This window comes from Novosphingobium sp., assembly GCF_965229225.1.
In the GTDB taxonomy this organism is placed as follows: domain Bacteria; phylum Pseudomonadota; class Alphaproteobacteria; order Sphingomonadales; family Sphingomonadaceae; genus Novosphingobium.
The window spans coordinates 3,620,001-3,677,671 of sequence record NZ_OZ245867.1; the positions used below are offsets into that span (position 1 = coordinate 3,620,001).

Consider the following 57,671-nt stretch of genomic DNA (forward strand, 5'->3'; position numbering starts at 1 on the left):
CCGGCGGCTCACACCAACCAATGCACACGCCCGACGCTCGCTCAGCCCGTGGTGTCCACGAGCAGGAGCAAAAGCTTCCCGCCTGGCGCCGGGCGTTACCATTTTTTTGAGGCCAGATCCTTCAGCTCCACGTTGTCCAGCGTCGCCTCGGCCAAAAGCTTCTTCAGCTTCGCGTTCTCGTCCCCGAGCGCGCGTAGTCGCCGTGCCTTGGACACCTCCAGGCCGACATACTTCGACGTCCATTTGTTGAACATCGCCGAGCTGATCCCGTGTGGCGGCGGCACACGTCCGTCGTCGCCATCCGGGCCTCCTGCTACTTCAAGATCCCGATGATCTGTTCTTCGCTGAACCTGCTCCGCTTCATATCCGTCCGACTCCCTCGTGTCGGGCCCAACGCAAAATTGGTCACAATTCAGGGGAGCACGTCAGCCGGTGCGCCGACCTTTAGCCGAGATACCGGTGAGGAAGAACGCCGACCGCGCCCGCTTCGATCTCGAACAACGCGCCCGCAAGCGGATCATCCGAACGACCATCGGCGGCAGACGTCACGAACATCCGCGAAAGATCTGCACCCGCAAAGCAGACATTGGTGATCTGCGGCGTGGGAAGCGCGATTTCGCGGTCAAGCCGACCATCTGGGTTGAAGCGGGCGACTTTGGACCCATTGTAGAATGCAATCCACAGCCCGCCGTCACGGTCGCAGGTCATGCCGTCTGGCGCGCCCTTGCTGGTGTCGAACTGCAGGTGCGGTTTGCGCGGTCCGAGCGTGCCGTCCGCGTTGACGGCGAAGGTCCACACCTGCCCGATTCGGCTGTCGGTGTGATAGAGCACCGTGCCGTCCGGGCTGAACGCCGGGCCGTTGGCGATGGTGATGCCGTCATCATAACGGGTGATTTCCCCTGAGGGATCAAGGCAATAGAGCGCACCGCTTGCAGGCCAGTTGGTTGACGGTTGATCGGCGAACGGCATGGAACCTGCCCAGATCCGTCCACGAGCATCTGCCTTGGCATCGTTGAGGCGGTTGCCCGGTCGGTCGGGTTGCGGGTTGCCAATCAGCTCGAGCCGGAACGGTTCGAGATCGAGGCGATAGAAGCCCGATTGCAGGCCGACGACAAAGCCGCCCCTTGTGCGCTCGATGATCCAGCCGATCGCCTCGGGCATGTCCCAGTGGCTGATCTGCTCGTCCGCAAGGCTCATCCGCCACAGTTTGCGGCCAAGGATGTCGGTCCAGAACAATGCATTCTCGCGCGCGCTCCACAGGAGGCCTTCGCCGAGGACATCGCGAGTATCGCGCAGGATCGGGCGGACAGCTGTCATGGCTCAGTGACTGTCGCGCGGAAGGCCGCGGGTCTGGGCGATGCGCTGGTACTTGACCGCGGATTCAATGACGGCGCCGCCGGGGTACTGGCCGGTCATTTCGCGATGGAGTTCCTGCCAGGGCGTTTGCGCTGCAGGAACCTCGGTCTGGCCGGAGCCGCCAAGTGCTTCGCGGCGGCGCTGCAGCTCATCATCCGGCACCAGCATTTCTGCGGTGCGGCGCTTGAGATCGATGCGGATGCGATCGCCGGTCTGGAGCAGGGCAAGGCCGCCGCCCACCGCGGCTTCAGGCGCGGCGTTGAGGATTGACGGGCTTCCCGAAGTGCCAGACTGGCGGCCATCGCCGATGCAGGGGAGCGCGTCGATGCCGGCGCGGATCAGGGCCGCAGGTGCGCGCATGTTGACGACTTCGGCGCCGCCCGGATAGCCGATCGGGCCAACGCCGCGAATGACGAGCAGGCAGTGCTCATCAACGCCGAGTGCGGGATCGTCGATGCGTGCGTGGTAGTCCTCGGGGCCCTCGAACACGATGGCCCGGCCTTCGAAGGCATCGGGATCATCCGGGTTCGAGAGGTAGCGGGCACGAAACGCATCGGAGATCACGCTGGCCTTCATCACGGCGGATTCGAACAGGTTGCCGGTGAGCACGGTGAGCCCCGCGTTGGCAAGCATGGGTTCGGCCAGCGGCTTGATCACGCGGGCGTCTTCGATCTGCGCGTTGCCGTAGTTTTCGGCCACCGTGCGGCCGTTGCAGGTGAGGGCGCTGCCATCGAGCAGGCCGCCGCGCAGAAGTTCCCCGACAACGGCGGGCACACCGCCGGCGCGGTAGTAGTCTTCGCCGAGGTATTCGCCGGCAGGCTGGAGGTTCACCAGCAGCGGAATGCCGGCGCCGTGGTCCTGCCAGTCGTCGAGCGTGAGTTCGACGCCCATGTGCCGGGCGATGGCGTTGAGATGGATCGGCGCATTGGTCGAACCGCCGATCGCGCTGTTGACGCGGATGGCATTGAGGAAGGCGGCGCGAGTCATGATGTCCGACGGCTTGCGATCTGCGCGGACCATCTCGACGATGGCGAGCCCGCTTTCGTAGGCGGCTTGCTGGCGATCACGATAGGGCGCGGGGATCGCCGCCGAGCCGGGCAGTGACATGCCAAGGGCTTCGGCCAGTGAGTTCATCGTCGTCGCCGTGCCCATCGTGTTGCAATAGCCGGTCGAGGGGGCAGAGGAGGCGATGAGTTCAATAAAGCCGCGATAGTCGATTTCGCCGGCGGCGAGCATTTCGCGCGCTTTCCAGACGATGGTTCCCGAACCGGTGCGCTCGCCCTTGAACCAGCCGTTCAGCATCGGGCCGACCGAGAGTGCGATGGCGGGAATGTTCACAGTAGCGGCGGCCATCAGGCAGGCGGGCGTGGTCTTGTCGCAGCCGATGGTGAGCACCGTGCCGTCGATGGGGTAGCCGTAGAGCACTTCGACGAGGCTGAGGTAGGAGAGGTTGCGATCGAGCGCCGCTGTTGGCCGCTTGCCGGTTTCCTGGATCGGATGGATCGGAAATTCGATGGGGATGCCGCCAGCATCGCGGATGCCGTCACGTACGCGTTCGGCAAGGACGAGGTGATGGCGGTTGCAGGGAGCAAGATCGCTGCCGGTCTGCGCGATGCCGATGATCGGGCGATCCGATTGCAGTTCGGCGACCGAGAGGCCGAAATTGAGATAGCGTTCGAGATAGAGCGCGGTCATATCCGGGTTGCCGGGATTATCGAACCAGGCGCGCGACCGCAGGCGAGGGGGAAGGGACTCTTTGTTCTGTTCTGTCATGCGAATTCTACCCCAAGTCATCACGCGCACCGCGCAAGTTTCGGCAGGCCATCGATGGGCCTTCGCCGAGCTTGCGCCAGGAATGCCGCCTGCCGGCGACCCTGTTCGTTGTCCCACACCACACGGCTGCTACCGGTACCGGCAAGGGGCGGTCTGTTGCCGCCATCTGCCGGGATCGAGCCTCCACCGCTTCAGCCATGATGATGCATCATCATCGGCTGTGCGATAGCCAATTTTCGTCTTATAGCATATATATCTGATAAAATAATCCAGCCCGGAGTTCCCCAATGACCCAACCCCTCAAACTGGCGCTCGTCGGCATCGGCAAGATCGCGCGTGACCAGCATCTTCCGGCAATTGCCGCCGAGGCGGGCTTCGAGCTGGCGGCGGCGGTGAGCCGCAACGGACGCGTCGAGGGCGTGCCGAACTTTACCGATATCGCGGCGCTGATCGCAAGCGGGCTGGCCATCGATGCGGTGTCGCTTTGCACACCGCCGGTGGGGCGGCACAGAATCGCGGCGGAGGCTCTGGCGGCGGGTCTGCATGTCATGCTGGAAAAGCCGCCGGGTGCGACTTTGGCGGAAGTGCATCAGTTGCAAGCCCAAGCGGCCGGGGCTGGGCGGAGCCTGTTTGCCACCTGGCATTCGCGCCATGCCGATGGTGTGGCAACTGCGGCTGCGTGGCTGGCGGACAAGCAGATCACGCGGGCGAGCATCGTCTGGCGCGAGGATATTCGCGTGTGGCATCCGGGGCAGGAATGGATCCTGGAGGCGGGTGGGCTCGGTGTGTTCGATCCGGGGATCAATGCGCTGTCGATTGTAACGGCAATCCTGCCCGGCCCTCTGCGTCTGGACGGGGCGCGGCTCGTGTTTCCGGCGGGACGCGGGGCGCCGATCGCGGCGGCGCTGGACCTGGTGCATGATGACGCCGCACCGGTGCGTGCGGATTTCGATTTCCGGCAGACGGGCCCGCAGAGCTGGGACATTACCATCGAGACCGACGCTGGCACCCTGATGCTGACCGAAGGCGGGGCGCGGCTCTGGATCGACGGGGTGGAGCAGCCTGCGCAAGGGGTCGGTGAGTACCCTGCGCTTTACCGGCGCTTTGCGGAACTGGTTGCCGCCGGTGAGAGCGATTGCGATCTGCGTCCGCTGACACTGGTGGCCGATGCGTTCCTGCTCGGCGAACGGACCGAGACCGATCCGTTCGCCTTCTGAGCGGGTTCAGCCCGCGCGCCAGATGGAAAGGTCGCGCGGGGCCACGGTGCGGCTGCCGAGCAGGAAGACCGCATGGTCCGGCGCGGGGGCTTCGGCGGCTTCGGCGCCGTAGTTGATCGCGAACGTGAGATCGCCGCGGCGGCGGATGCGCAGAACGCCATCAAGCGGCGTGGTCGCGAGGCCTGCTTCGGTGGCCATTGCCTGCACGATGGCATCGAGCGCCGCGTCTTCGACGAGGGTGGCGAGGTAGTGAACCTTGCCGTGGCGGACCATGGCGGGGGCGCCGTCCTCGTAGCGGCCGATTACCTCGCAATCGCCGGTCTCGATCGTCTCGCGCCAAAGGCCGCTGGCGAAGGATGTGTTGCCAATGGTGATCGAGCCCGGGCAATCGGGACGCAGCGTTTCCACCGCCAGCACGCGGATGGGGACGAGTGGACGCAGACGGCCCGGCGCAAGGCCTTCGGGGATGGTGACGTCATGGGTCTTGGCGCCGGAGCGTGGGCCGATGAGCACATGGGCCTCGGCGGCCTGCAGGCGCGCAACGGCTTCGGCTGTCGGCAGGGCGAGCGCGGGGACGAGCACCAAGGCGTAGCCGGAAAGGTCCGCGCCCGGTGCAACGAAATCTACATCGAGGCCGAGGCGGCGGGCCGCGCCGTACCACGCGGTCAGGATCTTCTGATAGTCGTAGCCGCGGCCCTGCTGTTCGATCTGGCCGAGCCAATCGGATTCGTGATCGATGATGATGGCGACCGGCGCCTTGGTCGGGGCAGGCAGATCGATTGCGCCGAGTTCTGCGGCGAGCTGTTCGACTTCGGGCCATGCCTCGGCCTCGGTGCAATCGGGGCGCAGGAGCCCTGCGTGCATCTGTTCCTGCGCATAGGGCGCCTGCCGCCAACGGAAGAAGCTGACGACCGCCGCGCCGTGGGCGAAGGCTTCCCACGACCATAGCCGCACCATGCCGGGGGCGGGGCGGGGATTGTGATTGGCCCAGTTTACCGGGCCGGGCTGCTGCTCCATCACCCAGAAGGGGCGGCCCGTGAGGCTGCGCGTCTGATCGAACAGGATCGCCTGGAAATCGGGGTGGCCGGTGCGCATCAGCGGGGCAAAATCGGCCGCGGAGGACTTGGCGAGCGCAAGGTCGGCGCGGCCCAACGGGTAGTTGTCGTAGGCCGCGAAATCGAGATCGGCGGCGAGCGCATGGTTGTCCACGCCGGTTTCCGGCATCGGGATGAAGTTGTGCGTCACCCAGAGGCCCGGCGAATGGGCGCGGATGATCGCGATCATGTCTGCATGGAAGCGCACGACCATGTCGGACGAATAACGGCGCCAGGCCATGCGATGGGCGGGGCTGGTTTCGGTGACCGCGCCGACGGGCATCTCGATCTCGTCGAAGCTGCGGTATTCCATCGACCAGAAGACATTGCCCCAGGCCGCGTTGAGCGCGGCGATATCGCCATACTGTTCGCGGCACCAGGTGCGGAAGCCCGCGAGCGCGGCAGGCGAGGCGCTGATTGCGGTGTTGTGGCAGCACAGTTCGTTATCGGTCTGCCAGCCGGCAACATGGGGATTTTCCCCATAGCGCTCGGCCACGGCGGTGCTGATGCGCATCGCTTCACGGTGCCAGATGGGGCTGGAGAAATCGGTGTGGCGGCGCGAGCCGAAGCCTCGTGTGCGGCCGGTTTCCGGATCGACGGGGAGGATCTCGGGATACTTGTCGATCAGCCATTTGGGCGGGGTGGCTGTCGGCGTGCACATGACGACCTTGAGGCCAGCATTGCCCAGCGTTTCGATGGCCCGGTCCAGCCAGTCCCATTCGAAGCGGCCGGGATCGGGCTCGATTCGGCTCCACGCGAACTCGGCAATGCGCACGTAGGTGAGGCCGAGCGCCGCCATCCGCTTTGCGTCCTCTTCCCACCACGCTTCGGGCCAGTGTTCGGGATAGTAGCAGACGCCAAGCATAGGGGGCCGATCCTTCGATATCTTCAGAGCTTCAGAAATGGGTTGCAGGCCAGCGCTGGTCAGCGGTAACCCGGCAAAGTCATTTATCATACAAATGCCGTTTGGCTACCGAAAGCTCTCCATGACTGCATCCTTTTCCGCCGCTTATCGCCTCGACGGGGCGAACGTCACGCTGGTCGTGGAGGTGATCGCGGGTGCGCCGGCGGTGCGCTATTGGGGGCCGCGGCTGCCGGATGATCTGGCGCTGGAGGAGCTTTCTGCCCTGGCGGCGCGGGCGGAGGCCAATGCTTCGCCCGCCATCGAAGCGCCGCTCGCGCTGACGCCGCAGGCGGGGCAGGGCTTTCCCGGCAGACCCGGCCTTGCCGCGCATCGCGGCGGGCTGAACTGGGCGAGCTCTGCCGTGCTGGCCGATGTGGAGCAAAGCGCGAACCGCTTGGTCTTCACCAGCCAGGATGTGGCGCATGGCATCGAACTCGTCCACGAACTGCGGCTTCTGGATGATGTGCTGGCGGCGACAACCAAGCTGATCAATCGCGGTATCGCGGCGCTGCAGGTCGACCATCTAGCGGCGCCGGTTATCGCGCTGCCGGGGTTTGTGGGCGAGATCATCGGGTTCGAGGGGCGCTGGTCGAGCGAGTTCCAGCTGCAGCGGCACCAGCTTTCGATGGGCACCTGGCTGCGCGAGAACCGGCGCGGGCGCACCAGCCACGATGCCTTTCCAGGGCTGCTCGCCACCGAGCGCGATGCGAACGAGACGCGCGGGCTGGTCTATGGTTTTCATCTCGGGTGGAGCGGCAACCATCGGCTTGTCGTCGAGATGCTGGCAGATGGGCGGCGTTCGGTGGCGATGGAGGCGCTTTATCTACCCGGCGAGATCGTGCTGGGACCGGGTGAGGGACTGGAAACGCCGACGATCTACACGACCGTATCGGACGCCGGGCTGGGGGCGGTTTCGCGCCAGTTCCATGCATATCTGCGGGCCCGGCACGAGCATCGGCGCCTGCGCGCAAAGCCGCGACCGGTGCATTACAACAGCTGGGAAGCGGTCTATTTCGACCACGATACCGCGAAGCTGATGGCGCTGGCAGAGCGCGCGGCGGCAGTGGGGGTGGAGCGCTTCGTGCTGGATGACGGCTGGTTCGGCAGCCGCCGCAGCGACCGCGCCGGGCTGGGGGACTGGCAGGTGAGCCGTGACGTCTATCCGCAAGGGCTGGGACCGCTGATCGAGAAAGTCCGCTCGCTCGGCATGGAATTCGGCCTGTGGGTCGAGCCTGAGATGGTCAATCCGGACAGCGACCTGTTCCGCGCGCATCCCGAATGGGTGCTGGGGACGCCGCCTGCGCCGCAGATCCCGTTCCGCCATCAGCTGGTGCTCGATTTCGGGCGGGCGGAAGTGCGCGAGCGGATGTTTCGCGACGTGGCGGTGCTGCTGGAGGAATACCCGATTGCCTACCTCAAGTGGGATATGAACCGCGATCTCAGCCAGCCGGGCGGAGCGGACGGGCGCCCGGGGGCTACGGCGCATGTCGAAGGGCTCTATGCGGTGCTCGACCGGCTGCGGGCGGAGTTCCCTGCGGTCGAGATCGAGAGCTGCGCATCAGGCGGCGGGCGCGCGGACTTTGGTGTGCTGGCGCGAACCGACCGGGTGTGGACGAGCGATTCCAACGATGCGCTCGACCGGCTTTCGATCCAGCGCGGGTTTTCGCATTTCTTCCCGGCCGAGCTGATGGGCGCGCATGTTGGGCCGACGCGCTGCCACATCACTGGGCGTCGGCTTTCGATGCCGCTGCGGGTGGCAACCGCGCTGTTTGGCCATATGGGCATCGAGGCGGACCTTGGCGAACTCGATGCGCAGGAGACTGCCGATCTTGCCGCCGGGGTGGCGCTGCACAAGGCGCACCGCGCGCTGATCCATTCCGGCGCGCTATACAGGATTGATGCTGCGGAAGGCGTGAATGCCTTTGCAATCGTGGCTGAGGACGGCAGCGAGGCGCTCGTTTCCTACACCATGGTGGAGGAGCAGCGCGGCTACTTCGCCGAGCCGCTGCGGCTGGCGGGGCTTGATCCGGCAGCGGACTATGAACTGAAACTCGTGTGGCCGCCGCGCCTCAAGGCGGAATGGCCGCTGAAGGACGGCGGGCGGTTTCGCGGCGCGGCGCTGATGCGGGCCGGATTCCAGCCGCCGCGCCTTCATCCGGGCACGGCGCTGATCCTGCACTTGAAACGCTAGAGCGCCCGGTACGCCGCGATAAAGGCGGCGGCGCGTTCGGCCAGGTCCTCGGGGGTGACGCCGGGGCTGTAGAGCGCGGAGCCGATGCCGAAGCCGGCTGCCCCGGCAGCATGCCAGGGGAAGAGGTTCGTCGGCGAAATCCCGCCTACCGGGAGAACGGCCGTGCCAGCGGGCAGCACGGTGCGGATCGCCTTGAGCACGGCGGGGCTGGCGGCTTCGGCGGGGAACAGCTTGAGCGCGCGCGCGCCGGCTTCGAGCGCGGCGAAGGCTTCGCTCGGCGTCTGGAAGCCGGGCACGGGGATCAGCCCGCGCGCGGCGGCGGCGGAAATGACGGAAGTATTGGTGTTGGGCGAGACGATCAGTGTGCCGCCCGCATCCGCCACGGCCTCGACCGCAGCGACATCGAGCACCGTCCCGGCGCCGACCAGCGCGCGGCCTGCAAGGCGCTGTGCCAGCCGCGCAATGCTTTCGAGCGGGCGCGGGGAATTGAGCGGCACTTCGATCAGCGTGAAGCCCGCGTCGACCAGCACGTCGCCGACGTCATCTGCCGTTTCGGGGGTGAGCCCACGCAGAATGGCGACAAGCGGCATCGCGGCGAAAGCAGAATCGAAGGATTGGGCAGTGGTCATTGCATCAGGCTCCAGATCTGGGTGATCCCGGCGAGGAAGGCGGCGTGGCTATCGACCAGCCGGGCCTTGCAGCCGAGTTCATCGAGCGCGGCGAGGTAGAGGTCACCCAGTGCGGGGGAGGCGAGGACGTCCACCCCGTCGGCACGGGCGGGGGCGAAATCGCTGGCGAGACGGGCGTCGCAATCGCTGCCGATGAGCAAACCGCTGACATACGAGGCCTGATCCGCGCGGGCGCGCTTGCCGAGCACCATGGCGGCGCGGGCGCCGAACAGGCGGGCAAGGAGATCGCCGCCGCGTGCTGCCTGCACGCCTTCGCGGAATGCGGCGCCATCGCGCACTTCGCCGTCGAGCCCATCGGCGAGCAGACCGCCACGGCCAAGCTGGGCGAAGATCTCGCCGGTCATCGCGGTGGTGAAATCGACCAGATGGCCGCCTTTGAGCCGGGCCCATTTGGCGTGGGTACCCGGCTGGCACAGCCAGGCATCGGGAGCGACGAGACCGGCGGCGGCGGCACCGAGGAGTTGGACCTCCTCCCCGCGCATGATGTCGGCCCGTCCACCACCATCGGCGCCGCGCGAGACGCCGGGGACAATGGCGGTGCGGCCGGGTTCCACCCAGTGAACTCTGCCCGCAATTTCCGCGAGGCTGGCGGGCGCGGCGACGTAACCTGCGTCGATCCAGCCGCGATTTGAGCCGACCATCCCCGCGCAGAGCATCGGCAAATCACCCCAGCGCGCGCGCATGGCGGCGGCCTCGGCGGCAAAGCCGCTGCCGCCCATTGCGAGGATTCCTCGGTCATCCTGCGCCGTTTCCAAGGCGGTTCCATCCGCCGCGAGCACGAAGACGCGGCGATTGGTAGAGCCCCAATCGACCGCAAGGGTGGCAGCCTGCAAGGTCCGTTCCGGTTCCATGTTCATCTAATTATCATATCTATCTGACTTTGGTATCAGGAGGAATTGAATTATGCGCTCCAGTTGCGTAATCCTTACCCCGCTTGGTGAACAGGAAAGTCAGCGCCATCACGACCGACACCTTCCCCTCTGAAATGCGCACCAGCCTTGGCCGGAACCTGACGTACGGCATGCTCGATGTGATCGGCCGCGCCATCGTCATCGGCGAGTACGACAATGTCGCGTTTCCGACCGAAGCCGAACTGGCCCGCAAGCACGGTGTAAGCCGCGCGGTGACGCGCGAAGCGGTCAAGATGCTGACGGCCAAGGGCCTGCTCAGCGCCCGGCCGCGACAGGGGACGATTGTCCAGCCGCAGTCCTCGTGGAACCTGTTTGACAGCGATGTTCTGCACTGGCTGCTGGAGCGCAAGTTCTCGGTCGAGCTGCTGCGCCATTTCAACCAGCTGCGCGTGGCGATCGAGCCTGAGGCAGCGGCGCTGGCGGCGATGCAGGCGACCGATGCGGAGCGCGCGGCAATCGGGGCGGGGCTTGCCCGGATGGTCGCGGCGGAAGCCGGAGCTGACAACACGCTGGCCGCCGACATCGCCTTTCACGTTGCGGTGCTCGAAGGTTCGCGCAACCCGTTCTACAAGCAATTCCGTGATATGGTGGCGAGCGCGCTGGCCACGTCGATCCACTTCACCAACCGGATCAAGGGCCGTTCGGCCAGCATCGAGGATCACCGCGCGGTCTATGATGCGATCCTCAAGCGCGACAGCGATGGCGCGCGCTGCGCCATGCGCCGGCTGATCGGCGATGTGCTCATCCTGATCGGCGAGGCCGAAGTCACCGCCAAATCCTGAGCGGCGTGCCGCGCCGGATCAGATGTAGGTAGCGTCCGGCGCCCCCGCCTTGTTGCGCTGCCAGAACCGGACGAGGCTTGCCCGGTTGCCGAAGACGAACCGGTTCACCGCCAGCGAGAACGCGATCGAGGACCACAGCGTCACGAACATCAGGTGGATGTAGTGCAGGCCGAACGGCGCGTGAACGAACGTGAAGTACGCATAGAGCGCAATGCCGAACAGGACCGCGCCGATGGCCGCGCGGGCATCGACATCGCGGAACAGCAGGCCGACGATGAAGGCCGAGAGGATCGGCATCGAGAACAGGCCGTTCAGTTGCTGCAAGAGGTTAATGATGCTGACGGCGTTCGCGTAGACCGGGATCAGCACCACCGCGATCAGGATCATGACCGCTGAAGCCGCAATGTTGAGCGTGCGCACGCTGGCCTTCGGGTTCACATACTTCTGGTGGATGTCGCAGATGTAGAGCGCGGCCGAGGAATTGAGGATCGCCACGAAGTGGGTGGCGACACTGGTGACGAGGATCGCGGCGAAAGTGCCCGCGAGCCAGCCCGGAAGAATATTGCCGACGAGCTTGCCGAAGGCGGCATCGTGGACATTGCCGTAGAGTTTGTAGGCGACGATGCCGGGCAGCACGACGATAGCCGGCACGATCATCAGCCGGATCGCTGCGGCGGCCAGCACGCCCTTCTGCGCCTCGCGCACCGAAGGGGAGGCCATGGCGCGCTGGGTGATCGCCTGGTTGGTCGACCAGTAAAAGATCTGGATGAACAGCATGCCGGTCAGCAGTGTGTGCCAGGGAATGGGCGAATTGCTATCGCCGATGAGGGTCAGTCGCTCCGCCGGAATGCCGGAGAAATCGAAACCGATGGCCTGCAATGACAGGAACACGAGCAGCAGGCAGATAAACAGCAGGCTTGCCCCGCTGAAGGTTTCGGAAATGGCGACGGCGCGCAGGCCGCCGAGCACGCCGTAGCCTGCGCCAAGCGCCGCGATGCAGAAGCCGACCATGACCAGCGGCAAATCGATCCCGAACACGCTGCGCAGGAACAGCGCGCCGGTGTAGAGCGCCGATGGCATCGAGATGAACAGGTTGCCGAAGAGGAACAGCGTCGAGATCATCGTGCGGATGCGATCGTCGTTGTAGCGCCGCTCGAGCAGTTCGGTCGTCGTGACGCACTGGTAGCGGTAGTAGATCGGTACGAACACGAAGGCGAGGATAAGCAAGCCTAACACGGCCGCGAGCTCCCACCAGGCGAGGAGCAGCATCTGGTTGCCGTTGGCGCCGACGAGTTGCTCCGTGCCGAGATTGGTGATCGTGATCGAACCGGCGACATAAACCCAGGTGAGGCTGCCGCCGGCAAGGAAGAACTCGCGGTCCTCGTTGTCGCTATGGGCATGGCCGATGCGGGTGCGCCACCAGGTGAGGCTGCCAACGAGCACGATGACCAGCGCAAACGCGAGCAGCTGCGCGCTGCTGCCGATGGAAACCGGCACGACCGGGGCGGCGGCGCTCATGCCCGGTGCTCCGGATGTGCGCCGCAAGGCACCAGCGCCAATGCATTGAAGGTCGCTACGGGTGATCGTCCTGCCATGGCATCTCTCGCTGTGCGGCTGGTCTCATGACCAATTGTCGCATTTATAATATCACAAGCTGCTACGCGCACGACGCGGCAAGAGCAAGTGCGTGTGTGGCAGGTGGCCGCATCACAGATGGAGTTGCACCGCGCTGCGCGTGATCAGGCGCTCGCCCCGAGCATTGTGCAGCTGTTCAAGCCGGCCGAGCTGGCCGAGGCTGTGCATGACGGCGTAGATCGCGCCGAGGTGACCATCGCGGTGGAGCGCCAGCAGCGCCGCGCCATCCAGCGTTTCCAGCGCGAGCGGATCGATGGTGTAGGCACCGGCGATGTCCTGCTGGTGCTGGTCCGCGTGGTGGAGCGTGATGGTCATCGGGGTGATCAGGCGCGCCGCGGTGATGGCATTGACGAACCGCGCAGTTGCCTCGGCATCGGCCAGCATGTCGTCCAGCAGCTTGCGGCGGCTGGTGAGAAAGCCGGTTTCCGTGCCATCCGCATCGAACAGGGCATGGCCCGGTGCGCGGCCGACGAGGCTGCTGGCTTCGTCAAGGCAAACCGCCAGCGCGCCGCCGTCCGTTGCGCCGAGGTAGAACGGCAGGCGCAGGACGTTGAGCGGCAGGTAGGTCGCCGCCCAGTTCTCGCCGATCACGAAGAGATTGCGGTTCGCCTCGAAGCCCAGCAGAGCGACGAGCCGGAAGCCGCCGGTGGTGCCGTCCTTGATCAGCACGACCGGATAGTCGCAGACCGCGAGCGGGATCTCGCTGAAACCGAGGGGGACATGGCCGAGCCCTGCGGCGGCCGCAAGATCGGTACCGGTGCCGATGGTGAGCTGGCCGTGGCGCTCGGGGCGCACGGCGGCGAGGCTGGCCTGGCCGCTCATACCGCCTGGAACCCGTGGACGCGCACCGCATCGAGCAGCGCGCGGTGCGAGGGCAGTGCGGCGAGCGCCTGTTCCTGCTGGCGCTGGGTCGCCATGAAGCAGCGCTGGGCGAGTGCAGCTTCGGCGGTAACCTGGCTGCCTTCGGCGAGATTACATTCGAAGCCCATGCCGTGCAGCACGTACTGGTAGCTCGGCCACGAGAACACTTCGGGCTGGTGCGGGAAATCCTGCGGGCCGGGCGGCAGGTGCCGCCAGAGTTCAAGCTGTTCGCGCAGCCGTTCGGGTACTGTGGCCGGATCGCGATTGTCTCGCCAGAAGGCGGTGTCCTCGCGCTTTGTCAGCACATAGTGCAGCTTGAGGAAATCGATGATCCGCGCCCAGTGATGCTCGAACGCGGCGTTGAACTGGCGGGCCAGCGGGGCCATCACCGCGCGGCTCTGTGGCAGGCGATCGACGATGAAATCGACCGCGGTCTCGATCAGCATCAGCGCCGAGGCTTCGAGCGGTTCGAGGAAGCCGTTGGCAAGGCCGACCGCGACGCAGTTCTTTTCCCAGAAGCGCTGGCGGTGGCCCGACTTGATCGGGATGCGCCGCGTATTGAGGCCATCGGCGATGGGGCCGAGATAGGCGCGAAGGGTGGCTTCGGCCTCGTCATGGCTGGTGTGGCGGCTGGAGTAGACATAGCCGGTGCCGCGCCGGGTGGGCAGACCGATGTCCCAGATCCAGCCGGCGGCCTGCGCTGTCGAATTGGTCTGGCTGGCGACGGGATCGTCCTCGTGCTCGTAGGGCACCTGCAAGGCAACCGCGTGATCGGCGAGCAGCACATCGCCGCATTCGACGAAGGGCACGCCATAGGTCTGGCCGATCAGCAAGGCGGCGAAACCGGTGCAATCGACGAAGAAATCGCCCGCGATCAGGCCCGTCGCCTTGGCTTCTACGCCGGTGACGAAGCCGGCTTCGTCGAGTTTCACGCCGGTCACGTCATCAATGATGTGGCGCACGCCGAGTTTTTCGATGCAATGCTTCCTGAGCAGCGCGGCAAACTTCACCGCATCGAGGTGGTAGGCATAATTGGCGAGGCCGACATATTCGGCGGTGCTGATCGATTTGGGCGCAAGGCCCGCATCACACAATGCTGACTGGAAATCGACCGCATGGGCGAAATCGGTCCCCGCGCCGTCCTGCCGGCGCAGCCAGTGGGCCGAAAGATTGATCTGCGTGGCGGCCTGCGGCGGATTGAGCGGGTGATAATAGCTGTCACCCGGCTCCCCCGTGACCCAGCCGGTGAAGCGCGCGCCCTGCTTGAAAGCGGCGTCGCACGAGCGGAAGAATTCGGTCTCCGAAATGCCGATCTTGCGCAACGTATTGCGCATGGTGGGCCAGGTGCCTTCACCCACGCCGATCGTGCCGATGGTGACGGATTCGATGAGGGTGACCTCGACCCCGTTTTCGCCTCCCGGGCGGTGTGCTGCGGCAATGCGGGCAGCAGCGATCCAGCCGGCCGAGCCGCCGCCCACGATCACCACTTGCCGAACCCTGTCGTTCATGTCCTGCTCCCTGCGCCCTTATTGCCGCTGCCTTGCTGGGCTTGGCAAGGCTTGTCCAAAGGGCACTCGCCGCGCCGCCGGGTGCAGCAATTTCGCACCAGTCGAGCATCAATGCGACGGCCCAAAAAACTTTCATTTGATTTATCTGATAAAACATATCAGTCAAACCCCCAACGGCGCGGGCAGCCCGCGTCGAAGCACTTGGCACGTCTGACCGGACACGGTTGACGGCAACAAGGGGAGAGCCAGATTATGTTAGAATTCAATAGTTTATCTTCTATGGCGCGTATGCGTGCGCAAGCTCTTGCCTGCTGCAGCGCGCTGGCGATCGTCGGCGGCGCAGCCCCCGCTTTCGCGCAGGAAACGCCCGCCGGCGCGTCTTCGGAGCCCGAAGCGATCATCGTAACCGGCATCCGTAGCAGCTTGCGCAGCGCCGCGAGCATCAAGAAGAACTCGCTCAGCATCGTCGATGCGATCAGCTCGGAAGACCTCGGCAAGTTCCCCGATACCAACGTGGCGGAATCGCTGCAGCGCATTCCCGGCGTGGCGATCGACCGCAGCAACGGTGAAGGCCGCTTCGTCACGGTTCGCGGTTTCGGCCCGGCGTTCAACACGGTGCTGGTCAACGGCCGCACCTTCGCCAGCGACAACCAGGGCCGCGAGTTCAGCTTCGACCTGCTCGCAGCCGAACTGATCAGCGGCGCCGAAGTCTACAAGAGCTCGCAGGCGCGGCTGCAGGATGGCGGCATCGGCGCGACGCTCAACGTCAAGACGCCGCGCCCGCTCGATCTGGGCGGCTTCAAGGCGGTCGTTTCGGCCAAGGGCCAGTACGAGCGCAACAGCGACAAGGTGACGCCGCAGGCATTCGGCCTGATCAGCGACACGTTCGCTGATGGCAAGCTGGGCCTGCTGGCTTCGGTTTCGTACCAGAAGCGCGATGCGCAGACCCGCTACACGCAGAACCGCGGCTATATTCCCGGCACCACGGTCGGCCCGGCTGCGAACCCGCTGTTCACCAACGTTTTCGCGCCGCGTAACCAGGACGTGGGCCAGGACGACCAGTCGCGCGAGCGCATCGGGTTCACCGCCACCGGCCAGTACCGCCCGAACGACCAGCTGACCTTCACGGTCGACGGCCTCTACAACCAGTTCAACGTCGATTCGCGCGTCCAGGCGCTCGGCAGCTGGTTCGAGCCTTCGAGCTACACGGCAGCGGCCATCGATTCGAACCGCACGATCACCTCGCTGACGACGAACGGCAACGCCGACCTTATCCAGACGTCGAACAACCGCTTCGTGAAGACCTACGCGCTGGGCGGCAATGTCGAATGGAAGCCCAACAGCCAGTTGACCGTGAAGGCCGACGTTTCATGGTCGCGCGCCAAGGATTCGGCCGGCGGACGCAACTACTTCACCGTGATCGGCGTCCCCAGCATCTACAGCTTCAAGGAGGCGACCGGCAACGGCTTCCCCTCGACGGTGGGCTATACGGCAGACCTGACCAACGCGGCGCTGGGCCGTTCGCACATCGCGCTGCGCCAGGGCAACACCGAGGCCGAGCGCGTGATCGAGTACAAGCTCGATACCGAGTGGAAGTCTGACGGCGGCGTGGTCGATGCAGTCCGCTTCGGCCTCGTCAACACCAACCGCAGCAAGAACAGCCAGTCGATCGCGAGCGATCCCAACACGCTGTGCCTCTATTGCGGCTACAACGAGCCCGCTTCGGCTGCGCTTCTCAGCCCGCTCACGCTGCGCGCGCCGGGCGGATCGGGCAGCGTGCCGACGAAGATCCTCGGTTATGATGCCAACGCCTACTTCAAGTTCCTCGAAAGCCCCGCGCAGGCCGCAGAACGCGATCAGCGACGCGGACTTGCTCCCGGAACCACAGCTGCGCAGCTGGCGGCGACCAACGGCTTTGCCGCTGCGGTCCAGCCGAACTCGTTCGCGGTTTCGGAGAAGGTCTTCGCCGGCTACCTCGAGACCGATCTCAAGGGCGACCTCGGCGCGCTGCCGTGGGTGGTCAACATCGGTGCGCGCTATGTGCACACCGAGCTGATCGCGAGCGGCCGCCAGCTGGCGCTGACCGACCTGCTTTCGGTGCCGAACGATCCGACGATCTACCAGGCCGTGTTCGCCAACGGCGGGGCGCCTGTCGCGACAGCGAAGCGGTCGAGCTACGACTACTTCCTGCCGAACATCAACGTGAAGGTGAACCTGTCGGACAAGGTGATCGCGCGCTTCTCCGCGTCGCGCACGCTGACCCGCCCGCAGATCCGCGACCTCGCGCCGCGCACCAACTTCGACGTGACGCGTCCGGCCAGCCTCGATGCCAGCGGCGGCAATCCCGACCTCAAGCCCTACACGTCGAACAACTTCGACATCTCGTTGGAGTGGTACCCGACGTCGACCACGACGCTTTCGGTGGCCGGCTACTACAAGAGCATCGATGACTTCATCGTGCAGACCCGGTCGGCTGAGAACTTCGCCATCGCCAATGCCAGCAATCTGCCGGTGGGCGGCGGGATTACCGGCCCGAACACCGCGACGTTCAACGTGCGCCGTCCGCGCAACGCCGAGAACGCAACGGTTCGCGGTATCGAGCTGAACGTCGTTCACACGTTCGACTACCTGCCTGCGCCGCTTGACGGCCTCGGCTTGTCGGCCAACGCAACGTTCGTGGACAGCAGCGCTGCCTTCGATGTGACCAGCACGACGACCTCGTTCGCGCTGGAAGGCCTCGGCAACAGCTACAACTTGACCGGTTTCTACGAGAAGGACGGTTTTGCTGCCCGCGTTGCCTACAATCGTCGCGGCCGGTTCCTTGAGTATCTGGTGACGCCCGGCCAGGGCGGTGACCCGGTGTTCCGCCGTCCGTTCAGCCAGGTCGACGTGCGCGTGAGCTATGACATCAAGAAGTTCGCGCAGATCTTTGCGGAGGGGACGAACGTCACCAATGCGAAGAACATCACCACTGGCCGCTTCAACAATCAGGTGCTCGACTATGTCGATACCGGTGCGCGCTATGCCGCCGGCGTCCGCCTGAACTTCTGATCGTCCACCCCCTCCGGACGTGAAGGCGCGCCCATGCAGATTCCTGCGTGGGCGCGTTTTCGTTTGGGGCCATCATTCCTGCCATGAAGAATCGGATATGCGCGCGATGAAGAAACTCCGCCGCTTGCTTGCATCTGGCCTGCTGCTGGCCACGGCGGCCCAGCCTGCCGTTCATGCGCAATCGCTGCCTTTGGTCCCGCCGACGCGGCAGGCCTATGCGGTGCCGCCGCCCGATGCACCGGAACTTGCGGCGCTGGGTACTTTTGCGATCGGCACGCAAAGCATTGCCGTGCAAGCGCCGGACAGCGTGGTGCTTTCGGCCACTGGCCTTGTCCGCGCAACGCGCACGATCAAGGCGCGGATCTGGTATCCCGCCGAGGTGGCCGCGGGCACCGCGCGCACGTCGTTCGCGCATGTGCTGCCAAAGCCCGATGGTACTGGCGGTCCGTTCAGCATTCCCAGCCTGGCAGCGGATGTTGCGGCACCGATCAAGGGCCAGCGCTTTCCGCTGGTGGTGGTCTCGCACGGCTACAACGGCTGGGACACGTTCATGACCTGGCTCACCGAAAACCTTGCCACCAAAGGCTATATCGTCGTCGCGATCGATCATGCCGATCAGCGGGTGGTGAACCCGGCCGAGTTCCCGGTCTCGTTCGGCAATGTGCTGGTCCACCGCGCGCGGGATATCCGCTTCGTGATCGAAGACCTGACGCGGCGCGCCAGCAAGCCGGGCGATGCGCTGGGGCAGGCCATCGATGCGGGGCAAATCGGCCTCGTCGGCTATTCGATGGGCGGGTTCGGCGTGCTCGGCGCTGCCGGGCTTGATTATGCGCCGACCAGCCCGGTGCTCGCCCAGTTGCCGCCACCCGCGCGGGACCAACTGCTGGAAAGCCAGACGGCGGGCAAACCGCTCGCCGCGCGGATCAAAGCCGTGGTGGCGCTCGCCCCGTTCGGCGGGAGCCCCGCAGTGCGGGTGTGGTCAGAGGCCGCGCTCGCAGCCTTTGCAAAGCCGGTGCTGATGATCGACGGCGATCATGACGACATCGTCGATGCGGCGAATGGCGTCAGCTGGATATTCGACCACATGGCGAGCAACCAGCGCCATTTCCTGCTCTACCAGAACGCCCGGCACAACGTGGGCGGCAATCCGCCTCCGCCTGAGGCCGATGCGGATTTCTCGACCCGCGAATACTTCGCCGAGCCGGTGTGGCGCACCGAGCGGATCAACGCGATCAACCAGCACTTCATCACCGCTTTCCTTGATTTGCACCTCAAGGGAGATGCCGCCAAGCAAGCCTATCTCGACGTGACGCCGCCGCTCGCCGGCGATGCGCAATGGCCGCTGGCACCGTTCCAGAACGTGGGCGGCCAGCCCGCATCGGCGGACCAGCCGGGCTTCTGGCGCGGCTTTCAGCGGCGCTGGGCGCTGGGGCTGGAAATGCGGCAGGGCAAGCCTGCCGCGCGCTGACAGGGTCGCTCAGGCTGGGAAGGCCACTTCCCCCGTCAGGCCTGAAAACAGCGTCTCGGTGTGTCCGCCGACCCAGATCGGGCCGCCGGCTTCGTGTTCGATGCGGATGCGGCCCGAGCGGCCGAGGCGGGTGCCTTGCGTGGCAGTGTAGGGTGCGGAGACGTGGCCAGCGCGGAGCATCCATTCGGCGGCGGAGGCATTGAGGCTGCCGGTCACAGGGTCCTCGATCAGGCCGCCATAGGGATCGCTGAAGATCGCGCGCACTTCATAGGCGAAGGGACTGCCGGCAGGATGTAGGCCGACAAGGCCGATATCGATGCGCGAGGCGTTCGAACGCGCCGGTTCGACTGCGATGACCGACGCCGCATCCTTGAGCTGGATGCCGAGCCAGCCGGGTCCGTTGTCGATCCACTCGGCGGCGACGACATCGCTGGCTGTGATGCCGAGGACACCGCAGGCCTCCGCCAGCTTGTCTGCATCGACGGCGCCCGCGCGCAGCAGCGGCGGCGCCGCAAAGGCAAGGCCATCGGCACCGCGGCGCACATCGATGAGGCCCGCGCCGCATTCCTGCACGACCTTGCCGCCATGGCGCGGCGTGCCGCCGAGCGCGAGCCATGCATGGGCCGAGCCGAGCGTGGGATGGCCGGCGAAGGGCAGTTCCCGGTCCAGCGTGAAGATGCGCACGCGGTAGTCCGCCGCTTCGCTGGTCGGCGGCAGCAGGAAGGCGGTTTCCGACAAGTTGAGCCAGCGCGTGATGGCCTGAAGTTCGGCGGTATCCCGATCGCCATCGAGCGCGATCACGGCCAGCGGATTGCCCGAGAACGGGGTTTCTCCGAAAACGTCGACGAGCTGGAACGGGTACTGCGGCATGATTCTGACAACCTCCGCGCCGGGGATGGCGCTGGGCTGACGTTCAGCGTCGCATGGCCCTGTTTGCAAGAATGAAAAGCCATCGCACAGAGGAGTGTCGCTATCTGCGGTGCGGCCTCAGCTTTCCGGGATCGCCATGCTGAAGCGCAGGCCGAACACGAGCGAGCTGCGGGCAGTCTGATCCCAGCCCGGATGGATTACGTATTGCAGATCGGGCTGGATATTGAGCCAGGGGGCGAGCTGGCGCTGCGCGGTGAGTTCCAGCACGGTTTCGGCGCGGCGGGCGCTGTTTGGTGCGAACAGGGTCTGCCGTGCGGCTTCACCGAGCCGGGCGTGGGCGGCCGCAAGGCCGAGGCGCCAGTCGCCAAGAATGGCGACCGCACCGCCGCCGACATAGGTCGCCACCGGATTGGCGCGGGAATCGGCGATGCCTAGGCGGATCCACGCGCTGAGTTTGCGCGTCACCGCGCCCTCCAACATGCCGTAAACCCCGCGTGATATGGCGGGCGGCCGGGCAGGATCGAGCGCATCGAAGCGCGTTGTATACTGCCAGCCGCCGGCCTGAAGCAGCCAGGTGCCAATCGGCAGGCGCGTCTCGGCGATGAGGAGGGCGCCGGTCGTGCCGGGAAACCGCAGCGCAGCCTTGCGCGGATCGTTGCGGGAACCGGCGAGCGCATCGAACACGCCGAGCGCGAGCGCCTTGCGGCCATGCTGCAGCCGCACGACCAGCGCGGAACTGGTCATGGGGAAGATCGATGGCCCGGCGAGGCCGCTTTGCGAGATATCGGGGCCGATGCCGAAGGCGCTGTTGACGAAGAGCGCGCCGGTGTTCTGGATATCGAATTCGGCATTGAGATCGATGAGGCCGGCCTTGGCGGAGAGGTAGGGGCTGGGCTTCCACTGCGCCCAGGCCTCGTAGACATGGGGGAGGGTATCGGCCTCCAGGCTGCTCACCGTCTGGTAGGCGCCGATGCGGCGGCCCGAGAAATCCGGGCCGTGAACCGCAATCAGATCGAGATGCGCCGACAGCGCATCGAGCCCGATGACAGGGCCTTTGAAATCGACCCAGGCATCGGCGCGGCCCACGAAGTCGGTGCCACGATCGGCACTGTGCGCGGCGGCGGAGAGCAGATCGGCGGTGTAGGATGCGCCGAATTCCACCACCGATTGTGCCGCAGCCGGGGCAGGCGCAGCAAGGCAAAGCGCAGCAGGGCAGGGCGCAGCAAGTGCGAGTGCGGCAAGGGCAAGGCGAGTGGATCGGCGCATCGCCATGCGGGATAGGACCGATGCGGATAAGATCGTCCTTCGCGGGGATCAGGGAAAGGGCGCAGCATGGTTGCAGCATTCGCGAAGGGTTTGGCATCAGGCCCACTCTGGGCGCGCGGCATTACTTCGTGCGCAAAGTCTGGCCGGGGCGCAATTTCCTGATGACTCTGCTTATCCTATGCGGTAAATCCCCTAGCACATAACAAGTCGTTCACCCGGCGCGACCTTGGGAGAGGATGCGTAAAATTGCACCGCGCCGGGTGTCCAGATTTGTTTCTTCCCTGAAATCGCCGTTCCGTCCGCTGCCTGCACGGTGCGCGTTTCCATGCGTTTTGTTGCTGGATGATCGAGAAGGTCGATCATTGTAAGCGGACAAATGCACTGGCCGCTGGAGGGGGCTTTGCGCCAGAAGATGAGGGCCCGGTGGCCTCCCCCCGGCCCCGGGCAATCCGATCCTGAAACCCGAGCGGTATCCGGCAGGGATGCGCGCGCCTGTCTGCCTTGCGGGCGGCTGCGCGCCCGTGTCCGGCTTCCGCCAAAAGAGAGGACCTTACCTATGCGCGCTTCGCTTACGACCCTCGCCATTGCGCTGCTTGCCGCAATGCCGGTGGCCGGGCACGCCGCCGATGCGGCCATGACGCCGCCGGCCCCCACCGCCGAAAAACCGACCACCAACAAGGACTGGTGGCCCGACCAGCTTGATCTGACGCCGCTGCGCCAGAACGAAAATACGTTGGCGAGCCCTTATGGTTCTGATTTCAACTACACCAAGGCGTTCCTCAGCCTCGATCTCAAGGCGGTGAAGGCGGATATCGCCAAGGTGCTGACGACCTCGCAGCCTTGGTGGCCGGCGGACTATGGCAACTACGGCCCGTTCTTCATCCGCATGGCCTGGCACAGCACCGGCACTTATCGCACGATGGACGGGCGCGGCGGCGGTGCGGGTGGCGAGCAGCGCTTCGAGCCGCTGAATTCGTGGCCTGACAACGCCAACCTCGACAAGGCGCGCCGGCTGCTTTGGCCGATCAAGCAGAAGTATGGCCGCAAGCTCTCGTGGGGCGACCTGATGGTCCTCACTGGCAATGTCTCGCTGGAACAGATGGGCTTCAAGACGCTGGGCTTCGGCGGCGGCCGCGCGGATACGTGGCAGCCGGATGCGGTTTATTGGGGCACCGAGAAGAAGTGGCTGGCAGCCAATGGCGACCGCTGGAACGAGAAGCGGCAATTGAAGGGCCCGCTCGCGGCAGTGCAGATGGGCCTGATCTATGTGAACCCCGAAGGCCCGAACGCGAACGGCGATCCGATTTCCGCGGCGCATGATATCCGCCAGTCGTTCGGCCGCATGGCGATGAACGACGAGGAAATCGTTGCGCTGATCGCGGGTGGGCACACCTTCGGCAAGGCGCATGGTGCGCATGCCGCGACGTGCGTTGGTGCGGCGCCTGCAGGTGCCGGGATCGAAGCGCAGGGCACCGGCTGGAAGAACAGCTGCGGCACGGGCGTCGGCAAGGATGCTGTCACCAGCGGGCTGGAAGGCGCGTGGTCGGCCAGCCCGGTGCAGTGGACGAGCCAATACCTCGACAACCTGTTCGCGTTCGAATGGGTCAAGGTGAAGAGCCCGGCGGGCGCGACGCAGTGGCAGCCGGCGAACGCGGCGGACGTGCAGATCGTGCCCGACGCGCACGAGGCAGGCAAGACCCACGCGCCGATCATGTTCACCACCGACATGGCGATCAAGCAGGACCCGGCGTTCCGCGCCATCGCGCTGCGTTTCAAGGACAAGCCCGAGCTCTATGCCGATGCCTTCGCCCGCGCGTGGTTCAAGCTGACCCACCGCGATATGGGGCCGAAGACGCACTACATCGGTGCGGACGTGCCGGCACAGACCTTCAACTGGCAGGACCCGTTGCCGGCTGATGGCCACCCGCTGATCGGCGCGGCGGAAATCGCGACGCTGAAGAGCAAGGTTCTGGGCGCAGGCGTCACCCCGGCGCAGCTGGTGCGCACGGCGTGGGCTTCGGCCTCCACGTGGCGCGGATCGGACCTTCGCGGCGGCGCCAATGGCGCGCGAATCCGCCTTGCGCCGCAGAAGGACTGGGCGGTGAACGATCCGGCGGAGCTGGCCAAGGTGCTGGCCGGGCTGGAAAAGGTGCGCGCCGAGTATAACCGCAGCGCGCCCGGTGGCCGCACCGTCAGCATGGCGGATCTGATCGTGCTGGCGGGCAATGCCGCAGTCGAGCAGGCGGCGGGCAAGGCCGGTGTTGCGCTTGAGCTGCCGTTCATGCCGGGCCGGGTCGATGCCACGCAGGAGCAGACCGATCCTGCCGCCTTTGCGCCGATGGAGCCGAAGTCTGACGGCTTCCGCAACTATCAGGGCGCGGATGCGTGGCAGTCTCCGGCTGAGGCGCTGGTGGACAAGGCGAGCCTGTTGGGGCTGACCGTGCCGGAAATGACTGTGCTGGTCGGCGGGCTGCGCGTGCTCGATGCCAATGCGGGCGGATCAAACGCGGGCGAGTTTACGGGCCGTCTCGGCACGCTCTCGAACGACTTCTTCGTCAACCTGCTGAGCATGGACACCGTGTGGAGCAAGGCGGGTGCCGCCTATGAAGGCCGCGACCGGGCGAACGGCGCGCTGAAGTGGACCGCGACGCCGGTGGACCTGATCTTCGGCTCGAACTCCGAACTGCGCGCGGTGGCCGAAGCCTATGCCAGCGAAGATGCGCGCGAGCAGTTCGTGCGGGATTTCGCCAAGGCCTGGACCAAGGTGATGAACGCCGACCGTTCGTAAGTTTGCGATGTGAAGGAAAGGGCCGGGGCGCAGGTAGCGCCTCGGCCCTTTCTTGTTTCAGGCGTTCGGGCGGTTGGCGAGGAGGTTGTCCACCACGCTGGGATCGGCAAGCGTGGAGGTATCGCCAAGGTTGCCCACATCGTTCTCGCCGATCTTGCGCAAGATGCGGCGCATGATCTTGCCGGAGCGGGTCTTGGGCAGGCCGGGGGCGAACTGGATCACATCGGGCGTGGCGATGGGGCCGATTTCGTGGCGGACCCACTGGACCAGCTCCTTGCGCAGCGCCTCGTCGGGCTCGACGTCGGCGTTGGTCGTCACGAAGGCGTAGATGCCCTGACCCTTGATCTCGTGCGGCATGCCCACGACCGCCGCTTCGGCGACCTTGGGGTGGGCGACGAGCGCGCTTTCGATTTCGGCGGTGCCCATGCGGTGACCGCTCACGTTGATCACGTCATCGATGCGGCCGGTGATCCAGTAGTAACCGTCCTCGTCGCGGCGGCAGCCGTCGCCGGTGAAGTAGTGGCCGGGGAAGGTGGTGAAGTAGGTCTGGAAGAAGCGCTCGTGATCGCCCCAGACGGTGCGCATCTGGCCGGGCCAGCTCTGCTCGATGACCAGGCAGCCATCCGCTGCGCCTTCGAGAAGCTGCCCCTCGCCGGTCAGGAGCGCAGGTTTGACGCCGAAGAACGGACGGCTGGCCGATCCGGGCTTCAAGGCCGTGGCGCCGGGCAGCGGGGTGATCATCGCGCCGCCGGTTTCGGTCTGCCACCAGGTGTCGACGATCGGGCAACGGCCTTCGCCGACGACCTTGTGATACCATTCCCAGGCCTCGGGATTGATGGGTTCGCCCACCGAGCCCAGGAGGCGCAGCGACTGGCGGGAAGTCTTCTTCACCCACTCGTCGCCCTCACGCATCAGGGCGCGCAGGGCTGTGGGGGCGCCGTAGAAGATCTCGACGCCGAACTTGTCGACCACTTGCCAGAAACGGCTGGGATCGGGGAAGTTGGGCACGCCCTCGAACATCACGGTGGTCGCGCCGTTGAGGAGGGGGCCGTAGACGACGTAGCTGTGGCCCGTCACCCAGCCCACATCCGCTGCGCACCAGTAGATCTGGCCGGGACGGTAGTCGAAGACGTACTCGTGCGTCATCGAGGCCCAGACCGAGTAGCCGCCGGTCGTATGCAGCACGCCCTTGGGCTTGCCGGTGGAGCCCGAGGTGTAGAGGATGAACAGCGGGTCTTCCGCGCTCATCTCTTCGGGCGGGCAGTCAGCGGATTGCTGCGCGGCGGCGCTGGCCCAGTCCACATCGCGGCCTTCGACCACTGGCACATCGGCGCCGGTGTGCTTGAGGACGATCACGGTATCGACGCCGGGGCAATGCCCCAGTGCTTCATCGACATTGGCCTTGAGCGGCACCTTCTTGCCGCCGCGCAGGCCTTCGTCCGCGGTGATGACGAGGCGGCTGTCGCAATCGCTGATGCGGCCGGCGAGGGCATCTGGTGAGAAGCCCGCGAAGACGATCGAATGGATCGCGCCGATCCGCGCGCAGGCGAGCATGGCGACGGCGGCTTCGGGGACCATCGGCAGGTAGATCGTGACGCGCGAGCCGCGCACCACGCCGCGCGATTTCAGCAGATTGGCGAAGCGGCAGACCATATCGTGGAGTTCGCGGTAGGTGATGCGGCGGTCGGGAGTGTCCGGCGAATCCGGCTCCCACAGAATGGCGATCTGGTCGCCGCGCTCCGCGAGGTGGCGGTCGAGGCAGTTGGCGGCGAGGTTGAGCGTGCCGTCCTCGAACCAGCGGATGCCGAAATCAGCCTCGTGGAAGCTGGTGGTGCTGACCGTGGTGAAGGGCTTGATCCAGTCCAGCCGCTGCGCCTCGCCGCGCCAGAAATCTTCGGGGTTCTCCAGCGAGGCCGCATACATCGCCTTATAACGCGCGTCGTCGATCAGCGCGGAATTCGACCAGTTTTCGGGAACCGGATAGAGTGCCGTGCTCATCGTAGATATCCTCTCGCAGCGTGTTCGGTTTGCGCCGCTTTAAGCCGAACTGGGCCAAGTTTGCCAAGCCTTGAATATGCCATGTCAGGCTTTGGGTGTGGCTTTCCACGCGAGGAAGAAGCCGAGCCCGAGGAGGAGGTCGATTCCGGCGAACCCGGCATCGAGGGCGCCGACGCGGTGCTGCGTGAAGAGCAGCAGGGTCGGAACGCCGAAGGCTAGCTTCTCGAACACCACGGCCATCATCACCCGGCGATAGCGGACCGGGTCCGACGCGATCAGCCAGAACAGGGCCTGGAACACGAGCGCAAGGCCGACGAAGCCGAGATAGACGTTGGGCTGCTCGGCCGGCCATGGGGCGAAATAGGCCGGGACGAGAACCAGCGCGCCATAGATCGCGGCGGCGCGGAAGAAGATCGGGGTCCAGCGGGGCATGGGCCTCAGTGCGCGCCGGCCATGGCGGTGAGGAACATCAGGACTACCGGGTGCGGCTCGATCGTGGCCAGTTGCGCCTTGACTGATGCGAAGGCATCTTCGGCGGCGGAAAGGGCGAACTGGATATCGGCCTCGGTCATCGCGGCGCAGAAGAACATGTTGTGCCAGGGGTGGACGTAGACGCCGCGCTTGAGCATCGCCTCGCCCCACGCAAAGCCGATGCGGTAGTCGGGGTCGCCCTCGAACAGGATCTGCGGCATCTGGACGGGGCCGGTCTGACGCAAGGCGAAGCCGTGCTTTGTGGCGAGCGCGTCGAGGCCTTCGCGCCATAACGTGCCGAGGCGGATCGAGTTTTCGAGGTAATCGGTCTCGCGCAGGATCTTGAGCGTTTCGACCCCCGCGGCCATGGGCACGGCGGCGAACCAGAACGAGCCAGTGACGTAGATCTGGCCCGCGCCCTCGCGGCAGCGGTCGTTGCCAAGCAGGGCGGAAATCGGGTGCCCGTTGGCGAAGGATTTGCCCCAGCAGCTCATGTCCGGCCGCACGCCGACGAGTTCCCAGCTGCAATCGCGGATCAGGCGGAAGCCCGCGCGCACATCATCGACGATGAGCATCGCGCCGGTTTCGTCGCAGAGTTCGCGGGCGCGCCTGGCATAGGCCGGATCGGGGAGCGCCTGATCGATGAAGGCATCGTGCTTGAAGGGCGAGGCGAAGATGGCGGCGAGATCGTCGCCGGCTTCGGCGACGGCAGCTTCGAGGCTGGCGACATCGTTGTACTGATATTTCGAGATTAACGCGCGTTCTTCCGGCACGATCCCGGCAGGCATCGGCGTGCACCACGGGGCCGCGCCGTGATAGGCGCCGTCCGCCACGAGAATGCGACGCTTGCCGGTCTGCGCGCGCGCGGTGGTCATCGCCATGGTGGTCGCATCGGTGCCGTTCTTGCAGAACATCGCCCAATCGGCGTGGCTGACCATGCCGACCAACGCTTCGGCGAGATCGACGAAGTGCGCGCTGGGGCCGGTCATCGTATCGCCAAGCGCGAGTTGGGCGACAGCGACGTCATTCACGCGCCTGTTGTTGTAGCCCAGCAGGTTGGGGCCATAGGCGCACATGAAATCGAGGTAGCGGTTGCCATCGACGTCCCAGATATAGGCGCCTTCACCCTTGCTGAAAAACTGCGGGTAGCTTTCGGGCATGAGCGTGGTCGCCTCGTGGCCGTACATGCCGTTCGGCACGACTTTCAGGGCGCGTTCGCGCAGAGCTTTGTCGGCGGCGTTCGTGGTCATCAGGCTCTCCCTCATATGGTTCAGGCGGCTTGGTGCGCAGACGTGCGCAGCGGCAGGTATTCGGGCAGGAACGTGCGGGCATAGGCCTCGCGCGCGCGGCGGGCCTGCTCCTCGTACGCGTCGGTGATCGTGCCGTGGCGGTGGACCGAAAGGGTCCAGATCGCATCGTTGATCACGAGCAGTTCGGTGAAACGCTCGATCAGATCGTGGCTGGGGGCGATCTCGAACAACTGGCTGAGTTCGGCCATCGAGCGCTGCGCGAGCACGCGGTCGTTTTCGAGATCGCGCGCGCGAATCGTGGCGGAAAGGCCCGAACCGAGCAGGAGGCGGCGCGCGGCGGCGTGGGCGTTGTAGTGATCGCGGCCATGACCATAGCGCGCGGCGACATAGTGCTGCCAGGTCTGGATGCCGGGGGGCAGCGGCTTGTCGAGCAGATCGACGAATTCGCGCACGTAGCGTTCGGCCAGCGCCACGAAGACTTGCCCAGCATCGGGAAAGAAATGGTAGATCGAGGGGGCGGAAAGGCCCGCTTCCTCGGCGAGGGTGTAGATGCTGATCTGCGCGGGCTCGAGCGTTTCGAGCAGGCGATCGGCGGAATCGAGGATCGCCTCGAACCGCTGCTGGCTGCGCTTCTGGCGCGGGCGGCGGATCGCTTCGGCGGAACCGGGCGCCCCCGGCCTGGGGAGGATTGTGACCATGCAGCGAAGCCTAGCGCCGATTTTGCGAGGTTCAACCTAAATTCAAATAAAAATCCGAATTTAAGTCAAATTCGGCTTGACGCTGCTGCGGAATGGGGGAAGCTTTGCGTCATGGGGATCAGGGCTCGCGCCTGTGCGCTGCGGAGCCGAAGCGGGGGGAATGATTATGCGTCGGGCCAAAGTGAAGCAGTGCCTCGGGATCATTCTGGCGGGAAGCGCGCTGGCGCTGGCCATGCCGGCCTTGGCGGAGGAAGCCGCGCCGCCTGCAAAGGATGCGGGAATTGCCGAAATCGTGGTCACCGCGCAGCGCCGCGCGCAGAACGTGCAGGATGTGCCGATCGCCATCGCGGCGATCAGCGGCGATGCACTGAGCGAGACCGGTATCCGCGATCCGCGCGACCTCACGCTGCTGGTGCCGAGCCTTTCGATGCAGGCGGGGACGGCGGCCTCGACCACATCGCTGTTCATTCGCGGCGTGGGTATCGGCGATTTCAATTCCAACACCACGGGCGCGGTTGGCGTCTATGTCGATGACGTGTTCCTTGGCGCGAACGCGGGCAAGCTGTTCAACGTGTTCGATTCGGACGGGATCGAAGTGCTCAAGGGGCCGCAGGGCACGCTCTATGGCCGCAACACCACGGCGGGCGCGATCCGCTTTGCGAGCCGCAAGCCGACCGACGAACTGAGCGGCGATTTCTCCGCGCTCTATGGCCGGTTCAACGAAGTGCAACTGGAAGGCGGGATCGGCGGGCCGATCGCCAAGGATCTGCTCAAGGTGCGCGTGGCGGGGTTCCTGAACCGGCGCGACGGGACGACGCTGAACCGCGTGACCGGCAACAAGGTCAACAACATCAACCTCTGGGCGCTGCGCGGGATTGCCGATTTCACGCCCGCGCCCAATGTGCTGCTGCGGCTTTCGGTGCATGGCGGCAACAACACCGGCGGCGCGCGGCAGTTCCAGCATCGCGGGCAGGGGGTCGATTTCTTTGGCAACCCATCGTTCCTGCCCGATGGCACGTCGACCGACGCGTTCGGCTACGCGGATACCGACAAGAACGTCTATGCCGGGGACTACAATGTCGAAGGCAAGGAGCGCATCGGCGTATTCGGCGCCTCGCTGCTGGGGCAGGTGGATTTCGGCGGGGTCCAGCTGACCTCGATCACGGCGTACGAGCAGGTGAACCGCGCGACGCTGGAAGATACCGACGCCAGCCCCAACGACTTCGTGGTAGCCTACTACGAAGACCGCCCGCGCCAGTGGAGCGAGGAGCTGCGCCTGCAATCGACTGGCGAGCGCAAGCTCAACTGGATCGTCGGTGCGTACTATTTCCACGACACGCTGGCGACCGACAGCAGCTTCGATCTGCTGCGCAGCTTGCGCGATCCCGGCGATCTGCTCGGCACGTTCGATCCGGTCAATTCGCTGGGGCTGCTGCGCTATCCCTATACGCAGCGGACGCGGAGCTTCGCGCTGTTCGGCCAGGCGGATTACAAGCTTACCGACAAGCTGACCGCCACAGTTGGCCTGCGCTGGTCGAACGACCGGATCAACATGGATTACCACAGCCTGTTCGATGCGGTGGGCGGGGTGGTGCCAGTGAAGGCCTACTCGGACGTGACCCTGCCGCTGCTCGATTTCAACGGCACCAAGACCTTCCGCGATCTCTCCTGGCGCGCGGCGCTCAACTACAAGACCGGCGATACGCTGGTCTATGCCTCGTTCTCCAAGGGCTACAACAGCGGCGGGTTCGCGGGCGGGGCCTCGACCGATGCGCTGCAACTCGCGCCGTTCAATTCGGAGAAGCTCTATGCCTATGAAGTGGGGCTGAAGACCGAATTTCTCGACCGGAAGGTCCGCTTCAACACCTCGGCATTCTACTACGACTACCGCGATCTGCAGGTCTTCGTGTTCGATCTGACCGGGCCGATCCCGGTGCAGCGCAAGCTCAACGCGGGCAATGCGGAGATCTACGGGCTGGAGGCGGAACTCACCGTGCGGCCGACGCGCAATCTGGATCTGTTCGGTGCGGCAACCTTCATGCACAGCGAATACAAGAAGTTCGCCGCGCTGGGCGGGGTGAGCTATTCGGGCAACCGGCTGGTCAATGCCCCACGGTTCGCATTTTCGGGCGGGATCAACCTGACGGTGCCGCTGGCCGGAGGCTCGGCGATCAAGGCGCGGGTGGACGGTACATACGTGTCCTCGATCGCGCTGTTCCCGGACAATGCAGCGAGCACCGAAGTGAAGGGCAACGGCCGGGTTAACGCCCGGCTGGCGTGGCAATCGCCGTCCAAGACCTATGAGGCGGCGCTTTGGGTGAAGAACCTCAATTCGGCGCGGGTGATATCCTCAATTGCGCCAGTGATCACGCAGGACCAGATCAACTACAACGATCCACGGACCTTCGGGGTCCAATTGATCGCGCACTTCTGATCGGCGCGGCGAGCTTAGAAAAAGGCGGCAATTCCTGATGCTTGACGTACATGGCTGGCTTGAGAAGTTCGGCGCGGCGCTGGCCGCCGGGGATGGCGCGGCGGTGGCGGGCCTGTTCCTGCCCGATGGCCTGTGGCGTGATTACCTGGCGCTGGGCTGGACGCTGGCGACGCATGAGGGGACGGCGGCGATCACCGCCTTCGCAAGCGCACGGGCACGGGATTCCGGCATTGGCGGCTTTGCCAGCGATGCGCCCGCCGGGGCGAGCGAAGGCTTCATCAGCTTCGAGACTGCGCTGGGCCGGGGCGAAGGCTATGTGCGGCTGGTGGGCGAGCAGTGCTTCACGCTGCTGACGGCGCTCAAGGAGCTCAAGGGCTTCGAGGAACCGCTGCGCGGGCGGCGCCATTCGGGTGTGGTGGACGAAACCGGCCAGCGCACCTGGGAAGACGTGCGCCACGACGATGTGGAGCAGTGGAGCGAGAGCAATCCGCCCTATGTGCTGGTGATCGGCGCAGGGCAGGGCGGCCTTGCGCTGGGCGCGCGGCTCAAGATGCTGGGCGTGCCGTGCCTGCTGGTCGACAAGTATCCGCGCGTGGGCGACCAGTGGCGCTCGCGCTACAAGTCGCTGCTGCTGCATGATCCGGTGTGGTACGACCACATGCCCTACGTGCCGTTCCCGGATCATTGGCCGGTCTACACGCCCAAGCAGAAGATGGGCGACTGGCTGGAATACTACGCCGGGATCATGGAACTGGGGATCTGGACCAGCACCGAATGCAAGGGCATTTCCCGCGATCCTGCCACGGGCAAGTGGCGGGTGGAGCTGCTGCGCGACGGGAAGCCGGTGACGCTTGTGCCCGAACATCTGGTGATGGCGGTGGGTAATGCGGGCTTTGCGGTCACGCCGGAATTTCCCGGGCGGGACAGCTTCAAGGGCCACCAATGCCATTCGAGCGAGCATCCGGGCGGCGAAGGGCTTGAGGGCCAGCGGGTAGTCGTCGTCGGCGCCAACAACTCCGCACATGATATCTGCGCCGATCTGGTGAGCCATGGCGCCGAGCCGGTGATGATCCAGCGTTCCTCCACGCTGATCGTGCGGCAATCGAACATGGAGACGCTGCTGGCCGGTGCCTATTCGCAGCAGGCGTTCGATTCCGGACTCGTTACCGACAAGGCGGACCTGATCAGTGCGTCAGTGCCGCTGCGGCTTGCCGAGAAGGTCAACAGGGCGACGTGGGATGCGCTGCGGGTTTCGGAAGCGCCGTTCTACCAGCGGCTCACCGATGCAGGATTCCAGGTCGATTTCGGGCCGGACGGCACGGGCATCGCGATGAAGTTCCAGCGTACTTCGTCAGGCTATTATGTCGATGTCGGCGCTTCGGAAATGGTGGCTGACGGGCGGATCAAAGTGCGTTCCGGCGTCACCATCGAGCGCATCGACGAGGACGGGCTCGTGCTCTCTGACGGCAGCCACGAACGCGCCGACAGGATCATCTACGCGACCGGTTTCGGCGATATGAAGCAGTGGGTGGCGCGCCTCATCAATCCCGAGGTTGCCGAGCGCATCGGCAAGACCTGGGGCTATGGCTCGGGCTTCCCGGGCGACGAAGGCCCGTGGGAAGGCGAGATGAAGAACCTGTGGAAGCCGACGCCCGAACCGGGGCTGTGGTTCATGGCCGGAAATCTCGCGATGGCGCGCAGTTACTCGCAGTACCTCGGACTGCAGTTGAAGGCGCGGTACGAGGAGCTGCCTGTCGAGCCTTACGTCCCCGCCTGAAGCCGGGGGCGCGCCGCGAGCGCCCCTCCGATCATCACGAGGCCGAGAACGACGGCGGCTGAACACGCGAGCAGCACGGTATCGATCCCTTGCGCCTCGATCATCATGCCCGCTGCCGTGGGCAGGATCGCTGCGCCCATAAGCTGTGCCGAGGCGGCGAAGGGCAGGCTGCGGCGGGTAGGATCGGCCTCAAGCAGGAAGCCGGTGAGCGCGGGCGTGAGGACCATCCACACGAAACCGTAACCGACGATGAGTCCCCAGCCTGCGGCGCCGTCAGCGCCGCGCAGGAACAGCAGGGCGACGATGAGGACCAGGGCGAGGCCGGTGACCACCGCCTTCGTCCCGGCATGCCCGCGCTCGCCCACGGCAATGGCGACCAGCGCGCCCGCCATCTGCCCGACCATCGAAGCGGTGACCATCGGCGCGATGCGTTCGGGCGCGATGCCGCGTGCTTCGAGCCACAGGCCCATATAGGCCCAGATCCCGATGACCGCGCCGACCAGCAGTGCCGAGGCGCCGAGGCCGATCCAGCCGGAAAGCGGGATGGCACCCTTGCTGGCGGCGATTTCGGCATGAGCGGCGGGGGCGAGCCGCGACGGCACGAGCGGCAGTGCAAGCGCGGTGAGCGCGGCGATCACGGCGAGCGCGTGCTGGACATCAGCCGCCGAACCGGGTGCGGCGGCGCTCGCGAACCATTGCAGGATGGCGTACTGGCTGGCGGACTGAAGGAACAGGAACGCGGCCGCTGCGGCGTTGAGGCCCCTGGCCTTCGCGATGGCACCGGCCGCGACGCCGACCAGCAGGCCGCCGCCCGCTCCCGACACTGCGCGGACCAGCAGCAGCGGGATTGCGGCCGGGAGCAGGTTTGCTGCGATGGTAATGGCGATGCCGATCAGCGCGACCATGCGCGCCGGCGTCCGCCCCAGTAACGCGATGCCGCCCGCACTGCCCAGCGCGATGGCAGCGATCTCTATGGCCGCGAGGAGGCCAAGGCTGGCCTCGCCGATCCGGCCTTCGTGGACGTAGCTGCCATAAAGCAGTGGCTGGACGCCAAGCACGAGGAGCCCTGCTGCACCGATCAGGAGGCAGGCGCCGAGGGAGATGCGGGAGGGTGCGGGGCCGGTAGATTCCTTGTGCGCCGCCATCCCATACCCTCGATGATCCAATAATTATCTGGTTTATTGGGCAGGGTGCAGCTCGAGTCAAGCGCGGGGGGGGCGCCGCTACCGAAGCGGCTTACGGTGATGGAATTGGAGAAGCTGACGGCGAACCCTTCTGCAGACACTCAGGCATCACGCGCTTGGCGGTGGCCCGCTCAAGCCTCTTGTAATCGGTTGCGCAACCACGCAGACCGTACTCGTCATCTGGTCCGGTCGCCGCACCGCCTTGGCAGGAGTTTTCATTGACCCTCAGTCGCCGCGATCTGCACCGCATCCTTCTCGGCACCGGAGCGGTGGCGCTTGTGCCGGGGCTTGCGCGCAGCAGTCTTGTCCAGGCGGCCGAGGCAGCCGGTTCCGATCCGCTTGCACTGGTCGACCCCGAACTGCGCGCGGCAGCGCGCGCGATGCTGGGGCAGAAATTTCCGCCGATGACGCGTGAGGCTCTGCCGGCAATGCGCGCCGCTTGGGCGCCGCTGCCGCTGCTGGCCGCGCCCGAGGTCAGGCTCCAGACGATTCCCGGACCGGCGGGCGCGCCGCCCGTCGCGGTCGAACTGATCGTGCCCGGCGTATCAAGCACGCCAAGGCCGGCGATCGTGCATATCCACGGCGGCGGGATGATTTCCGGCCGCGCCCGCAACATGACCGCGTTCTGCCAAACACTTGCGGCGGAATTCGGCGCGGTCGTGGTCAATGTCGATTATCGCCTGTCGCCGGAAACGCCTTTCCCTGGCCCGGTGCTCGATAACTATGCCGCGCTCGAATGGCTTGCGGACAATGCGCAGAGTTTGGGTGTCGATCCGGCGCGTATTGCGGTGATGGGTGAAAGCGCCGGTGGCGGGCTGGCCGCGATGGTCGCGCTGATGGCGCGCGATCGCGGCAAGGTGGCGCTGTGTCAGGCCGTTCTGATCTATCCCATGCTCGATGACCGCACCGGTTCGACCCGCAAGGTGCCGCCGCATATCGGCACGATTGGTTGGTCGGCTGAGGCCAATCGGTTCGGCTGGTCGGCGTTTCTGGGCGTACCGGCGGGATCGGATGCGGTGCCCGCCGGCAGCGTCCCCGCTCGGGAAAGCAATCTGGCAGGTCTTGCCCCCACCTTCATCGGCGTCGGCGCGCTCGATCTGTTTGTCGACGAGGATATCGCGTTTGGCGGGCGCCTGATCGCGGCAGGGGTGAAAACGCGTATCCATGTCACGCCCGGCGCATGGCATGCCTTCGATTTCGTCGTGCCCGAAGCGCGCGTGGCGCGGGAATTCACAGCAGCGTGGAAAGCGGAACTCCGCGCTGCCTTCGCGGCTTAGCGCGCGAGATTCCGGTCAAAGAATTTCACGATGACGGCGTAGGCCTCGCGCGATTCGGGCATGTCCGGCTTGTAGAAGAAGCCGTGGAACAGGCCTTCCCACACATGCAATTCCGCCGGAACGCCGAGCGCAACGAGGCGGGTGTGGGTCTTGACCGCCGAACTCAGTTCGAACCCGCGCGTTGCGGTGAGGATCAGCGTCGGCGGGAACAGGCGCAGCACGGCATCGGATGAGCCGGGCGAGACGAGCGGGTCCTTGGGGTCCGCGTCCTTGAAATAGGGTAGGGCGGTCCATGTCGGCGGGGTGGTGGTGGGCCATGCCGGGGCAGGGCGGGCCTCGCCCACGGCGGCGGTCATGTAATCGGCATCGCCGCCGAAGCCGTTGGACGAACTGGTGAGGCCTGCGCAGAAGATGCCAGCCGCACCGGGGCGGGGCAGGCCGTGCTTCTGAAACCAAGCCAGCGACATGCCGGTGAGCATCCCGCCGGCCGAGCAGCCATAGATGCCGATCTGCTCCGGGCGGTGGGACTTGAGCAGTTCGCGGTAGACCAGCGCCACATCCTCGCTGGCGGCGGGGAAGGTGTGGTCCGGACCCTGCCGGTAATCGACCGAGACGACCCGCACCTTGCCGAGCGCGGCCACGGGAATGGCTTCGAGCTCTGCGCAGCCGGGGAAGCAACCCATGAAGCCTCCGCCATGCAGGTTGATCAGCACGCGGCGGGCATTGCGCGGGGCGATCCCGGCCTTGGGAGCATAGTCGAACACGCGCACCCCGCCGATGCGGTGCTCGCGCATGGTGGTGGCAAACGCGGCCCTCGCTTCGGCGAGATAGGGCTCCATGAACACCGGCACGCCGGCCACCTGCTTCACTTTCTCCGGGTTCTGCATGTCGTGCAGATGGTCGGCCATGTACTGCTTTGCCTCGGGGCTGAGCATCGACGAGACCGGCACGGCCATTGCGGGCACATGAACCGTGCCGTCTGCATCCACGGCAACCTTGGGCGGTGCATCCGCTGCGATAGCCGCCTGCGGGACGGTCAGTGCCGCGATGGCCAGCGCGAGCGCGCCAGCCAGCCGCATCGCGCGGGCGCACATGGGAAATGTCGGGCTGATCATGGCGCGGCTTCTCTCCTGATGATCCGCGGCGAGGACTTCGCGTCTGCCGTCCCGATCTGGCTCTTGCGTAATCGATTGCAATTGTGACCGCAAGGTGTAAGAAGGTAATCGATTGCGCGCGAGTGTGTGCGCCGATGACCGCGCCAGAGATTGCGGCAAAGCTAGAGGGATTGAGGGTGACGTTCACACGCAGATCGTTCGGCCTTGCTGCTGCTAGTGCCGCCGCGCTGACAGCCATGCCGCTGCGGGCCCTTGCGGCTTCGACAGCGCCGGTGGGCGATCCGCTGCGGATGGTCGATCCTGAACTGCGCGAAGGCGCAAGGATGATCCTGGCCCGGCCGCTGCCCGATCCGCTCGATCCTGCCGCGATCCGGGCGATGCGGCTGAAGGCCCCGCCACCACCGCCGCCGCTCGCATCCCCGGCCATCGATCTGCGCCGCATTCCCGGGGCGCCGGGGCATCCCGAGGTGCCGATCGCGGTGATCGGTGCGCGCCCTGGCGAAGCGCCACGTCCGGCGGTGCTGCATATCCACGGCGGCGGATTCATTGTTGGCCGGATGACGGACACGTTCCCGGCTTCCCAGCGCCTTGCAGAGGAAATGGGCTGCGTGGTGGTTGAGGTCGATTACCGGCTGGCGCCTGAAACCGCATTCCCCGGACCACTCGAGGATTGCCATGCCGCGCTGGTCTGGCTTCACGCAAATGCAGCCGCGCTGGGCGTGGATCCGGCGCGAATTGCGGTCATGGGTGAGAGCGCGGGCGGCGGCCTTGCGGCCATGGTGGCCATCGCCGCGCGCGACCGCCGCAGCGTGCCGCTGTGCTATCAGGTGCTCATTTACCCGATGCTCGATGATCGCACCGGCAGCACGCGCCGGGTGCCGCCGTTCATCGGCACGATCGGCTGGAACGAGGCGGGCAACCGGGTCGGCTGGGCCACTCTGCTCGGCCAGCCTGCAGGCAGTGCATCGGTGCCGCCGGGGTCGGTTCCCGCACGGATCGGCAGCTTTGCCGGTCTGCCCCCCGCGTTCATCGGCGTGGGTGCGATCGATCTCTTTGCCCAGGAAGACGTGGCTTATGCGCAGGCGCTGATCGCGGCCGGCGTGCCGACGCAGCTGCTGGTCATTCCCGGCGCGTACCACGGCTTCGATTTCATCGCACCCGCATCGCGCGCCGCGCGCACCTTCACCGCATCGTGGAAGGCGGCGCTGGCCGCTGCCTTCCAGCCCGCATCCGTCAGAACCTGAAGCAAACACTCGCCCCAAAGTGCGAGCAGGCAACGGTTTGACACTCGTTGCACAATCGATTACGCAAACACTCAAGAACGAGGGAGGATACCATGAAGCCCAATCACCATCGCAACCAACTGCGCGCGTGCCTCGCCGGTGCCGCCGCCACCATCGCCATGATGTCGGCGGTATCTGCCCATGCGCAGGAAGCGGCACCGCAGGCCAGCGAAGCGGCCGGCGCTGACGAAATCATCGTCACCGCGCTCAAGTCCGGCTCGCTCAAGCTCGATCAGGTGCCGATCGCGATCCAGGCATTCGGCGGCGACACGCTCAAGCAGCGCAACGTGCGCGATGGGTCGGATCTGATCCAGCTCATCCCCGGTGCCTCGCAGGCGCAGGAAATCGGCGCGGGCTACCGCATCTTCTCGTTCCGTGGCTCGGGCGCGGGCGGCCCTATCGGCGATGGCCTGATCGGCTACTACCTCGATGATACCCCGTTCGGCGTGCCCAACAACCAGGCCGCGCCGCCGGTGCAATACTTCGATATCGACCGGATCGAGGTGCTGCGCGGACCGCAGGGTACGCTTTATGGCCTCGGCTCGTCAGCGGGTACGATCATCTATCGGACCAAGAACCCCGATCTCGAGAAGATCACCGTTGCGGGCGAGGCGGAGCTTTCGAAAACGGGCGATGCCGGTGATCCCAACTACCGCGGTGCCGCCGCCATTTCGGTCCCGCTGATCGAAGGCAAGCTCGGCCTGCGCGTCAGCGGTGGCTACGATCGCCGCGCGGGCTATGCCGATATCTATTCGGGTGCGCCCACCGGCACCCCGCGCGAGAAGGACGCCAACGACGTCACCTCGAAGGACATTCAGGCGGTTCTGCTGTGGAAGCCCGATGCTCTCACCACCGTGCGCCTGCGCGGCTGGTACTTCAGCACCGATCAGAACTACCTCAACGTCATCAACTCGGTGAAGCCGCCCTATGCCTCGTTCCAGGGCGACGTGGTGGGCTATGACCGCCGCCGGGCCTGGTATCTTTCCAACACGATCACCCGCGATATCGGTGATCTCACGCTCACCAACGCGACCTCGTATCAGAAGTCGCTGCCCGGCGGTTTCCAGGTCGGTCTCAATCTCGGCGCGCCGCTCGGCATCGGCACGCTGATCAACGGCGGCGATGCGCGCAACTTCGTCAACGAACTGCGCCTTGCCACCAACAAGGGCGGGCCGTTCAAGGGCGTGGCGGGTGTGTTCTATCAGAACGCACGGAGCCTTTATACTTTCAACCTCAACTTCCCCGCCTTTGCGCTGAGCGGCCAGACCGTGACCAAGACCGAGAACGCGGCGCTGTTCTCCGAGGCCAGCTACGAGCTGTTTGGCGGCAAGCTCGTCCCGCTGGTCGGACTGCGCTATTTCAAGGACAAGCGCACCGCGGATTCGGTTTCCAACGGCGTTCCCGTATCGATCAAGGCAACACCCGATGCGGTCACCTGGCGCGCCAACCTGGCCTACTATCCGGTGCCGAACTGGACGGTGTTTTTCAACGCCGGCACCGGTTTCCGCAGCGGCATCCTGCAATCGCAGGCCCAGGCCGATGCGGTGATTGCAGACGGCGTGCCCAGCGGGCTCTCGCTCACGCCCGACAAGCTGCGCAATCTTGAGATCGGCACCAAGGGCACGCTGTTCGATGGCGCGCTCCGCCTCGCGATCAGCCTCTATGATATCAAGTACACGAACATCCAGAGCGCCTTCAACACGTCGATCGGCCTTGCCGCCTTCGCCAATCTGGGTGACGGCAAGGCAAAGGGCATCGATCTCGAAGCGACCTGGCGCACGCCGCTCAAGGGGCTGACGCTCAACATGATCGGCAATATCAACGATTCCAAGTTCACCAAGGTGATCCCCGCCTTCAACGGCGCGGACCCCCGGATTGCCAACGGCAAACGCCTGCTCAACACGCCGACCCACAACTTCCGGCTCGACGCGACCTACGAAACGAACGTCGGCAAGTACGAAATGTTCGTCACCGGATCGGCGACCGCGGTCGGCCGCTTCCGGCTGGGAGATGCCACGGTGAACGAGATCAACCCCTATCAGCTGTTCCAGGCGAGCATCGGCCTGCGCCGCGATCGCTACGAGCTGCGCCTCTTTGCAGACAACCTCTCCGATGAGCGCGGGCCGACCTCGGCAAACGGCCCGACGCTGCTGGCTGGGCCGCGCCCGCGCACCATCGGGGTCACGTTCCGCCTCAACACCAACTGATCTGGCGGTGGCTGCGCCCGGTTTCCCTCGTGGAGCCGGGCGCTGTCCTGCCAAACGTTCACAAGGCGCAGAAACCATGGCCCATAGATCTGCAGGGGCAGGGGGGCTTGATCGCCGCAGCCTGATCAAGGGCGCGGGGCTTGCGGCGGGGTTATCGCTCGCCCCGGGCACTTCCGCCGCTGCAGCGGCCATGCCTCAAGAGGACGCGGCCTTGTCCACCGATCCCGCCGTCGTCACCGCGCGCACCGCCGCAGGCCTGATCCGGGGCTATCGCCAGGGCGGCGTTCATATGTTCAAGGGCGTGCCTTATGGCGCGCCAACGGGCGGGGCCAACCGCTTCCGCCCGCCCCGGCCACCTGCGCCATGGCAGGGCGCGCGGTCCGCGTTGCACTACGGCCCGATCGCGCCGCAGGACAAGGGCATCGGCCGCTTCCACGATGAGGAAGCTTTCATCTTCCGCTGGAACGATGCCGTGGCGGACGAGGACTGCTTGCGGCTGAACGTCTGGACGCCAGCGCTTGATGCGGGGCGGCGTCCGGTGCTCGTCTGGCTTCATGGGGGTGGTTTCGCGGCGGGGTCGGGCCACGATATCCCGGCCTTCGACGGCGAGAACCTTGCCCGAACCGGCGATGCCGTTGTCGTCACGCTCAATCACCGGCTCAATCTGCTCGGCTTCCTCGATCTCTCCGCATGGGGTCCGGATTTTGCCGAGAGTGGCAATCTCGGCATGCTCGATATCGTAGCCGCGCTGCGCTGGGTGAAGGACAACATCGGCGCGTTTGGCGGCGATGCGGACCGGGTGACGATCTTTGGCCAATCGGGCGGCGGAGCCAAGGTTTCGGCGCTGATGGCGATGCCGGCGGCGCGTGGCCTCTATCACCGCGCGGCGATCCTCAGCGGATCGTTCGCCGGGTTCAATACGCCTGCGCTCAGCGCCCGGCTCAGCGCGCTGCTGCTGGCGGAACTGGGGGTGGGGAGCGGCGAGATCGCCAAGCTACAGGCGCTGCCCTATGCCGACTTGCGCGCGGCGGCAGATCGCGTTGCCGCGCGGATCAACCCGCCCTTCGACGGCTTCGTCGATGTGCGCCGGATTCCGCAGATCCTCGATTATGCGCCGGTGATCGATGGCCGCACGATCCTGGCCGATCCGGCCGGTCCGGCGATACCCGCCACCGATCCGGCGGTTCCGCTTATCATCGGCTCCACGCTCAACGAGTTCGTGACCGGGATCAACCAGCCGGACAGCGACGCCATGGACGAAGCAGCCCTCAGGGCGCGCGTCGAACGGTTCCTGCCCGGCCGCGCCGATGCCGTGATCCGGGCCTTCCGCGCCGCGACTCCCGCCGCAAAGCCGTTTGACCTGTGGTCGCGCATCGCCACCGCGCCGATCCGGCAGGCAGTGATCGATCAGGCCGCGCGCCGCCTTGCCGCAAGAGCGCAGCGCACGCACTTGTTCTGGTTTGCATGGCAGACCCCCGTGCTCGATGGCCGTCCGCGTGCATTCCACTGCCTCGATATTCCGTTCTGGTTCGATAACGCAGCGCGCTGCGCTTCGATGACGGGCGGCGGGCCTGAAGCGCAGGACCTGTCAGCGCGGATGTCGCGCACGCTGGTTGCCTTTGCCGCGGGCGGCGTGCCCGATGGCGCGGGCCTCCCGCCATGGCGCCCGGTTGCGCCCGGCGATTTCCCCTCGCTGCGGCTGGACGCCAGCCCCGCGCTCATTGGCGAGATCGATGCGGCCGAACGCGCCAGCTTGCTCTGAGCGCCCCCATTGGCCGCCCGCAGCGGTCTGTGTAAGCTGCGCTGCGTGCGGCTCGCAGGGTTTTGCCCGGTAGGCGATGTCCGGATACAAAGGGTCACATGGTCAGCGTCAAGAATATCAAGGAGTTTGCCGAACTCGCCGGGGTTTCCACCGCCACCGCTTCGCGCGCGTTGACGGGATCGGGCCGGGTGAGCGAGGAAACGCGCAAGCGCATTGCCGCTCTTGCCGAGAAGCTGGGCTACCAGCCCAATGTCGCCGCGCGCAACTTGCGCACGCAGCGCACCATGACGATCGGCGTGCTGGTGCCGCTGGGGCACGAAGCGCTGCAGCACTTGTCCGATCCGTTCTTCAACACGATGACCGGGTTTCTCGCCGATGCCTTTGCCGAGCGGGGATATGACCTGCTGCTCTCGCGCGTGCTCCCGCGCAACGACCGCTGGATCGATCGGTTCATCGGCAGCGGGCGTGTCGATGGCATTGTCGTGGTCGGCCAATCGGATCAGGTTCATGTGATCGAGACGGTCTCGCGCCGCTATATGCCGATGGTCGTCTGGGGTGGCCATTCGCCGGGCCAGCATCATTGCTCGATCGGTTCGGACAACCGGCTCGGCGGGCGCATGGCGGCGCTGCACCTGATCGAGCGGGGCTGTCGGCGGATTGCCTATGCCGGGCCGGTCGAAGGGAGCGAGTTCGGAGACCGCGTGGAAGGTGCGCGCGGTGCGGTGCAGGAAGCCGGGCTTGATGGCCTGACCGCCATCCCCACGCATTTCGAGCCCGATGCAGCCTACGCTGATTTGCGCCAGAAGCTCGGCGCGCTGCCTGTAATGCCCGACGGGATCGTTGCTGGGTCTGACGTCACCGCGATCAGCGTGATCCGTGCGCTGCGCGATCTGGGCCGCAGTGTGCCCGATGATGTGCGCGTTATCGGGTATGACGGCCTGCCGATCGGGGAGCACATGGCTCCGCCGCTTTCGACGATCGACCAGCAGTTGCGGCACGGTGCGGACTTGATTACCCAGACCCTGCTGCGCCGGATTGCCGGCGAAGAGACGGCCTCCCAGCAAATCGAGCCGCAACTGATCGTGCGCGGTTCGACCTAGCGGACAACTCGCGCCGATGCGCCGTTGAGCGCGATGTGGAAGAACGGGGCGGGGTAACCCGCAAAGTGGGCGCGGCGCTGGGTGGCATCCTCCAGAACTGCCGGATCGGCGAGGCCGGGATAGTCGGCAAATCCGATTACCGAGAGATCGTCCAGCACCCACCAGCTGTATTCCTGCGCAGGCGCTTCGGCGGGGGTCGCCGCGACGAGACCCGATCCGTTGAGCAAGGTGAACGGCCCGAGCGGCGATGGCGCTACGGCGCCGTAAAGACCGCTCGGCGCGGGCGGGGCTTCGTCTGCAAAGACTTTGGCCTGGGTGGACCAGAACAGGTAGTAGCGGCCCGCCACGCAGCGCATGTGCGGACGTTCCAGCTCGTTGTTGAGGCCTGACGCGTCGATCACCGGCCGGCGCAGCCGCCAGCTGCCCGCCGGATCAGCCTCAGCCACGCCGATGACCCCTGTCCAGCGCGAGGCGGCGCGGGCGGAAGACCCGGTGAAGAACAGATAGGCCTGCCCCGTTGCCGGATCGCGGAACCAGGCGGGGTCTCGAAAGCCCAGGATCTCCCCTGCGCGCCCCTCGGTCTGGTTCGCGGGGAGGTAGTGCTGGCCATCTGCGACAATCGATTCCGCAAGTGCGCTCCAGTGGGACAAGTTGAACGCACCATCCGCGTGGGCGAAGCGGCAGCTGGCCTGAAACAGGCGCTGTTCGAAGCTGGGGCTGGAAAGCCCTCGGCGCCCTGCTGCAGTGAAAAAGACCGTGAGCGACGAGCCAGCCGAATCCAGCACGGCCGAGCCGGACCATTCGCGGCTTCCGGGGGTGAAGTCTTCGGGAAAGACCGGACCGTGCAGGGTCCAGACACCGTCCTTCCCGGACAGGAGATGGATGCGCGCGACGGCATGGCGTTCATCCGGATCTGCAGCTGCCGGCGCGGCCAGCACCATCCATAGCGATGCGCCGTCAAAGCGCGGAAGACAGCCATCCGGATACTCGACCGGCCACATGTCCCAGAGGTCATGGCCGGCGATCCGCGCAGCCACTTCACGCGTGAACGCCGGGATCGTGTTGTCCGGCCCCTGATCAAGCAGGGCAAGATCGGCCGAGGTCCAGCGCCGGTCGAAAACGCTGGATCGCGAGGCTGGCGCTGCATCAGGGTTCTTGACCTTCGGTGCCGTCATCAAATGTCCCTCATGCTGCCGCCCCGCAAGCCATCCCGCCCGCAAATCCTTGCAAACAGGCGCTTCCCCGAAAATGCCGACCAGAAACGTGCTGGCCATGCCGTAGCGGGCAGTGTAAGAAAGAGCAATCGATTACGCAATGATCAGTTTGCCGTGCCTGGCCATTCTCCTCAAGCCGCGCTCTGCACAATGTGCCGGTGGCGCGGTGGGCAGCTTCGCTTCATGATGATTGCGCGAGGCACCGGTGCCCGCACGCCGGGGAGCGGGCACGCAACAAGGAATGGGAGAGTGCCATGGATGGGCCAGTCAACCGCAGGCAAGTGCTGCTCGGGAGCGGTGCGCTGCTGATGCCCGCGCCCGCCTTGGCTGCACGCGCCGCACTCCGGATCCCGGCCGGCGGCGGTCCGCTCCCGCCCGAATGGACCGCAGCAGAGACCATCGCCTTGTGGGCTGCAGCGCCGCCCGGTGCGCCCGTCACGCCCCCGGTTCGCTCCGCCACGCTTGATCCGGCCTTCATCACCGGCGTCGCCCGGCCTGAGCTCAGGGTGTTCCGCCCGGCGCAGAGCAAGAGCAATGGTCGGGCGCTGCTGGTGATTCCGGGCGGCGCCTACACCTTCATCTCGATCCGCAACGAAGGAACCGATGTCGCCCGCGTGATGACCGCGCGCGGCTACACGGTGTTCGTGCTTGTCTATCGTCTACCGGGCGAAGGCTGGGCCAACCGTTCCGACGTGCCGTTGCAAGACGCGCAGCGGGCCATGCGCGTGATCCGCTTTGGCGCTGCGGGTTTCGGGATTGATCCGGCGACAGTCGCGGTTCTTGGTTTTTCCGCAGGGGGGCACCTTGCGGCTTCGCTGATCACCGCCGCCGCCGAACCGGTCTATGCCCCGCGTGATGCAGCCGATGCGCTCGATGCGCGCCCCTGCTGTGCGGGCCTGATCTATCCGGTGATTGCCGCGACGCCGCCGCACACCCATCTGCTTTCGGCGCAGCGCCTGCTGGGGCCTCAGCCCACGGAAGAGGCGATTGTCCGCCGATCACCCGCACGCCATGTCGATATGGCGACACCGCCGACATTCCTCGTCCATGCGATTGATGACGAGGCTGTGCCCTACGAGAACACGATGCTGTTCATCGACGCGCTGCGAGCGGCGCGGCGCCCGGCGGAACTGCATCTTTTCGAGGAAGGCGGGCATGGCTTCGGCATCGGTCCGGTGAATGCCCCAGCCGGTCAATGGCCAGCCCTTTTCGCGGCGTTTCTCGACCGCCATGGCTCACAGCTTGCAGCCTGAGTGCGCTGGGTGGCGCACAGCGATTGGTGTTGCGCACCGGGTTCTGGGAAGCAGCAAAGGTATCCGGCAGTCGCTGTGGGATTGCAAAGCCTGTGAATCGTAAATGCCAAGCAAATAACTGAAATATATAAACATTGAACTTGAAAGTGCGTGTTGTTTGCCTCCGAGTTGCGAGCAGAGTGATTTGTATTTCGCGACAGCCTTTTTCCGACGTAAGCAATTGAAGATAAATAATAATACTTTCGGAGTGAAGTTGAGGCGCGGAGAATTGAGGCGAAGCAGCCATTAAGAACGGGGTGCTTGAAGGTCTGCTTTTGGATGAAGCAGTCGCTCCTGGTAAGTGTTTCAAGGCTGCAAATGGGCTTGTATCAGGCGACTTCATGACTTGAACTCGATCCCTCACCGACGTACATTGATGGCAGCTTCGGGAGTTTTCGAAATGATCCAGCGTCACCGCTAAGGCGGCAATGAGCACGATTGCGGAGTGATCCGCTGGCTGGACTCCTGATTTTCGAGAACATCATGCAAAGATTGAAGAACAAGACGTGCGTCGTCACTGGCGCTGCGCGTGGTATTGGTCGCGCTATTGCGGCGCGTTTCCATGACGAAGGCGCCGTGGTCATCGTCACTGACATTGATGCGACTGCGGGCGCTGCAACTGCCGCTGAAATTGGCTGTCGGTTCGAACCTCTCGACGTGCGCGAAGAGGCTGGCTGGTTGCGGATGGCCAGGATTATTCCTGCGGCCGATGTAGTGGTCAACAATGCCGGCGTAACAGGGTTCGAAGGAGGCATGGCGCCCCACGATCCCGAAAACGCCAGCCTTGCAGATTGGAGGGAGGTTCACCGCGTAAACCTTGACGGGACGTTCCTTGGCTGCCGCTATGCAATCGGCGCGATGAAGGAATCGGGGACTGGATCGATCATCAACATTTCCTCGCGTTCGGGTCTGGTCGGCATTCCTGGTGCCGCTGCCTATGCCTCGTCCAAGGCGGCGATCCGCAATCACAGCAAGACGGTCGCGCTCTATTGCGCACAGCAAGGCTGGCGGATCCGCTGCAACTCGGTTCACCCGGCTGCCATCCTTACTCCAATTTGGGAGCCGATGCTGGGAAATGGTCCCGACCGGGATGCCAAGATGAAGGCGTTTGTAGCGGACACGCCGCTGAAGCGGTTCGGCATGCCAGAAGAGGTCGCTGCCATCGTCGTGACACTTGCTTCGGATGAAGCGACCTATGTTACCGGGACAGAAGTGAACATCGATGGCGGGCTGCTCGCAGGCTCGGCAGCTTCTCCTGGTTGATCGCAGTAGCGGGCGCGATCAATCGCGCCCGCTCCCCTCTTTGCATACAGGAACGGCCAACGAGACCACCTGCCCGCGACCAACGAGGGTGGTGGCGATCTTCATTCTACCGAGCGCTGCACTTCAGTGAGCCGCTCGGCAGACTTCGTGGCAAGGGGTGCCGCCTTCAGTCCGACCAAAGGCCTGAGCCAGTTCACCCGCCGCGCGATCTCGTAGGTCAGTGCGCAGCCGAACACCGTTGTCAGCAGGATCACGCCGAATGCCAGTTCCGGCTGCGCCCCGGCTTGCTTCAGCTAGAACCCCGCCGCGACGATGATGGTCTGATGCGCGATGTAATAGGGAAAGATAGCCTCGGTCAGATAGCGCCGCACCGGGCCATCATAGTGCAGGCGCGTCTGGGCGAGACCAAGCAGTCCCAGGATCATGCTCCACGCCAGAATGGCGCGTGAGAGAGCGCGGGCGGTCTCCCATGCGAACGTTCCGTCGCTCAGCCCGTGCAGGGCGAACATGCTTGCGCAGCCCAGCGCTGCACCGCCGAGCAGCACGCGCCAGTGATGCAGGATGACCTCCCATGCGTCTTCCGAACGCGCCAGCCCCACGCCGAAGAAGAAGGCGAAACCGTAGATGGCATGGGCGTAGGGATCATCGACAAGCGCAGCCGCCGCTTTGGCCGTGGTGCGTCAAATGGGGTATGACTGGAAGACTGTCAGAGGAATGGAATACTGGGCTTTCAAGGGTGTGAAGCGCTCCAGCCTGGACGAGGGACATTCGGCCATGGAATTGGACGATGAGCCAGACATAACCGTCGCAATTCCAACCGAAGTAGCCGGCCCGCCTATCAATTCCTGAAGCCATGGCAGGCCTACTTTCGAGCGGTCAGAACAAGCCCTTGCTGCCAATCGTTTGTAATGCGCCCATTGCGTCAGTTCCGCGAAATTTGAGTCACGGCTCATGCAATCCGGCCGTTGCATGCAGGTAAATTGGTCGGGGAGACAAGATTCGAACTTGCGACCCTCTGCTCCCAAAGCAGATGCGCTACCAGGCTGCGCTACTCCCCGACCGGGCCCCCCTAGAACATGCGGTGGCGGTGCGGCAAGGCGCAATCGAGTTTCCCGCTACCGTTCGGGAATAGGGAGCCTTGGTATTTCCCCTTAGTACTGGCATATTCTATAACAGTTCCGCCCCGGGGGCAAAGTGGCGGACGAGCGGGAGCAGGTCGGTCTATGGCGGAGTTTTTCAAGCGACTGCGGTGTCTGGTTGGCAAGCATTCGCCGTCGCGGCGTTCGGTGCGGTATGAAGGGCATCTCAAGATCGGGCCTTGCAAGCATTGCGGCCGGGAGCTCGAGAAGGGCGGGGATGGGCGCTGGGTCACCCGCCACCTGATCAGCGGCGCCGGCAAGCCCAAGGTCATCGACGAGGATTGAGCAGGGTGGTTGACCTTCAGGGGGCGCGCGCCCAATTGGCTAGCGGGTAATACCGACACCTGAGCCAAGAGGAGCGATCATGACCACCTGGACTTCCACCGACCCCATGACCGGCGATGTGCTGTGGCAGGGTGAGGATGCGAACGTCGATGCTGCGGTCTTGGCAGCCCGCGCGGCGCAGGGCGGCTGGGCACTGCGCCCGCTGGCGGAACGCATCGCTATTGCAGAGCGGTATGCCGAAGTGGTGAAGGCGCATGCCGAGGATTTTGCCCGGGTCATTGCGCGCGAGACGGGCAAGCCCCTGTGGGAGGCCCGCACCGAAGTCGGCACCGTGGCGGCGAAAGTTGCCATTTCGATCACTGCGCAGGCCGAGCGAGCCGGTGAGCGGTTCGGCGAGGCCGCCGGGGTGCCGCAGGCGCTGCGGCACAAGCCGCATGGCGTGCTGGCGGTGCTGGGCCCCTACAATTTCCCCGCGCACTTGCCCAATGGCCATATCGTGCCGGCGCTGTTGGCGGGCAACGCCGTGGTGTTCAAGCCCTCCGAACTGACCCCGGCCTCGGGCGCTTATATGGCAGGTCTGTGGGCCGAGGCGGGCCTGCCCGAAGGCGTACTGGTGGTGACGCAGGGCCGCGCCGATACCGGCCGCGCGCTGGCCGCCCATCCAGAGCTCGACGGGCTGCTGTTCACGGGATCCTCGAACACCGGCCTCGCGCTGCATCAGGCCTTTGCCGCGCGGCCGGACCGCATCCTCGCGATCGAGACCGGCGGCAACAATCCGCTGATTGCATGGGACATTGCGGAAGGTGACGTGGACGCGGCGGCCTCGCTGGTGCTGCAATCGGCGTTCCTTTCGGCAGGCCAGCGCTGCACCTGCGCGCGGCGGCTGATCGTGGGGCCGGACGGCGATGCGCTGATCGCTGCGGTTTCTGCCATGGCCGACCGGATCATCGCGGGCGGGCCGTTCGACGAACCGGCGCCGTTCATGGGCCCGGTGGTCGATATGTACGCTGCGGCCCGAGTTGAGCAGGCGTGGGACGCGCTGGTGGCGATGGGCGGAGAGGTGATCCGCCCGCTGGTGCGCCTGCGCGAAGACACACCGCTGCTTTCGCCCGCGATGATCGACGTGACCGGCCTTGCCGTGCCCGACGAGGAAATCTTCGGCCCCGTGCTGCAGGTGATCCGCGTGGCCGATTTCGATGCAGCGATGGCGGCGGCCAACGCGACGCGCTTCGGACTTGCCGCCAGCCTGATCGGCGGCGACGAGGCGCTCTACCGCAGGTTCTGGGCCGCTTCGCGTGCCGGGGTCGTCAACTGGAACCGTCCGACCAACGGCGCGGCGTCCTCCGCTCCGTTCGGCGGCGTGGGGATTTCGGGCAATCACCGCCCGAGCGCCTATTACGCGGCGGATTATTGCGCGTGGCCGGTGGCAAGTCTGGAAAGCCCGGCGATCGCCGCCGCAGCGCTGACGGGGCTGCGCGGTTAGCACCAAAATCCGGAGTGAGAAGGACGCTGCGAGCACACCTCAAGCGCACTTCAGGTTGGTGGGCCCGGCAGGATTCGAACCCGCGACCTAGCCGTTATGAGCGGCCAGCTCTAACCGCTGAGCTACAGGCCCACCTTGATCGTCCGGTTAATGCGCTGCCGGGCGAATGGCAAGCGCGGCTCAGACCTCTACGCCTGCGATGATATCGGCCACGCCGGCAGGACGGATCTGGCGCTGCTTGAGGTAGGTGAAAACCGCGCGCCACCAGTCGTAAAGCTGATCGAGGCCGTCCTCATCGCGCACGTAGGGCGTGAGGCCGGGGCGCAGCGAGGGGCTGTGGAAGGAAAATACGAGGACCGGCAGGCCTTCGTCGAGTGCGATGTCGATACCCTTGATCGCTTCCTCGATGCTCACCCCTTCCGGGGTCAGCGGGATGCGTTCGAGCATCGCCATGCGTGCAAGCAGGCCGCGCAGCTTGGGCATGCGCCACAGCAGGGGATAGAGCATCGGGCCCTGCTGGCGCAGCATGCCCCAGAACACGGTGGTCAGCGGCAGCTCCATCAGACCGCCGGGCTTGTCGACCCACCACGGCATAACCGGGTGCTCGGTGAAGTTGGGGCCGCCGGTGGAGCTGTAATCGAAGCGGGCGCGGACCGAGGTATCGATCGCGAGCCCGGCTTGCGAGAGGATCCCGGCACTGGCAGGCCCCACGCCATACCGGCCGGCGCGGTAGATCAGCGGGGCCTTGCCGAAGGCGCGCTCGATCGTGTCCTTCAGCGTGTTGAACTTCGCCGCTTCCAGCTCCGGCGCAAGATTGCCCGCGTAGCTGTTGAAGACGTTCACTTCCTCGTCGTGCGGCGGGCTGACCCAGGGATGGAGCTGGACGCCGATTTCGGCACGCCCGGCAGCAACGGCCTCACCCAGCGCATCGACCGCGGCGGGATCGGTCGCGATCGGGTAGTCGATCAGGTAAATCGGGGCGACGCCCACACCTTCGCAAAACTGCTGAAAGCGGGCGAGGCGCGGAACGTGGCTGAGCCCGTGGCCGGTGCGGCCGAGCGGCTGTGTCCAGTCGAACTCTTCCTCGGTATCCACGGTGACGATGAAGCGCTGGCCGAAAGCCGGCGCGAAGCGCACGTGCTGCCTCGCACCCGGCACGTCGAGAATGTTCGGCTGAGCCACGCCTGCCACGGTTCCCTTAGCCGGTCTGGTTACCGACGATGCCCTTGTGGCTAGGTGTATGGCGTGCCGTGGTCAAGAGCGGGAGAGTTACATCCACACTTGCCTCTTCGCGCACCATGAGGCCGCTGGCCGCGCGTAGCTCCGCCCCGCACAGGCGCAGCGCAAAACTGCTGCCGAGCATGCCGCCTGGGCTGGCGAGGCTATCGGCGACGAGCGGCGCGCCCTCGCTCGCGGCAGCGAGCGAGGCGGGAAACGGGAGCCGCAGGCGCACCGCATAGCCCTGCGGGCCGGCGCCGACGCTGAGCGAAAGGGCCATGCGCTCACCCGGTGCCGCAGCGCTCGCGATCAGGGACAGCAGGCGCCAGAGCGTGCGCTCGAGCTCGTCCGGCGGCACTGCGACGGGCAGCGGACCATCGGGGAGATCGTGTGATAGCACCACTTCGCGCGGGGCGAGCAGGGGATCGAGCTGGGCGATCAGCCGGGTGAGCAGCGCGACAAGATCGGTCTCGCCCTCGGCTGCTGCGCCAGCGGGGGCAGGGGCGGTTTCGAGCAGGGCGAGCCGCTCCACATCTTCGAACCCCGCCAGCATGCGGGCGGCATCCGAAGCGATGCCGGCGGCAAGGCTGCGGTACTGGTGCGGCGTGGGGCCGAGCAGCTGCTGCTGGATCAGTTCGGCAAAGCCCTGGATCGCATTGATGGGCGTTCGCAGTTCATGCAGCATTTGCCGCAGCCGATCCGTGCTGCGCTGCGCTGCATCGTCGGTAGCGGTGGACGGGGCAGCGACAGGGGGCGCGGGTGGGCGGCGCAGGCGGGCATTCCAGCCGAGGAAATGCCCGCTATCGGGAGCGAAGCCTGGAACGGCATCGATGCGCCATGGCCCTGCGACAGGGGCAGGCCCTTCGAGTTCCAGTCGGCCGCCGATCACCGGCAGGCGCGCCCGCGCCGCGCCGAGCGTGCCGGGATCGCAGGCGACCGGAGCATCGGGATCGGCGGCAAAGGGGCGCAGCCCCACGAGTGCAGCGGCGAAGGGCGCAGCGGCGAGTGGCGTGCTGGCGGCGATCACCGTGCCGTCGGTATCGAGCGCGATGTCGATCGCGGTAATGGCGGGCGGCGCCGGGGGTGGCTCATCCGCGAAGGGCAGGCGGCTCTGCATCGCAGCCTGCGCGCCGATGCCTTCGACCGGGGCGCCGGCCGGAAGATCGCGCGCGCGGCGGAAGGCCTCGATGCGGGCGATGATCGCACCGATGCCCTCACCCGCCTGAGGGGGCACTCCCTCACTCATCGGCGGGACGGCTGCGATCGGCGGGAGCGGCACGAGGCGCACTGCAGGCTCCTGCTGCTGTGCGAAACCGGGCGGGAGGGGCAGCGCGAAATCGGTCACGCCCAGCCGGGCCAGTAACCTTTCCACCTCGGGCCCCAGATCGCGGCGATGGCGCAGGAACCCGCGCGCCTGCACCGGAAGATCGGGAATAAGCTGGAGCCAATCCCGATCCGTGAGGCGGGCCGAGATCATCGCGGCCAGTGCCACTTTGGGACCGGCTTCGGCAAAATGTTCGACAAGGATTGGTGAACGCAGGCCTGCAGCGGCAATAAGGGATGCACTCGCAGGTTCGCCCAGCATCGCAGTGATCGAATCAAGCCGGGTGAGCGCGGCGACATGCTGCTCGGTCCACCGCTCGGCCGGGGTGCGGCCGAGGATGTCCAGCAACTGGCGCATTTGCGTGGCGACCGCACCCGGCCCGGCCGCGACAGTGCGCAGCACGGTTTCGAGGCGATCGTCGACAATCATGCGTTCTCCAAGCAGAGGGCAACACGCGCCGGCGCGCCCGTGGTGGTTACCGGGACCCTAACAAAATGTAGGTGGGCTGGAAGGGGTCTGTTGATTGCGTTGCATTGTGGGACGATTGCGATATTAAACAACAAAATTATCGACAGCAGCCGCACAAGGTGTGGAAAGTTACCAAGATTGGCCGGACAGCCCTTTGCATGCAGCCTAAAGTGCGGGTGTGGCAAGGGGCGGAGTTAACCAATTGATCCGAACACGATGCATCCGAGCGCACGCAGGATAAACAGAGAACCATGGCAACTCTCGACGGGATCGATCGGCGTCTGCTCGCCGAATTGCAGGATGAAGGACGAGTGACCAATGTCGAGCTGGCGCAGCGCGTCGGCCTGACCGCGCCGCCCTGCCTGCGGCGAGTGCGCGCGCTTGAGGAAGCGGGCGTGATTCGCGGCTATCATGCCGAGCTCGATCCTTCCAAGCTGGGCTTTGCGATCACCGTTTTCGCGTTGGTGAGCCTGAAGAGCCAGGCCGAGGAATCGCTGCGCCAGTTCGAGGAGCACATGCGCACCCTGCCCGAAGTGCGCGAGTGCCACATGCTCAACGGCGAGATCGATTTCATCCTCAAGATCGTGAGCCGCGATCTGCAGAGCTTCCAGGAATTCCTCACCAGCAAGCTGACGCCCGCGCCCAACGTGGCGAGCGTGAAGACCTCGCTGACGATCCGCACGGCCAAACAGCTGCCGGGTGTGCCGCTGGACGATTGAGCAGCGCGGGGGCCTCCCCACGCAGCCTGCATTTCGGTGATCAGGGGATTAGGCAAACCCGTTTCGGCACGTTAGCACTCCGGTTTCGTGAGATCACAACCGGAGAATGCCGCACATGCGCCGTGCCCTGCTTGCAACTACAGCACTGCTAGCCGCCCTGATGACCGCAAACGCAGTGCAAGGGCGGGAACCACCGCGTCTGCTGCAGCATCCGAGCCTTTCGGCGACCGACATTGCCTTCGATTATGCCGGCGCGATCTGGACCGTGCCCCGGACCGGCGGGGCCGCGCGCGTGCTGGTGACGGGGCAGGGTGACAACAGTCGTCCGGTGTTTTCGCCCGATGGTACGATGATTGCGTTTACCGGCAGGTTTGACGGCAATCGCGATGTCTATGTGGTGCCGGCCGCGGGCGGTGTGCCGCGCCGGTTGACCTGGCACCCGGGACCCGATGTCGCGCTTGGCTGGTCGGCCGATGGCAAGAGCATCCTGTTTCGCTCCGTGCGCGAGACGGCGCGCGATCTGCAGCGCTTTTACCTTGTGCCGGTGGGCGGCGGTGATCCCCGCCCGGTGCCGTTGCCTTCGGGCGACGACGGCGCGTTGAGCGCGGATGGCAGCCATATCGCCTACACCCCGTTCAGCCAATGGCAGCCGGCATGGAAGCAGTATCGCGGCGGGCAGACCGACCGTATCTGGATCGCGGACCTCAAGGACAGTTCGGTCGTCACGATCCCGCGCGAAAACTCGAACGATCGCAATCCGATGTTCGTGGGCGATGATGTCTATTTCCTGTCCGATCGTGACGGGCCACGCACGCTTTATCGCTATGCCGGCAAGGGCGGCACGGTCACCCAGGTAATCCGCAACGACCGAGGGTTCGACATGGCCTCGGCCTCGGCAGGGCCGGGCGGGATCGTGATCGACCATTTCGGCAAGATCGAGGTCTATGACCTTGCCACCGGCGCAGTATCGCGACCCGCGATCACAATCGGGGCTGAGGCACCTTCGCTGCGGCCCCATGTCAAGGATCTCGATGCGGACGACATTGCGGCAGCGGTGCTTACGCCCTCGGGCAAGCGCATGGTGGTCGAGGCGCATGGCGAGATCATCTCGGTGCCCGCCGAGAAGGGCGATGCCCGCAATCTGACACAGACGCCGGGCGTGGCCGAACGCGATCCGGCGGCCTCGCCCGATGGCAAGTCGGTGGCCTATTTCAGCGATGAGAGCGGCGAATACGCGCTGCATATCCGCGCTGCGGACGGCACCGGCACGGTGCGCAAGATCGATCTCGGCACGCCGGCTTCGTACTTCTATGCGCCGCTGTGGTCGCCGGATTCGAAGCGCATCGTGTTCCATGACAAGCGGCTCAATCTGTGGCTGGTCGATCTGACGGCGGCTGCGCCCAAACCGGCCAGGATCGCGACCGACCGTTATGACAGCCCCGAGCACAATTTCGATCCGGCCTGGTCGCCCGATAGCCGCTATCTGGCCTATGCGGTGCAAGGCACCAACCACCTCCACACGATCATGATCCACACGCTTGCCACCGGCACCGCGCAGGCGCTGACGGACGGGATGAGCGACGCGGTTTCGCCCCGGTTCGACGCGGGCGGCGAGGTGCTCTACTTCATCGCCAACACCAGCCGCGGGCTGGGCGCGGGCTGGCTCGACATGTCGAGCCTTGGGCGCGCGAGCGACGGCGCGGTCTATGCGGCGGTGCTGAAGAAGGACGGGGCCGCGCCTACGGCCTTGCAAAGCGACGAGGAAAGCGGGGCGGATGCCAAGGCTGGCGACAAGCCGGCCAAGGCAGACGATGCGAAGGCCGGCAAGGACAGCAAGGACAGCAAGGACAGCAAGGACAGCAAGGCTGCTGCCGCGCCCAAGCCGGTGCAGATCGATTTCGCCGGGCTCGACCAGCGCATCGTCGCGCTCGATCTTCCCGTGGCGCACTATGTCGGGCTGTTTGCGGCCGAGGCCGGGACGGTCCTGGCCGTTACTGCGCCGGTCGTTTTCACCGATCACGACCTGATCGACGAAAGCGATGCGCCGGTGCCGGTCTCGGTTGTCCGCTACGACACCAAGGCGCGCAAGCCCGCGACCATCGTTGACGGGGCCGATTCCGGTTCGCTGTCGGTCTCGGCAGATGGCAAGAAGCTGCTCTTCGCGCGTCAGGGGCACCGCTTCCTTGCCTCGACCGGCGCGCCATCGGAGGGCGACAAGCCGGCAGCGGTTAAGTTTGCAGCCTCGATCTCTGTCGATCCGATGGCCGAATGGCGCCAGATGTATCACGAGGTGTGGCGGATCGAGCGAGATTTCCTCTACGATCCCAAGGCGCACGGCCTCGATCTTGCGCGGGCGGAGAAGCTCTATGCGCCGTTCCTGGCGGGGCTGGGCAGCCGCGCCGAACTGAACGCGTTGTTCGAGGAGATGACGGGGCACATCGGCGTTGGCCATACGTTCGTGAACGGCGGCGAAGGGCCGAAGCAGAATGCAGTGAGCACTGGCCTGCTCGGGGCCGATTTCGAACAAGTGGCAGGGCACTACCGCTTCCGCACGGTGCTCAAGGGCGAAAGCTGGAACCCGGGATTGCAGGCACCGCTGGCACAGCCCGGTGCCGAGGTGAAGGCCGGAGAGTATCTGCTGGCGATCAACGGTCGCCCGGTCGATCCGGCAAACGAAGTCTACAAGGGCTTCGAGGGGCTGGCCGGCAGGCAGACTGTGCTTACGGTCGGGCCGAACCCGGACGGGACCGGTTCCCGGGCAGTCAAAGTCGTGCCCATTGCACGCGATATTCCGCTGCGGTTGCACAGCTGGATGGAAGCCAACCGGCAGCTGGTCGACAAGCTTTCGGGCGGCAAGCTGGGCTATGTCTATCTGCCCGATACCGCGGGCGGCGGTTTTACGAACTTCAACCGCTACTACTTCGCGCAGGTCGGCAAGCAGGGGATGATCATCGACGAGCGCTTCAATCACGGCGGCGATATTGCCGACTACATCGTCGATCAGTTGAAGCGTACCCCGCAGATGGTCAATTCGACCCGCGAAGGCGAGCCGATGGTCGAGCCTGCGCAGGCGATCTTCGGGCCCAAGGTCATGCTGATCAACGAGCTGTCGGGTTCGGGCGGCGATGCGCTGCCCTGGCTGTTCCGCAAGGCGGGCGTGGGGACGCTGGTCGGCACGCGCACCTGGGGCGGGCTGATCGGCATCGGCGGTTATCCGGCGCTGATGGACGGCGGCATGGTCACCGCGCCGCGCTGGGCGATCTATGGCACGGGCGGGCAGTGGGAAGTCGAGAACATCGGCATTCCGCCGGACGTGGAAGTCGTGCAGGATCCGGCGCAACAGCGGCTGGGTCATGATCCGCAGCTTGAAGCCGGTGTTCGCATCGCGCTCGAGGCCCTCGCCAAATCGCCACCGCCGACGTTTGTCCAGCCTGCCGCGCCGGACAAGAAGCCGGTCCTGCCAGACAGTCTGGACTAACAATCTAAGTAAAATGCCGGATTTACCGGGAAAGCATGACCGCCGGGCTGTTTCATGGCCCGGCGGTCGCAGGATTGGCGCAATTGCGCGCGTTGCACAGCCCTGCCCGGACTGCGCCGCAGCCTTGCCGCTGCAAGGAAATTTAACCCTTATCCGCTAACCCGCCTCGCAACGGATTGGACTGCACCCGCCGTACCTCGCGCTCGGAATTGCTGGCGAGAGGCGGTCGGCGGGGTGCACGCGGGGAACCAGAATGGTTGAAATCGTCAAGGTCGGCGGCGAATTGCTGGTCAATACCGAGGTTGCGGGCTTTCAGGAAATGCCCTCGATCACCGGGCTTTCGGGCGGCGGCTTCGTGGCGACCTGGACCGACTATTCGGGCGTGAGCGGCCTCGGCGTGGCCAAGGCGCAGCTCTACAGCGCGGCGGGCACCAAGGTGGGCGGCGAGTTTGCGGTGGCAAGCGGCGCGGCGACCGATCAGTCGTTCCCCACGGTATCGAGCCTTGCGGGCGGCGGGTTCGTGGTGACCTGGACCGAAGCGGGCATCCAATCGGACTACAAGATCAAGGCGCAGGTCTACAATGCGAGCGGGGCGGTGGTGACGCCGTCCTTCCTCGTCAACAGCACGACCTGGACGCAGCAGGGCGGCAATAACGTGCCCGGCAACCACAACCCCACGATCACCGGCCTTTCCGGCGGCGGTTTCGTGGTGACCTGGCAGGACTATGCGGGGTCCGCTGGCGATGCGAGCGGCGCGGGGATCCTCTCGCAGCTCTACAGCGCGGCGGGCGTGCCGGTGGGCAGCGCCGCTCGGGTCAACACCCAGACCACCGGCGACCAGACCCAGCCGACGGTGACCAGCCTTGCC

Annotated in this window: 42 protein-coding genes, 2 tRNA genes and 1 pseudogene (2 of these 45 cut by a window edge); 20 read left to right on the forward strand and 25 right to left on the reverse strand. The window is 65.6% G+C overall.

Going from position 1 to position 57,671, the window contains the following annotated elements:
* The 3 genes and pseudogenes from ACO06X_RS17070 to ACO06X_RS17080 all read right to left on the reverse strand — a co-directional run.
* A pseudogene (locus ACO06X_RS17070) lies at window positions 1–364 on the reverse strand (transposase); its annotated part reaches 532 nt to the left of the window's first position; the annotation flags it as partial.
* Between the two features lie 80 nt (window positions 365–444).
* Entirely contained in the window at window positions 445–1,317 is an 873-nt protein-coding gene (locus ACO06X_RS17075; RefSeq protein ID WP_421837388.1) for an SMP-30/gluconolactonase/LRE family protein, read from the reverse strand.
* Window positions 1,318–1,320: 3 nt separating this feature from the next.
* Window positions 1,321–3,129, reverse strand: a complete 1,809-nt coding sequence (locus ACO06X_RS17080; RefSeq protein ID WP_421837389.1) for an IlvD/Edd family dehydratase — start codon at window positions 3,127–3,129, stop codon at window positions 1,321–1,323.
* Window positions 3,130–3,416: 287 nt separating this feature from the next.
* Here ACO06X_RS17080 and ACO06X_RS17085 point away from each other — a divergent pair, with 287 nt between their 5' ends.
* Window positions 3,417–4,346, forward strand: a complete 930-nt coding sequence (locus ACO06X_RS17085; RefSeq protein WP_421837390.1) for a Gfo/Idh/MocA family protein — start codon at window positions 3,417–3,419, stop codon at window positions 4,344–4,346.
* 6 nt (window positions 4,347–4,352) lie between these two features.
* On the opposite strand, the gene ACO06X_RS17090 is transcribed toward ACO06X_RS17085, so the two are convergent.
* Window positions 4,353–6,305, reverse strand: a complete 1,953-nt coding sequence (locus ACO06X_RS17090; protein WP_421837391.1) for a beta-galactosidase — start codon at window positions 6,303–6,305, stop codon at window positions 4,353–4,355.
* Between the two features lie 121 nt (window positions 6,306–6,426).
* Here ACO06X_RS17090 and ACO06X_RS17095 point away from each other — a divergent pair, with 121 nt between their 5' ends.
* Window positions 6,427–8,535: an alpha-galactosidase gene (locus ACO06X_RS17095; protein WP_421837392.1), complete on the forward strand. Its 2,109-nt coding sequence runs from the start codon at window positions 6,427–6,429 to the stop codon at window positions 8,533–8,535.
* On the opposite strand, the gene ACO06X_RS17100 is transcribed toward ACO06X_RS17095, so the two are convergent.
* Window positions 8,532–9,164, reverse strand: a complete 633-nt coding sequence (locus ACO06X_RS17100; RefSeq protein ID WP_421837393.1) for a 2-dehydro-3-deoxy-6-phosphogalactonate aldolase — start codon at window positions 9,162–9,164, stop codon at window positions 8,532–8,534. The genes ACO06X_RS17095 and ACO06X_RS17100 overlap by 4 nt on opposite strands.
* A complete protein-coding gene (locus tag ACO06X_RS17105; RefSeq protein WP_421837394.1) occupies window positions 9,161–10,081 on the reverse strand; it encodes a 2-dehydro-3-deoxygalactonokinase in 921 nt (306 codons plus the stop codon). Before ACO06X_RS17105 ends, ACO06X_RS17100 begins: the two co-directional genes overlap by 4 nt.
* A gap of 128 nt (window positions 10,082–10,209) precedes the next feature.
* On the opposite strand from ACO06X_RS17105, the gene ACO06X_RS17110 reads away from it, so the two are divergent.
* A complete protein-coding gene (locus ACO06X_RS17110) occupies window positions 10,210–10,917 on the forward strand; it encodes a FadR/GntR family transcriptional regulator (RefSeq protein WP_298167042.1) in 708 nt (235 codons plus the stop codon).
* Between the two features lie 18 nt (window positions 10,918–10,935).
* Here the strand turns inward: ACO06X_RS17110 and ACO06X_RS17115 are convergent, their stop codons facing one another.
* The 3 genes from ACO06X_RS17115 to ACO06X_RS17125 form a co-directional block, all read right to left on the reverse strand.
* Entirely contained in the window at window positions 10,936–12,435 is a 1,500-nt protein-coding gene (locus ACO06X_RS17115; protein ID WP_421837395.1) for an SLC5 family protein, read from the reverse strand.
* Window positions 12,436–12,624: 189 nt separating this feature from the next.
* On the reverse strand, window positions 12,625–13,374 hold the full coding sequence (locus tag ACO06X_RS17120; protein WP_421837396.1) for a SapC family protein: 750 nt from the start codon (window positions 13,372–13,374) through the stop codon (window positions 12,625–12,627).
* Window positions 13,371–14,921, reverse strand: coding sequence for a tryptophan halogenase family protein (locus ACO06X_RS17125; RefSeq protein ID WP_421837397.1), 1,551 nt, complete (start codon window positions 14,919–14,921; stop codon window positions 13,371–13,373). Before ACO06X_RS17125 ends, ACO06X_RS17120 begins: the two co-directional genes overlap by 4 nt.
* A 279-nt stretch (window positions 14,922–15,200) precedes the next feature.
* Here ACO06X_RS17125 and ACO06X_RS17130 point away from each other — a divergent pair, with 279 nt between their 5' ends.
* Both ACO06X_RS17130 and ACO06X_RS17135 read left to right on the forward strand, forming a co-directional pair.
* Window positions 15,201–17,972: a TonB-dependent receptor gene (locus ACO06X_RS17130; RefSeq protein ID WP_421837398.1), complete on the forward strand. Its 2,772-nt coding sequence runs from the start codon at window positions 15,201–15,203 to the stop codon at window positions 17,970–17,972.
* A gap of 106 nt (window positions 17,973–18,078) precedes the next feature.
* The gene (locus ACO06X_RS17135; RefSeq protein WP_421837399.1) at window positions 18,079–19,440 is read left to right on the forward strand and encodes an alpha/beta hydrolase family protein; all 1,362 of its coding nucleotides are present in this window, start codon (window positions 18,079–18,081) and stop codon (window positions 19,438–19,440) included.
* Window positions 19,441–19,449: 9 nt separating this feature from the next.
* Here ACO06X_RS17135 and ACO06X_RS17140 read toward each other — a convergent pair whose 3' ends face one another.
* From ACO06X_RS17140 to ACO06X_RS17150, 3 genes are all read right to left on the reverse strand, one after another.
* Complete coding sequence (locus ACO06X_RS17140) at window positions 19,450–20,310, reverse strand: PhzF family phenazine biosynthesis protein (protein ID WP_421837400.1); 861 nt, start codon at window positions 20,308–20,310, stop codon at window positions 19,450–19,452.
* Between the two features lie 117 nt (window positions 20,311–20,427).
* Window positions 20,428–21,576: a carbohydrate porin gene (locus ACO06X_RS17145; RefSeq protein ID WP_421837401.1), complete on the reverse strand. Its 1,149-nt coding sequence runs from the start codon at window positions 21,574–21,576 to the stop codon at window positions 20,428–20,430.
* A gap of 192 nt (window positions 21,577–21,768) precedes the next feature.
* Complete coding sequence (locus ACO06X_RS17150; protein ID WP_421837402.1) at window positions 21,769–21,939, reverse strand: hypothetical protein; 171 nt, start codon at window positions 21,937–21,939, stop codon at window positions 21,769–21,771.
* Between the two features lie 193 nt (window positions 21,940–22,132).
* Here ACO06X_RS17150 and katG point away from each other — a divergent pair, with 193 nt between their 5' ends.
* Window positions 22,133–24,364 (forward strand): catalase/peroxidase HPI, encoded by a 2,232-nt coding sequence (gene katG / locus ACO06X_RS17155; RefSeq protein ID WP_421837403.1) that lies wholly within the window; start codon window positions 22,133–22,135, stop codon window positions 24,362–24,364.
* Window positions 24,365–24,421: 57 nt separating this feature from the next.
* On the opposite strand, the gene acs is transcribed toward katG, so the two are convergent.
* The 4 genes from acs to ACO06X_RS17175 all read right to left on the reverse strand — a co-directional run bounded on the left by acs (window position 24,422) and on the right by ACO06X_RS17175 (window position 28,781).
* Window positions 24,422–26,362: an acetate--CoA ligase gene (gene acs, locus ACO06X_RS17160; protein WP_421837404.1), complete on the reverse strand. Its 1,941-nt coding sequence runs from the start codon at window positions 26,360–26,362 to the stop codon at window positions 24,422–24,424.
* An 84-nt stretch (window positions 26,363–26,446) separates the two neighbouring features.
* A complete protein-coding gene (locus ACO06X_RS17165; protein ID WP_421837405.1) occupies window positions 26,447–26,794 on the reverse strand; it encodes a hypothetical protein in 348 nt (115 codons plus the stop codon).
* Window positions 26,795–26,799: 5 nt separating this feature from the next.
* On the reverse strand, window positions 26,800–28,083 hold the full coding sequence (locus tag ACO06X_RS17170; protein ID WP_421837406.1) for an aminotransferase class III-fold pyridoxal phosphate-dependent enzyme: 1,284 nt from the start codon (window positions 28,081–28,083) through the stop codon (window positions 26,800–26,802).
* A 20-nt stretch (window positions 28,084–28,103) separates the two neighbouring features.
* Entirely contained in the window at window positions 28,104–28,781 is a 678-nt protein-coding gene (locus tag ACO06X_RS17175; protein ID WP_421837407.1) for a TetR/AcrR family transcriptional regulator, read from the reverse strand.
* Between the two features lie 160 nt (window positions 28,782–28,941).
* On the opposite strand from ACO06X_RS17175, the gene ACO06X_RS17180 reads away from it, so the two are divergent.
* Together ACO06X_RS17180 and ACO06X_RS17185 are read left to right on the forward strand one after the other, a co-directional pair.
* Window positions 28,942–31,215 (forward strand): TonB-dependent receptor, encoded by a 2,274-nt coding sequence (locus tag ACO06X_RS17180; RefSeq protein WP_421837408.1) that lies wholly within the window; start codon window positions 28,942–28,944, stop codon window positions 31,213–31,215.
* Between the two features lie 37 nt (window positions 31,216–31,252).
* Window positions 31,253–32,992 carry an NAD(P)-binding domain-containing protein gene (locus tag ACO06X_RS17185; protein ID WP_421837409.1) on the forward strand — a complete coding sequence of 580 codons (1,740 nt, stop codon included), beginning with the start codon at window positions 31,253–31,255 and terminating at the stop codon, window positions 32,990–32,992.
* Here ACO06X_RS17185 and ACO06X_RS17190 read toward each other — a convergent pair.
* Window positions 32,977–34,137, reverse strand: coding sequence for a hypothetical protein (locus tag ACO06X_RS17190; RefSeq protein ID WP_421837410.1), 1,161 nt, complete (start codon window positions 34,135–34,137; stop codon window positions 32,977–32,979). The genes ACO06X_RS17185 and ACO06X_RS17190 overlap by 16 nt on opposite strands.
* 257 nt (window positions 34,138–34,394) lie before the next feature.
* Here ACO06X_RS17190 and ACO06X_RS17195 point away from each other — a divergent pair, with 257 nt between their 5' ends.
* Window positions 34,395–35,453: an alpha/beta hydrolase gene (locus tag ACO06X_RS17195; RefSeq protein ID WP_421837411.1), complete on the forward strand. Its 1,059-nt coding sequence runs from the start codon at window positions 34,395–34,397 to the stop codon at window positions 35,451–35,453.
* On the opposite strand, the gene ACO06X_RS17200 is transcribed toward ACO06X_RS17195, so the two are convergent.
* The gene (locus tag ACO06X_RS17200; RefSeq protein WP_421837412.1) at window positions 35,450–36,568 is read right to left on the reverse strand and encodes an alpha/beta hydrolase; all 1,119 of its coding nucleotides are present in this window, start codon (window positions 36,566–36,568) and stop codon (window positions 35,450–35,452) included. The genes ACO06X_RS17195 and ACO06X_RS17200 overlap by 4 nt on opposite strands.
* A gap of 176 nt (window positions 36,569–36,744) precedes the next feature.
* Between ACO06X_RS17200 and ACO06X_RS17205 the strand changes: the two genes are divergently transcribed.
* The 4 genes from ACO06X_RS17205 to ACO06X_RS17220 all read left to right on the forward strand — a co-directional run bounded on the left by ACO06X_RS17205 (window position 36,745) and on the right by ACO06X_RS17220 (window position 42,920).
* A complete protein-coding gene (locus ACO06X_RS17205; RefSeq protein ID WP_421837413.1) occupies window positions 36,745–37,812 on the forward strand; it encodes an alpha/beta hydrolase in 1,068 nt (355 codons plus the stop codon).
* Between the two features lie 92 nt (window positions 37,813–37,904).
* A complete protein-coding gene (locus ACO06X_RS17210) occupies window positions 37,905–40,058 on the forward strand; it encodes a TonB-dependent receptor (RefSeq protein WP_421837414.1) in 2,154 nt (717 codons plus the stop codon).
* Window positions 40,059–40,134: 76 nt separating this feature from the next.
* Window positions 40,135–41,820, forward strand: coding sequence for a carboxylesterase/lipase family protein (locus tag ACO06X_RS17215; protein WP_421837415.1), 1,686 nt, complete (start codon window positions 40,135–40,137; stop codon window positions 41,818–41,820).
* A gap of 98 nt (window positions 41,821–41,918) precedes the next feature.
* A complete protein-coding gene (locus ACO06X_RS17220) occupies window positions 41,919–42,920 on the forward strand; it encodes a LacI family DNA-binding transcriptional regulator (protein ID WP_421837416.1) in 1,002 nt (333 codons plus the stop codon).
* On the opposite strand, the gene ACO06X_RS17225 is transcribed toward ACO06X_RS17220, so the two are convergent.
* Window positions 42,917–44,095 carry a glycoside hydrolase family 68 protein gene (locus ACO06X_RS17225; RefSeq protein ID WP_421837417.1) on the reverse strand — a complete coding sequence of 393 codons (1,179 nt, stop codon included), beginning with the start codon at window positions 44,093–44,095 and terminating at the stop codon, window positions 42,917–42,919. The genes ACO06X_RS17220 and ACO06X_RS17225 overlap by 4 nt on opposite strands.
* A gap of 293 nt (window positions 44,096–44,388) precedes the next feature.
* Here ACO06X_RS17225 and ACO06X_RS17230 point away from each other — a divergent pair, with 293 nt between their 5' ends.
* Window positions 44,389–45,387, forward strand: coding sequence for an alpha/beta hydrolase (locus ACO06X_RS17230; RefSeq protein ID WP_421837418.1), 999 nt, complete (start codon window positions 44,389–44,391; stop codon window positions 45,385–45,387).
* A 522-nt stretch (window positions 45,388–45,909) separates the two neighbouring features.
* Window positions 45,910–46,689 carry an SDR family oxidoreductase gene (locus ACO06X_RS17235; protein ID WP_421839940.1) on the forward strand — a complete coding sequence of 260 codons (780 nt, stop codon included), beginning with the start codon at window positions 45,910–45,912 and terminating at the stop codon, window positions 46,687–46,689.
* Between the two features lie 101 nt (window positions 46,690–46,790).
* Here ACO06X_RS17235 and ACO06X_RS17240 read toward each other — a convergent pair whose 3' ends face one another.
* The 3 genes from ACO06X_RS17240 to ACO06X_RS17250 form a co-directional block, all read right to left on the reverse strand.
* Window positions 46,791–46,943 carry a hypothetical protein gene (locus tag ACO06X_RS17240; RefSeq protein ID WP_421837419.1) on the reverse strand — a complete coding sequence of 51 codons (153 nt, stop codon included), beginning with the start codon at window positions 46,941–46,943 and terminating at the stop codon, window positions 46,791–46,793.
* Between the two features lie 39 nt (window positions 46,944–46,982).
* The gene (locus ACO06X_RS17245) at window positions 46,983–47,288 is read right to left on the reverse strand and encodes a hypothetical protein (protein WP_421837420.1); all 306 of its coding nucleotides are present in this window, start codon (window positions 47,286–47,288) and stop codon (window positions 46,983–46,985) included.
* A 382-nt stretch (window positions 47,289–47,670) separates the two neighbouring features.
* Window positions 47,671–47,747: transfer RNA gene (locus ACO06X_RS17250), tRNA-Pro, on the reverse strand.
* Between the two features lie 165 nt (window positions 47,748–47,912).
* On the opposite strand from ACO06X_RS17250, the gene ACO06X_RS17255 reads away from it, so the two are divergent.
* Together ACO06X_RS17255 and astD are read left to right on the forward strand one after the other, a co-directional pair.
* Window positions 47,913–48,113, forward strand: a complete 201-nt coding sequence (locus ACO06X_RS17255; RefSeq protein ID WP_421837421.1) for a hypothetical protein — start codon at window positions 47,913–47,915, stop codon at window positions 48,111–48,113.
* Between the two features lie 79 nt (window positions 48,114–48,192).
* The gene (astD, locus tag ACO06X_RS17260; RefSeq protein ID WP_421837422.1) at window positions 48,193–49,596 is read left to right on the forward strand and encodes a succinylglutamate-semialdehyde dehydrogenase; all 1,404 of its coding nucleotides are present in this window, start codon (window positions 48,193–48,195) and stop codon (window positions 49,594–49,596) included.
* A gap of 56 nt (window positions 49,597–49,652) precedes the next feature.
* Here the strand turns inward: astD and ACO06X_RS17265 are convergent.
* From ACO06X_RS17265 to ACO06X_RS17275, 3 genes are all read right to left on the reverse strand, one after another.
* Window positions 49,653–49,728, reverse strand: a tRNA-Ile gene (locus ACO06X_RS17265).
* A 48-nt stretch (window positions 49,729–49,776) separates the two neighbouring features.
* The gene (locus ACO06X_RS17270; protein ID WP_421837423.1) at window positions 49,777–50,778 is read right to left on the reverse strand and encodes a polysaccharide deacetylase family protein; all 1,002 of its coding nucleotides are present in this window, start codon (window positions 50,776–50,778) and stop codon (window positions 49,777–49,779) included.
* A 16-nt stretch (window positions 50,779–50,794) separates the two neighbouring features.
* Entirely contained in the window at window positions 50,795–52,567 is a 1,773-nt protein-coding gene (locus tag ACO06X_RS17275; protein WP_421837424.1) for a sensor histidine kinase, read from the reverse strand.
* A gap of 290 nt (window positions 52,568–52,857) precedes the next feature.
* On the opposite strand from ACO06X_RS17275, the gene ACO06X_RS17280 reads away from it, so the two are divergent.
* The 3 genes from ACO06X_RS17280 to ACO06X_RS17290 all read left to right on the forward strand — a co-directional run.
* Window positions 52,858–53,325, forward strand: a complete 468-nt coding sequence (locus ACO06X_RS17280; protein ID WP_054122293.1) for an Lrp/AsnC family transcriptional regulator — start codon at window positions 52,858–52,860, stop codon at window positions 53,323–53,325.
* A 160-nt stretch (window positions 53,326–53,485) separates the two neighbouring features.
* A complete protein-coding gene (locus ACO06X_RS17285) occupies window positions 53,486–56,803 on the forward strand; it encodes a S41 family peptidase (RefSeq protein ID WP_421837425.1) in 3,318 nt (1,105 codons plus the stop codon).
* A gap of 253 nt (window positions 56,804–57,056) precedes the next feature.
* Window positions 57,057–57,671: the beginning of a beta strand repeat-containing protein gene (locus ACO06X_RS17290; protein WP_421837426.1), read on the forward strand. Its footprint extends 3,735 nt past the window's final position; only the first 615 of its 4,350 coding nucleotides appear in the window; its start codon is at window positions 57,057–57,059; its stop codon lies beyond the right edge, outside the window.

Bases quoted from the DNA above. Each gene is read 5' to 3' on its own strand.
- ACO06X_RS17180 (WP_421837408.1), top strand. From the start codon at position 28,942: ATGATTATGCGTCGGGCCAAAGTGAAGCAGTGCCTCGGGATCATTCTG.
- ACO06X_RS17145 (WP_421837401.1), bottom strand. From the start codon at position 21,576: ATGCGCCGATCCACTCGCCTTGCCCTTGCCGCACTCGCACTTGCTGCG.
- ACO06X_RS17140 (WP_421837400.1), bottom strand. From the start codon at position 20,310: ATGCCGCAGTACCCGTTCCAGCTCGTCGACGTTTTCGGAGAAACCCCG.
- ACO06X_RS17275 (WP_421837424.1), bottom strand. From the start codon at position 52,567: ATGATTGTCGACGATCGCCTCGAAACCGTGCTGCGCACTGTCGCGGCC.
- ACO06X_RS17115 (WP_421837395.1), bottom strand. From the start codon at position 12,435: ATGAGCGCCGCCGCCCCGGTCGTGCCGGTTTCCATCGGCAGCAGCGCG.
- ACO06X_RS17235 (WP_421839940.1), top strand. From the start codon at position 45,910: ATGCAAAGATTGAAGAACAAGACGTGCGTCGTCACTGGCGCTGCGCGT.
- ACO06X_RS17090 (WP_421837391.1), bottom strand. From the start codon at position 6,305: ATGCTTGGCGTCTGCTACTATCCCGAACACTGGCCCGAAGCGTGGTGG.
- katG (WP_421837403.1), top strand. From the start codon at position 22,133: ATGCGCGCTTCGCTTACGACCCTCGCCATTGCGCTGCTTGCCGCAATG.
- ACO06X_RS17230 (WP_421837418.1), top strand. From the start codon at position 44,389: ATGGATGGGCCAGTCAACCGCAGGCAAGTGCTGCTCGGGAGCGGTGCG.
- ACO06X_RS17215 (WP_421837415.1), top strand. From the start codon at position 40,135: ATGGCCCATAGATCTGCAGGGGCAGGGGGGCTTGATCGCCGCAGCCTG.
- ACO06X_RS17225 (WP_421837417.1), bottom strand. From the start codon at position 44,095: ATGACGGCACCGAAGGTCAAGAACCCTGATGCAGCGCCAGCCTCGCGA.
- ACO06X_RS17190 (WP_421837410.1), bottom strand. From the start codon at position 34,137: ATGGCGGCGCACAAGGAATCTACCGGCCCCGCACCCTCCCGCATCTCC.
- ACO06X_RS17075 (WP_421837388.1), bottom strand. From the start codon at position 1,317: ATGACAGCTGTCCGCCCGATCCTGCGCGATACTCGCGATGTCCTCGGC.
- ACO06X_RS17165 (WP_421837405.1), bottom strand. From the start codon at position 26,794: ATGCCCCGCTGGACCCCGATCTTCTTCCGCGCCGCCGCGATCTATGGC.
- ACO06X_RS17125 (WP_421837397.1), bottom strand. From the start codon at position 14,921: ATGAACGACAGGGTTCGGCAAGTGGTGATCGTGGGCGGCGGCTCGGCC.
- ACO06X_RS17255 (WP_421837421.1), top strand. From the start codon at position 47,913: ATGGCGGAGTTTTTCAAGCGACTGCGGTGTCTGGTTGGCAAGCATTCG.
- ACO06X_RS17150 (WP_421837402.1), bottom strand. From the start codon at position 21,939: ATGATCGACCTTCTCGATCATCCAGCAACAAAACGCATGGAAACGCGC.
- ACO06X_RS17095 (WP_421837392.1), top strand. From the start codon at position 6,427: ATGACTGCATCCTTTTCCGCCGCTTATCGCCTCGACGGGGCGAACGTC.
- ACO06X_RS17080 (WP_421837389.1), bottom strand. From the start codon at position 3,129: ATGACAGAACAGAACAAAGAGTCCCTTCCCCCTCGCCTGCGGTCGCGC.
- ACO06X_RS17110 (WP_298167042.1), top strand. From the start codon at position 10,210: ATGCGCACCAGCCTTGGCCGGAACCTGACGTACGGCATGCTCGATGTG.
- ACO06X_RS17100 (WP_421837393.1), bottom strand. From the start codon at position 9,164: ATGACCACTGCCCAATCCTTCGATTCTGCTTTCGCCGCGATGCCGCTT.
- ACO06X_RS17130 (WP_421837398.1), top strand. From the start codon at position 15,201: ATGGCGCGTATGCGTGCGCAAGCTCTTGCCTGCTGCAGCGCGCTGGCG.
- astD (WP_421837422.1), top strand. From the start codon at position 48,193: ATGACCACCTGGACTTCCACCGACCCCATGACCGGCGATGTGCTGTGG.
- ACO06X_RS17085 (WP_421837390.1), top strand. From the start codon at position 3,417: ATGACCCAACCCCTCAAACTGGCGCTCGTCGGCATCGGCAAGATCGCG.
- ACO06X_RS17120 (WP_421837396.1), bottom strand. From the start codon at position 13,374: ATGAGCGGCCAGGCCAGCCTCGCCGCCGTGCGCCCCGAGCGCCACGGC.
- ACO06X_RS17285 (WP_421837425.1), top strand. From the start codon at position 53,486: ATGACCGCAAACGCAGTGCAAGGGCGGGAACCACCGCGTCTGCTGCAG.
- ACO06X_RS17185 (WP_421837409.1), top strand. From the start codon at position 31,253: ATGCTTGACGTACATGGCTGGCTTGAGAAGTTCGGCGCGGCGCTGGCC.
- ACO06X_RS17280 (WP_054122293.1), top strand. From the start codon at position 52,858: ATGGCAACTCTCGACGGGATCGATCGGCGTCTGCTCGCCGAATTGCAG.
- ACO06X_RS17175 (WP_421837407.1), bottom strand. From the start codon at position 28,781: ATGGTCACAATCCTCCCCAGGCCGGGGGCGCCCGGTTCCGCCGAAGCG.
- acs (WP_421837404.1), bottom strand. From the start codon at position 26,362: ATGAGCACGGCACTCTATCCGGTTCCCGAAAACTGGTCGAATTCCGCG.
- ACO06X_RS17210 (WP_421837414.1), top strand. From the start codon at position 37,905: ATGAAGCCCAATCACCATCGCAACCAACTGCGCGCGTGCCTCGCCGGT.
- ACO06X_RS17220 (WP_421837416.1), top strand. From the start codon at position 41,919: ATGGTCAGCGTCAAGAATATCAAGGAGTTTGCCGAACTCGCCGGGGTT.
- ACO06X_RS17170 (WP_421837406.1), bottom strand. From the start codon at position 28,083: ATGACCACGAACGCCGCCGACAAAGCTCTGCGCGAACGCGCCCTGAAA.
- ACO06X_RS17105 (WP_421837394.1), bottom strand. From the start codon at position 10,081: ATGAACATGGAACCGGAACGGACCTTGCAGGCTGCCACCCTTGCGGTC.
- ACO06X_RS17135 (WP_421837399.1), top strand. From the start codon at position 18,079: ATGAAGAAACTCCGCCGCTTGCTTGCATCTGGCCTGCTGCTGGCCACG.
- ACO06X_RS17200 (WP_421837412.1), bottom strand. From the start codon at position 36,568: ATGATCAGCCCGACATTTCCCATGTGCGCCCGCGCGATGCGGCTGGCT.